The organism is Coprococcus sp. AF38-1, assembly GCF_003603945.1.
GTDB classification, from domain to species: Bacteria; Bacillota; Clostridia; order Lachnospirales; family Lachnospiraceae; genus Coprococcus; species Coprococcus aceti.
Map to the genome: position 1 here is coordinate 365,848 of NZ_QVGO01000002.1, position 57,671 is coordinate 423,518.

The 57,671-nt window shown below is 43.9% G+C and carries 52 protein-coding genes and 1 pseudogene (2 of these 53 only partly in view); 1 reads left to right on the forward strand and 52 read right to left on the reverse strand.

The features are described from left to right. From rfbB to DW025_RS04390, 36 genes and pseudogenes are all read right to left on the reverse strand, one after another. On the reverse strand, positions 1-553 hold the 5' portion of the coding sequence (gene rfbB / locus DW025_RS04225; RefSeq protein WP_119998833.1) for a dTDP-glucose 4,6-dehydratase. 425 nt of this gene lie to the left of the window's left edge; 553 of the gene's 978 nt are visible here — the first part of the coding sequence; it begins with the start codon at positions 551-553; its stop codon lies beyond the left edge, outside the window. Positions 554-658: 105 nt separating this feature from the next. Continuing rightward, entirely contained in the window at positions 659-2,440 is a 1,782-nt protein-coding gene (locus DW025_RS04230; protein WP_133302872.1) for a hypothetical protein, read from the reverse strand. A 957-nt stretch (positions 2,441-3,397) separates the two neighbouring features. Continuing rightward, the gene (locus DW025_RS04235) at positions 3,398-4,168 is read right to left on the reverse strand and encodes a hypothetical protein (RefSeq protein WP_119998837.1); all 771 of its coding nucleotides are present in this window, start codon (positions 4,166-4,168) and stop codon (positions 3,398-3,400) included. Positions 4,169-4,495: 327 nt separating this feature from the next. After that, positions 4,496-4,699, reverse strand: coding sequence for a 4Fe-4S dicluster domain-containing protein (locus DW025_RS15460; RefSeq protein WP_118758443.1), 204 nt, complete (start codon positions 4,697-4,699; stop codon positions 4,496-4,498). A gap of 124 nt (positions 4,700-4,823) precedes the next feature. After that, entirely contained in the window at positions 4,824-5,816 is a 993-nt protein-coding gene (locus tag DW025_RS04245; RefSeq protein WP_118758444.1) for a Coenzyme F420 hydrogenase/dehydrogenase, beta subunit C-terminal domain, read from the reverse strand. Positions 5,817-5,839: 23 nt separating this feature from the next. Next, on the reverse strand, positions 5,840-7,285 hold the full coding sequence (locus DW025_RS04250; RefSeq protein WP_119998839.1) for a flippase: 1,446 nt from the start codon (positions 7,283-7,285) through the stop codon (positions 5,840-5,842). After that, positions 7,278-8,549 carry a hypothetical protein gene (locus DW025_RS04255; RefSeq protein WP_119998841.1) on the reverse strand — a complete coding sequence of 424 codons (1,272 nt, stop codon included), beginning with the start codon at positions 8,547-8,549 and terminating at the stop codon, positions 7,278-7,280. The genes DW025_RS04250 and DW025_RS04255 overlap by 8 nt, the downstream gene beginning before the upstream one ends. Beyond that, positions 8,536-9,165: an acyltransferase gene (locus DW025_RS04260; RefSeq protein WP_199688742.1), complete on the reverse strand. Its 630-nt coding sequence runs from the start codon at positions 9,163-9,165 to the stop codon at positions 8,536-8,538. Before DW025_RS04260 ends, DW025_RS04255 begins: the two co-directional genes overlap by 14 nt. Then, positions 9,158-10,321, reverse strand: coding sequence for a polysaccharide pyruvyl transferase family protein (locus tag DW025_RS04265; protein WP_119998843.1), 1,164 nt, complete (start codon positions 10,319-10,321; stop codon positions 9,158-9,160). The genes DW025_RS04260 and DW025_RS04265 overlap by 8 nt, the downstream gene beginning before the upstream one ends. Positions 10,322-10,326: 5 nt before the next feature. After that, positions 10,327-11,238 carry a hypothetical protein gene (locus DW025_RS04270; protein ID WP_118758448.1) on the reverse strand — a complete coding sequence of 304 codons (912 nt, stop codon included), beginning with the start codon at positions 11,236-11,238 and terminating at the stop codon, positions 10,327-10,329. Between the two features lie 87 nt (positions 11,239-11,325). Further along, a complete protein-coding gene (locus DW025_RS04275; protein WP_118758449.1) occupies positions 11,326-12,225 on the reverse strand; it encodes an ATP-grasp fold amidoligase family protein in 900 nt (299 codons plus the stop codon). A 2-nt stretch (positions 12,226-12,227) separates the two neighbouring features. Next, positions 12,228-12,719: a PssE/Cps14G family polysaccharide biosynthesis glycosyltransferase gene (pssE, locus tag DW025_RS04280; RefSeq protein WP_119998845.1), complete on the reverse strand. Its 492-nt coding sequence runs from the start codon at positions 12,717-12,719 to the stop codon at positions 12,228-12,230. Next, positions 12,720-13,193 carry a PssD/Cps14F family polysaccharide biosynthesis glycosyltransferase gene (gene pssD / locus DW025_RS04285; RefSeq protein WP_118758506.1) on the reverse strand — a complete coding sequence of 158 codons (474 nt, stop codon included), beginning with the start codon at positions 13,191-13,193 and terminating at the stop codon, positions 12,720-12,722. 21 nt (positions 13,194-13,214) lie between these two features. Then, the gene (locus tag DW025_RS04290) at positions 13,215-14,465 is read right to left on the reverse strand and encodes a nucleotide sugar dehydrogenase (protein ID WP_119998847.1); all 1,251 of its coding nucleotides are present in this window, start codon (positions 14,463-14,465) and stop codon (positions 13,215-13,217) included. A gap of 65 nt (positions 14,466-14,530) precedes the next feature. After that, the gene (locus tag DW025_RS04295; RefSeq protein WP_119998849.1) at positions 14,531-15,982 is read right to left on the reverse strand and encodes a sugar transferase; all 1,452 of its coding nucleotides are present in this window, start codon (positions 15,980-15,982) and stop codon (positions 14,531-14,533) included. A gap of 246 nt (positions 15,983-16,228) precedes the next feature. Further along, complete coding sequence (locus DW025_RS04300; RefSeq protein WP_119998851.1) at positions 16,229-16,999, reverse strand: hypothetical protein; 771 nt, start codon at positions 16,997-16,999, stop codon at positions 16,229-16,231. Positions 17,000-17,092: 93 nt separating this feature from the next. Further along, positions 17,093-17,845, reverse strand: a complete 753-nt coding sequence (locus tag DW025_RS04305) for a CpsD/CapB family tyrosine-protein kinase (RefSeq protein ID WP_119998853.1) — start codon at positions 17,843-17,845, stop codon at positions 17,093-17,095. Continuing rightward, the gene (locus DW025_RS04310) at positions 17,842-18,660 is read right to left on the reverse strand and encodes a YveK family protein (protein WP_119998855.1); all 819 of its coding nucleotides are present in this window, start codon (positions 18,658-18,660) and stop codon (positions 17,842-17,844) included. Before DW025_RS04310 ends, DW025_RS04305 begins: the two co-directional genes overlap by 4 nt. 54 nt (positions 18,661-18,714) lie before the next feature. Then, a complete protein-coding gene (locus DW025_RS04315; RefSeq protein ID WP_119998856.1) occupies positions 18,715-19,725 on the reverse strand; it encodes an LCP family protein in 1,011 nt (336 codons plus the stop codon). Between the two features lie 28 nt (positions 19,726-19,753). Next, complete coding sequence (locus DW025_RS15285; protein WP_015534756.1) at positions 19,754-19,879, reverse strand: hypothetical protein; 126 nt, start codon at positions 19,877-19,879, stop codon at positions 19,754-19,756. 55 nt (positions 19,880-19,934) lie between these two features. Continuing rightward, positions 19,935-20,648: a CpsB/CapC family capsule biosynthesis tyrosine phosphatase gene (locus DW025_RS04320; RefSeq protein ID WP_119998858.1), complete on the reverse strand. Its 714-nt coding sequence runs from the start codon at positions 20,646-20,648 to the stop codon at positions 19,935-19,937. Between the two features lie 263 nt (positions 20,649-20,911). Continuing rightward, complete coding sequence (locus DW025_RS04325; RefSeq protein WP_015534754.1) at positions 20,912-21,667, reverse strand: hypothetical protein; 756 nt, start codon at positions 21,665-21,667, stop codon at positions 20,912-20,914. A gap of 131 nt (positions 21,668-21,798) precedes the next feature. Further along, positions 21,799-22,656 (reverse strand): TrmH family RNA methyltransferase, encoded by an 858-nt coding sequence (locus DW025_RS04330; protein WP_118758456.1) that lies wholly within the window; start codon positions 22,654-22,656, stop codon positions 21,799-21,801. After that, positions 22,653-23,933 carry an O-acetylhomoserine aminocarboxypropyltransferase/cysteine synthase family protein gene (locus tag DW025_RS04335; protein WP_119998860.1) on the reverse strand — a complete coding sequence of 427 codons (1,281 nt, stop codon included), beginning with the start codon at positions 23,931-23,933 and terminating at the stop codon, positions 22,653-22,655. Before DW025_RS04335 ends, DW025_RS04330 begins: the two co-directional genes overlap by 4 nt. 22 nt (positions 23,934-23,955) lie before the next feature. Further along, positions 23,956-27,765 (reverse strand): EAL domain-containing protein, encoded by a 3,810-nt coding sequence (locus DW025_RS04340; RefSeq protein WP_119998862.1) that lies wholly within the window; start codon positions 27,763-27,765, stop codon positions 23,956-23,958. A 208-nt stretch (positions 27,766-27,973) separates the two neighbouring features. Next, positions 27,974-28,060 (reverse strand): annotated as a pseudogene (locus tag DW025_RS15565) (L-serine ammonia-lyase, iron-sulfur-dependent subunit beta); the annotation flags it as partial. Positions 28,061-28,212: 152 nt separating this feature from the next. Continuing rightward, the gene (locus DW025_RS04345; RefSeq protein ID WP_119998864.1) at positions 28,213-30,537 is read right to left on the reverse strand and encodes an alpha-galactosidase; all 2,325 of its coding nucleotides are present in this window, start codon (positions 30,535-30,537) and stop codon (positions 28,213-28,215) included. A gap of 386 nt (positions 30,538-30,923) precedes the next feature. Continuing rightward, the gene (locus DW025_RS04350) at positions 30,924-32,621 is read right to left on the reverse strand and encodes an alpha-glucosidase (protein WP_119998866.1); all 1,698 of its coding nucleotides are present in this window, start codon (positions 32,619-32,621) and stop codon (positions 30,924-30,926) included. 9 nt (positions 32,622-32,630) lie between these two features. Beyond that, on the reverse strand, positions 32,631-33,467 hold the full coding sequence (locus DW025_RS04355) for a carbohydrate ABC transporter permease (protein ID WP_117550402.1): 837 nt from the start codon (positions 33,465-33,467) through the stop codon (positions 32,631-32,633). Further along, positions 33,467-34,363, reverse strand: coding sequence for a carbohydrate ABC transporter permease (locus DW025_RS04360; RefSeq protein WP_044998090.1), 897 nt, complete (start codon positions 34,361-34,363; stop codon positions 33,467-33,469). Before DW025_RS04360 ends, DW025_RS04355 begins: the two co-directional genes overlap by 1 nt. Positions 34,364-34,474: 111 nt before the next feature. Continuing rightward, positions 34,475-35,953 carry an ABC transporter substrate-binding protein gene (locus DW025_RS04365; protein ID WP_119998868.1) on the reverse strand — a complete coding sequence of 493 codons (1,479 nt, stop codon included), beginning with the start codon at positions 35,951-35,953 and terminating at the stop codon, positions 34,475-34,477. A 280-nt stretch (positions 35,954-36,233) separates the two neighbouring features. Continuing rightward, positions 36,234-37,295 (reverse strand): LacI family DNA-binding transcriptional regulator, encoded by a 1,062-nt coding sequence (locus DW025_RS04370; protein ID WP_119998870.1) that lies wholly within the window; start codon positions 37,293-37,295, stop codon positions 36,234-36,236. Positions 37,296-37,406: 111 nt separating this feature from the next. After that, positions 37,407-38,897 carry an AAA family ATPase gene (locus tag DW025_RS04375; protein WP_119998872.1) on the reverse strand — a complete coding sequence of 497 codons (1,491 nt, stop codon included), beginning with the start codon at positions 38,895-38,897 and terminating at the stop codon, positions 37,407-37,409. A 71-nt stretch (positions 38,898-38,968) separates the two neighbouring features. Beyond that, positions 38,969-40,498: an MATE family efflux transporter gene (locus tag DW025_RS04380; RefSeq protein WP_119998873.1), complete on the reverse strand. Its 1,530-nt coding sequence runs from the start codon at positions 40,496-40,498 to the stop codon at positions 38,969-38,971. Further along, entirely contained in the window at positions 40,491-41,711 is a 1,221-nt protein-coding gene (locus DW025_RS04385) for a MalY/PatB family protein (RefSeq protein WP_119998875.1), read from the reverse strand. Before DW025_RS04385 ends, DW025_RS04380 begins: the two co-directional genes overlap by 8 nt. A gap of 375 nt (positions 41,712-42,086) precedes the next feature. After that, the gene (locus DW025_RS04390) at positions 42,087-42,944 is read right to left on the reverse strand and encodes a DUF3737 family protein (RefSeq protein WP_119998877.1); all 858 of its coding nucleotides are present in this window, start codon (positions 42,942-42,944) and stop codon (positions 42,087-42,089) included. A gap of 290 nt (positions 42,945-43,234) precedes the next feature. Between DW025_RS04390 and DW025_RS04395 the strand changes: the two genes are divergently transcribed. Next, entirely contained in the window at positions 43,235-43,663 is a 429-nt protein-coding gene (locus DW025_RS04395) for a DUF3592 domain-containing protein (RefSeq protein WP_119998879.1), read from the forward strand. Between the two features lie 19 nt (positions 43,664-43,682). Here the strand turns inward: DW025_RS04395 and DW025_RS04400 are convergent, their stop codons facing one another. The 16 genes from DW025_RS04400 to DW025_RS04475 form a co-directional block, all read right to left on the reverse strand. After that, a complete protein-coding gene (locus tag DW025_RS04400; RefSeq protein ID WP_117550388.1) occupies positions 43,683-44,438 on the reverse strand; it encodes a tRNA threonylcarbamoyladenosine dehydratase in 756 nt (251 codons plus the stop codon). 101 nt (positions 44,439-44,539) lie between these two features. Next, complete coding sequence (locus tag DW025_RS04405; protein WP_119998881.1) at positions 44,540-44,974, reverse strand: RrF2 family transcriptional regulator; 435 nt, start codon at positions 44,972-44,974, stop codon at positions 44,540-44,542. Positions 44,975-45,176: 202 nt separating this feature from the next. After that, positions 45,177-46,124 carry an NAD(P)/FAD-dependent oxidoreductase gene (locus DW025_RS04410; RefSeq protein WP_119998883.1) on the reverse strand — a complete coding sequence of 316 codons (948 nt, stop codon included), beginning with the start codon at positions 46,122-46,124 and terminating at the stop codon, positions 45,177-45,179. After that, complete coding sequence (hemL, locus tag DW025_RS04415) at positions 46,121-47,422, reverse strand: glutamate-1-semialdehyde 2,1-aminomutase (protein ID WP_119998885.1); 1,302 nt, start codon at positions 47,420-47,422, stop codon at positions 46,121-46,123. Before hemL ends, DW025_RS04410 begins: the two co-directional genes overlap by 4 nt. Before the next feature lie 172 nt (positions 47,423-47,594). Beyond that, the gene (hemB, locus tag DW025_RS04420; protein ID WP_119998886.1) at positions 47,595-48,587 is read right to left on the reverse strand and encodes a porphobilinogen synthase; all 993 of its coding nucleotides are present in this window, start codon (positions 48,585-48,587) and stop codon (positions 47,595-47,597) included. 80 nt (positions 48,588-48,667) lie between these two features. Then, positions 48,668-50,236 (reverse strand): uroporphyrinogen-III C-methyltransferase, encoded by a 1,569-nt coding sequence (gene cobA, locus DW025_RS04425; RefSeq protein WP_119998888.1) that lies wholly within the window; start codon positions 50,234-50,236, stop codon positions 48,668-48,670. 296 nt (positions 50,237-50,532) lie between these two features. After that, entirely contained in the window at positions 50,533-51,585 is a 1,053-nt protein-coding gene (gene hemC, locus DW025_RS04430) for a hydroxymethylbilane synthase (RefSeq protein WP_119998890.1), read from the reverse strand. Further along, a complete protein-coding gene (locus DW025_RS04435; protein ID WP_243104888.1) occupies positions 51,575-52,174 on the reverse strand; it encodes a precorrin-2 dehydrogenase/sirohydrochlorin ferrochelatase family protein in 600 nt (199 codons plus the stop codon). Before DW025_RS04435 ends, hemC begins: the two co-directional genes overlap by 11 nt. 126 nt (positions 52,175-52,300) lie before the next feature. Continuing rightward, the gene (locus DW025_RS04440; RefSeq protein WP_119998892.1) at positions 52,301-53,596 is read right to left on the reverse strand and encodes a hypothetical protein; all 1,296 of its coding nucleotides are present in this window, start codon (positions 53,594-53,596) and stop codon (positions 52,301-52,303) included. A 98-nt stretch (positions 53,597-53,694) separates the two neighbouring features. Continuing rightward, a complete protein-coding gene (locus tag DW025_RS04445) occupies positions 53,695-54,111 on the reverse strand; it encodes a M67 family metallopeptidase (RefSeq protein WP_004851714.1) in 417 nt (138 codons plus the stop codon). A 42-nt stretch (positions 54,112-54,153) separates the two neighbouring features. After that, positions 54,154-54,963, reverse strand: coding sequence for a thiazole biosynthesis adenylyltransferase ThiF (gene thiF, locus DW025_RS04450; RefSeq protein WP_004851717.1), 810 nt, complete (start codon positions 54,961-54,963; stop codon positions 54,154-54,156). Beyond that, on the reverse strand, positions 54,963-55,172 hold the full coding sequence (gene thiS, locus DW025_RS04455) for a sulfur carrier protein ThiS (RefSeq protein ID WP_015534732.1): 210 nt from the start codon (positions 55,170-55,172) through the stop codon (positions 54,963-54,965). The genes thiF and thiS overlap by 1 nt, the downstream gene beginning before the upstream one ends. A gap of 164 nt (positions 55,173-55,336) precedes the next feature. Further along, the gene (locus tag DW025_RS04460; RefSeq protein ID WP_119998894.1) at positions 55,337-55,654 is read right to left on the reverse strand and encodes a thioredoxin family protein; all 318 of its coding nucleotides are present in this window, start codon (positions 55,652-55,654) and stop codon (positions 55,337-55,339) included. A 237-nt stretch (positions 55,655-55,891) separates the two neighbouring features. Further along, positions 55,892-56,137 carry a sulfurtransferase TusA family protein gene (locus DW025_RS04465; RefSeq protein ID WP_004851723.1) on the reverse strand — a complete coding sequence of 82 codons (246 nt, stop codon included), beginning with the start codon at positions 56,135-56,137 and terminating at the stop codon, positions 55,892-55,894. Further along, positions 56,130-56,990 carry a 4Fe-4S binding protein gene (locus DW025_RS04470; RefSeq protein WP_004851725.1) on the reverse strand — a complete coding sequence of 287 codons (861 nt, stop codon included), beginning with the start codon at positions 56,988-56,990 and terminating at the stop codon, positions 56,130-56,132. Before DW025_RS04470 ends, DW025_RS04465 begins: the two co-directional genes overlap by 8 nt. 42 nt (positions 56,991-57,032) lie before the next feature. Then, positions 57,033-57,671, reverse strand: partial view of an O-acetylhomoserine aminocarboxypropyltransferase/cysteine synthase family protein gene (locus DW025_RS04475; protein WP_119998896.1) — the 3' portion only. Its footprint extends 585 nt past the window's final position; only the last 639 of its 1,224 coding nucleotides appear in the window; its start codon lies beyond the right edge, outside the window; it ends in the stop codon at positions 57,033-57,035.

A 57,671-nucleotide genomic window follows, 5' to 3' on the forward strand; every position in this document is an offset into this window, starting at 1 on the left:
CATAATTATTTGAACACCTGCTGATGGTAACCGGTAAGCCATACGTTCTATGATAAGCCATAACCAAAAGATCTGCAGCCGCCTTCGAGCTGCTGTACGGCGAGCTCGGACAAATAGGCGATTCTTCAGTGAATAACAGATCCAACCTGTCAAGAGGCAGATCTCCATACACTTCATCCGTACTGATCTGATGAAATCTGCCGACATCATATCGCATACACGCATCCATCAACACGGATACACCCTTGATATTAGAATCAAGGAACACCTCCGGGCTATCTATAGATCTGTCCACATGCGACTCTGCTGCAAAATTCACGACCACATCCGGCCTCTCCGCCTCAAATATACGATACATCTCACCTCTATCGCATATATCCGCCTTATAAAAAACAAAATTAGACCTGTCCAAGACAGGTCTAATCGTATCCAGACTTCCCGCATATGTGAGTTTGTCCACGCACACAAACTCATACTCAGGATATCTGTCCATCATATAAAATATAAAATTACTACCAATAAAACCAGCTCCGCCGGTGATAAGAATCTTCATATGTTATACCTCTTTATGCAAAACAACTTGTGTTTGGATTACGTTTGGTTTAAGTATAACATAAAGATCAGCAAAGGATACTTTTTTTAATATTTGTATTATATCTCATTCATCTCCACCTGACGCCTCGGTAATTTGATGACTTTTTGGGGAATTTAAATTATTATAAATTGTTATAACCCTGCATATCTCATCCAAACCAACAAACATGACTTTTTTATTCATCAGCCGAGCTAAAAACAACAAAGTTCCTTTTAAACTATTGTCAAAATACTGCGGCGCAACTACCGCAATTACATCCACCCGTGAGTCTATCATCCCCTGTTCGACAAATTGTCTAATGATTTCTTGCCCCTCTCTTGACGTTGACAACAATGGCTTATCTATCAAATCAAATTCTGAACATGTTTTTGATTTTGTACTAGCTTTATTCTCAGTATTCTTCTTTATAATTCCTATCATTTGATAATAATTATTTAAAACCGATATTTGTGCTGAAACATCTCCAAATTCTCCACCCTTATGTGGTTGTGGGCGGAATCCTGGCAAAGCACCGTAAAACACCTTTGGAAGACATACTAAATTGGGCTTTGAAAGGCATTTCCGAATTTCACAGAATGAACATTTTTTACCTGCACACTTCTCTTTCATCCTAACCGCATAAGTTTTAACATTATCTGGCACATCTAATCTTTGCTTAAAATAATCAACATCCTCAAATAAAATTTCAACTTTTGAATCTAATTCCGTATTATTATGAATAATACAAAGCTCATCATCCATGACACACATTTGATAACTAAGCGATTTATTATTGTAGATTTTGGCAATATTATTATTAATTTGTTTTAGCAAAGAGGGCTTCGGAATGTACCAGGATTTCAGCTCTGTTGCTCGATGCCCTTCTCCACACATAATGGAAATAGGAGCATTACAACTACATTCAAGTTGACCTTTTCGGTTAAACGTAAGTTGGCTTCCACAGTTTGCACAATACGGCACCTCGTATGTCCCACATTCATTACAGAATACCTGAGGGATTTCCATGAAAATTTTTTCATCATTAAGAAGTGAATGTATTGTAGGAGAAATAGGAATACGATATTCCGTCTCCACATCAAGCGAAGATATAACCTGAGTCAATATCCAATTATACGCTCCAACTTTTGATGTTGATACACCATTCCATTTGATTTCAACTCCCATTTCCTTAAATATTTCTTCTGCAGGATTTCCCTTAAGGCTATTGATTTCTTCAAGGATTATTTCAATTGCCTCCTTCGACCATGCAAATAAGACAGAGGATGGAAGATGTTTATATATTCCCAAATTTCCTTTATTCATATTGTACTTCACTGTAGCTGTAGTATTATCATTAATAGATGCAATATAGCTACCTGATGTGTCAAAACGATTACCTCTAATACGCTGCATTTCGTCTTCTTGTTGTTCTGTAAAACCTGCAGGATTAGATATAGCAGTCTTCTCACCCGACAATCCTTGGAGCACGATTCTACTCATAGCCTGTGCATTTGTACACCTATCAATTGCGCGCTTTGGCGGTTTTATCTGGGTTAAATTATTTCCTAACTTTTCAGCAATTAGTTTTATTACACATTGCATCATCTTTTCATGCTTGCTAATACTAGCAACATAATTTCTCTCTTTACCAATCCACAAACAGCCTCTATGAAGCTCCCAAATCTGCTCTGCTTTTCCTTCTTCACTTACATAGTTATACAACTTTCCATATGTATATAACAGTTCCAGTCGATCATCTATATCTTTAACAGCAACATATCGTAAATGTCTAAATTTATTGGAATCAATCCACGGCTCTTCTTTTCCTTCTAACGCCAGTAGATAACTCATGTTTTCATCTGTCAACGGGCGATCAAATCCCCATAACGTAAATGTTACACGATTTCCATATACATAATCATCAACAAGACGTTCAATTTCCTCATCTTGAATTCCGCATAATAGAACTTTTTCAATTATTTCATTTTTTCTTTTCCCTTAACCGAGTCTTCATCCACACCATGAAATAACGCAATATCAAACAGGGCTTGCCAAGGTAAAGTCATCATTTTTTTAATTTTTTCATCTTTTTCCATTATCTACCCCTTTTAAACCAACAGTAGCTTTACTGTTGATCCACCTTTCCTCTAATCTTCTGCCACTACTTCCAACACTGTTATACACGGTCACCGTTCTAATAGTATTTATTTCAAATACACTGCCCTTATTTCTGTTGTACCTGAGCCAGCAAATTTATCGTCACATAACTTTACAAGATCCACCCTCACGCAACAACCATGGTCTTTTCTAATATTATACCATACCATGGTATTTATTGTAATTCATTTTGGTTTTTGTCATTATCGTATATTATTATAGGTTTCCAATGCAGTTTTTCCACTCATAACCAACAATTGCCAGCCCTCATGGGCTGGCAATCACATCATCAAATCCATGTATACATCCTATCTACAAATCCCAAACAACTCCCTCTCATACACACAATACTCAATCCTTTCCTTAACGCTCTCCTATAAATATAAGAATAAGGAACTCTGCCTTAAGTAGATCCGTCGAAATCTCCGTCTCCAACGACGCCGTATCAACGGCTGTGCCGTCCGCCTCTTCACCATCCTATGATGTAACATTCATCTGTACAAAATTAAAACATTGCTGTATCTAATAATAAATTGCTATGTGTTACAGAAATTAGAGTAAGCATCGCAAGATTATGAATAGTATCACAACACTGGTTGTGGTTCTTCCTGATACATCGAACACTTAGCGAACAGTTAACTTAATGGCATTGCCTCAGATTTGCGTTTATCCTATCTTCTTTACAACCCAAGTATCTTTCACGAATTCTTTCGTAGAGGATACAACTACCGACGCTCTATAATAATGTGTAACACATTTCTCATCTTCACAAGAGAACTCAAATATCAATTTTACATCATCATAATATTCCACGTTTCTAATCCATCCCTGATTGCTGACTTCCTTTATAATTTCTTTATTTTTCATTTTTACTATAGTATCTTTTCCTGGTTCTAACGAGTTTTTCTCAAACAAAATTTCTTTCGTAGATAATATTATTGCCTCGTTACAATCCGCTCTAAATTCAATAGCTCTAAGTCCAGATACTATCATAGTTGTAACATTTCTTACTGAAATACTTATATCACCATAATTTCCTGAATATGAAGACAATTTAATTTCAAATTTCGGAAACACATTAGAATTTTGGATATTTTGGTTATATTGCTTTTCAGCAAGCACCATACTTCTTTTTTGTAACTCCATTTGTAATCTATTTACCTCTTCTGACTTATCTTGCAACTTTTCATTTTGAAAATAAGTCATTATTCCTAATATCGAGGTTCCTGCAAATGTAAAAAGCCCTCCATAATATAATAGGATATCACCTATATTATAATCCACATTCCAAAAATCCGATTTAACATTTTGGACATAAATATAATTGATTATAAATGGTAACATTACTACCATTATTATTCCCACTAATGCCACTATGATTATTATTTTTGCCTTTGAATTTTTCCCTCTTGATTTCTTCATTCTTTTCTTTTGCATCTATACCCAGCTCCTCTAGCAATAACCCCATACCTACTTTTCGCAATATCACCTTAACGCTCTGGAAATATTCGCAAAATATTCATTTCTGTTCATTTCCCGTTCATCTGCACCTGACACCTCTAGTGATTATGGAAGTTCACATACTAAATATTTGATATATCTTGCTTTTTCTTTCATTCCAATGACATCCCAGAGCCTAGTCTTTTCTCCCGTCAGTTCATGTGCACCTGACACCTTGGGTAACACATTCATCTTAGAATTCATGATGTCCTGTCACTTGCACCTGGTTACTCTTAAAGCAAACTTAGCCTATTGGCATTGCAACTAGCACATACGTGCTACTTTGATTGGACACACCTTGATGCACTGGTAGCATCGAACACATTTACATTCATCAATCTGCGGATAATCAAATCCTTCCTCGTCCTCTACCATAGAAATGGCCTCTTTCGAACAGATAGCATAACACGCTGTACATCCACAGCATTCTTCTTTTCTTTTATATAATACTGGTATTTCTCTTTCCACCTTTTACCACCAACTATTTTTATTTTCTCCTAATCTTTCTCAAAAATGATTTCTCATCATTCTACAACCCAATGTCGACGTATTTCTTAGCAACATACTCAATCAACACAAGTACGCAATAGACCTAACTTCTAACTTTTTTTATCAATTTTTTGAAGAAAGGAAGATTTTTTGCGTATCTTTTTATTATAGTAACCAGCATTTCTTTATTACTGTCTGGAACCCATTTTTTCACTAAAACATCATATGATAATGTACTAGCATCTTTAAAGAAAGCATCTCTATTTGGATTTTTCTGCACAGATTCGTTAATTTTTCTGCCATCCAATTTTATTTCTTGTTGTGTATCAATCTGGAGTATGTTAACTCGATCTTTTATCATATCAAGTAACATATTACCTTTAGGTGAATGAACATAAACACCCGTTGTACCCAAATTGTCATCCATTGCTTTTTGAAACACACCAATATGCCAACAATCTCCAAATGTAAGATCTGAACATCTATCTATTCCTTTAAATGCGCACTCAGAACATGACGATCTCACATTTAATTCCGACATAAATGTTTTCATATATGATTTAATTAAAAATGTTTGCTCATCTGATGAACCATCTTTAAATATAATTTTCACATTGGGAGCCGCATATCCAAATGACTTATCTCTGAAATGTATGTAAGCAATTTTCTTTCTGTATACACGCTCTATTTCTAAACGCCATGCCGTATAAATTGCAGGAGAAGGGACTCCATAGCAAACAAGATCTATCGTATATAATTTTTCATCTTTGTTGTGTAAATACGCCTTAATACCTGCAACCTGACATGGTGTCCCAACAAATAAAACTTTCTTTGATGAAGATAAATAACTTTCAACTTCTGCAAAACAATTATTCAGTCTACTTTGTACATATTTTGACTCACACAATTCATCAATCTCCGCCACAGAAGTTACTAATTTATGAACAACCTTCCCTTGTTCATCATACCCGGCTGCGCATACAACTCCACCTGTCATAATAAAAGACCTAGCAATTTCTGAGAACGTCCCCCCAGATGTACTGCGCAATCTGATTTTTTTTTGCTTACTTTGAACAGCGTATGAAATAACATTCATTCTTTATTTATCCTTTTTACTATTTATTTTTTTAATCTTGAAATAAACGATAAAAATATTTCGTTTTTGGTACGGTAAAAATAGAAAATGCTAAAACCTAAATACCAAACGGCACCTATTGCTATTTCTAATAACATTGCATAAACAGTATTATCATCAATTACGCTCGACACAAACCTTATAAGCAAAAGCATAAACATTCCATTAATTAAAAAAGGGACACTTTTACTAATAAACTTTGTTATTTCAAGTTGCTTATACGAAGCAATTGTTTGTATCAACATCACTATTGCTTCTGCACATAATGTGCCAATAGCCGCTCCGTTCGCATGATATCTAGGAATTAATAAAAAATTAATTATGACATTTGAAACTGCTCCAATCACAATAGAGCTGACATAAATTTTATCTTTTTCATTTGGAATCAAATATTGCATACGAACAACATTTGCCCAAGAAATAAATGGTACACTAATAGCCAAGAGTTTCGTAATAGTAATACTAGAAGAAAACTCATTACCATAAAAAAAGGGAATAAATATATCTGCTATGGAGTAAATACCGAAAGATATAGCAAAAGCAACAAACATAGTAATTTCAATTGATTTCAGCAAATACTCTTTCTGCTTTTTTATTTCACCATTTGCAACTAAATTTGACATTTTAGGCAACATAACTGCGCCCAATGATCCTACCACGCCTAAACATGTCGTAATTAACTTATCAGCATTTTCATAATACCCTACCTCAGTCATATTACTTAAAGCACCAATCATCACCTTATCCATCACACGATAAATACTTGTTGCAATAATTGGAATAAATAAAATCAAAACTGCTTTAAAATTAGATAAATATTCTTTTATTGATACAGGCGAGAAAGTAACATACGATTTAATATTTGCAAATAAATATATTTGGCTAATTAGCACTCCAAAGCTTAATATAGTCGTGTACTTCCACAAGTCTAATGGACTCTTAATAAACAGAAAAATACAAATCGCGGAACATATTTTTACAAGCATCTGTCTTGTAACAGTCACTTTAAAATTTTCCATTCCCCAAAACAACCAACTTATATCAAAAACTGCAGACAATACAAAAAAGCCTTGTAACAACGAAATATTTCTATTTTCATGAACCAAAATAAAACAATATAACAAATACGCTACAAACGCTATTAATGAAGTTAAAATCTGGAGCTGATAGATACTAGAAAAGGTATAATTTCTTTGCGCTATGTTATCTCTTACTTTCGCAATACTCCTATTTCCATAATTAGAAATACCTAACATAGCAAAATAGACAAAATATTGTGCTATAGAATATGTATAAGAATATATACCCGTTCCCTCAGCGCCAACTACACGCGAAAGATATGGTGCCGTAATTAATGGCAATATCATAATAAGTACTTGATATGCCATACTGTACATGTAATTTTTTCTAATACTCGGTTTGTTATCCATAAATATTTTTTCCCTCTCGCAAAATAGCTGGTATCATACATATATAAAATACATCTGCAACTGTTGCATTTTGTGCAAATATAGATGTCGCAATACTTGACGAAAGAATTGTTGCAATAAAAAAAATAATAATCATCCTAGCCATATTATTTTGATTACACTTATCATATAGATACTTAAAAGCAAAATACAAAGCAACAAAAAAAATAATTAAACCAATTAAACCTGTTTCCCCAATAACAGCAGGCCAAAAATTATCAGTTAAATACAGCGGATTATCAAATGTGAAACCATATCTATTACTTAATCCATATATTCCATATATTGGTGAATAATATTTTTGTGCAGCCGCTGTACCGAAAGTTGCAAGTCCCGCACCCAGTGGAAAATACTTTTTAAATAAATTTATACCGACATACAATAATATACTTCTCGCTTCTGTTGTTGTGGTAAAATAAAAAATCAACTGATTCCATGCGACTATAATACCAAGCAAGCCCAACATAACAAAATAACCAATTTTAATTTTTAACTGTTTTTTCTTTATTTCATACATACGTAATAATAAGACAAGCATAATATAAATAGCACAAAAAGCGAATCCTCTACTACGTCCGGTAAATAACCAGAGGCACATGTTTAATATCACATATGTGATTTTTTCCCTATTTATTCCATTTAAAAGATCAATAGAAAGGATAAGGATAAACATGTAGCAATACCAACTAAAAATAGCAGCAGTATCATAGATGTATGAAAAGCAATACATACCATACCTTATATCATCTCTCATACCGAGATCCATAATTTGATTCAAAATTGCAAGTACTAAACCCAACACAACTAAGCTTCTGACTAATTTGACAACAATTGAAAATATCCACTTAACATTCTTTAAGGAATCGAATAATGCTAAGCCCCCAAGAATCATCATAAAGAATTTTCCGTAACTTAAAATATCTGTAAGAATTGCCGCTGAACTTCTATCTAACTTTGATACAGCATTACCAAAAGTCCCGACTATAATAAACAGAAAAAAAGCAACGATTATTTTTCCTTCAATAATACTTATAGAATGCCTCTTAACTCTGTTAAGAACAAATACAGCAAATGAAAATAAAACTGTAAATTCATCAATATATGAAAAAACAGGAATAGCATTTTTTAGTGGTTGCATAAACAATAGCAGTATCGAAAGTACGAGCGTAATATTCTCTGCAAATGATAGTCGTGGTATTACAAAAGATGATTTAATGTCCCTCATAGTTTTTTCCTGCCTCAATTTTGTGGTTCTTAGAAAATTCATTCCATAAATAATCATCCACGTTTATATTATCTGCCTTAACAGACTGAATCTTATCGCTATATATTTTTCTATTTTTCTTTAATTCCTCAAATGAACCAATAACTTCTGCCGGAACCCCCCCAACTACAGTTCCTGGTAGAACATCTTTATTTACGATAGCCCCCGCTGCAACAATAGCGTTAGGTCCAATACTTACTCCCGGTAATATTCGCGTTCCAGCACCAATAAATACATTTTCATATATTTCAATACAGTCAGCAAATTCTTGAAAGCACCTATGCCCTTCAATACCGTCAAAAATCCAATGGATAATATCATGCATCGTAAATTCAACATTAGATGCAATAGCCACATTATCATGAATTTTTAACATATTTCCATCCGTAGGATACTTTCGTGGTTGCCAATGAACATGATCTCCAAGCATTGCTAACTTTTTGTGTTTTCGTAACCACTTCACTCTCCCCTGTGCTGTTGGTATTAAATAGAACCAAATTCTTTCTGCTACCTCAAACTTTGCATGTAACAAATATTTTTTACTCACTTTTAAAGATTTATCAGAATATTTACTCAATTGTGATTTCTCCTTGTAATGCAGTTTTTAAATATTGTAAAGATTCTTGTCTTCGTTCCTCTCTCAATTGATTAACCTTATCATAATCAATTTGAGTTTTAACTCTAAATATATCGCCATCATATCTACGTGATTCTAGATTTAGTTGTTGACACAAACTATCTATTCTTGAATTACGTGATCCTGTACCATCATTAAATCTATCAAATGTACAAAATAATTTTTCATTGAGAATTGAGAACACCGAGCCATGGAAAGAATCCGTTAGCACATATTCTGCACCGCGTATTAAGTTTACAAAATCATCCGAAGCAGCATCAAACAAACAAATATCGGCAAATTTCAAATCTTCTTGAACAAAATTATCTAAAAGTGGTAATGTTACAATTTTCAAATTAGTCATTCGTTGAAGTTCTTTTGCCGCTTTGCGATGTTCATAATTATTTCCCAAAAAATAGCAAAAAATATACTTTTCCTCAACAATTCTACGGAACGGAATTATTTCTCTCCAATCTTCAGGTGTCAATAATAATGTAGGGTCTACTACTACAGGTACATCTCTTTCTGTTAACTGTTTGATAATATTAGTTCCACTCTTTTCACGCGAGCTTAAATAATGAAATCTTTTTAAAAATTTTGCAGTTTTTTTTCTCTGATACATTGGAATTTTACTAACTCCAAAACTAGTTGCATAAGCAATTTTACGTTTATCTTCTGGAACAAATTGTAAATTATAAAATCCTGTTGCCAGACCACTTGGTAACCATAATTGATCACTTCCTACAAGGAAAGTCTCATAATCTTTTGCAGCGTCTTTTAGCGCATCATATCCATAAAATATTGGTGAAAGTTTTGTAAAGTATCTCTCTGCAAATCTATCGAATATTTTATTTCTTTCCTTACATTTTTCATATAATTCCGGATATTTTTTTATTTTTTTATTTAAGATGTAAGCAGAGATTTTCCCTTTCATTAATAATGGATCAAATAGTCTTGGCAAACTTTTTATTATAAATCTCAAATCATATTTTTTCTTATATCGTATTATTTCATATTCGTATCCTAGTTTTTCTACCGCAACTTCAGTTGCCAATACTTGAAGTTGACTTCCATAATTTCTTGTTTCTTGGCATACACATAATCCAATTTTTTTCATTATAATTAACCTCTTATATGTTTCTGTTTCATTTCCGAAATTAATGTGTTTCGTATTTCAGGATAATAATCTATAAGATTATTGAACTGAGACCAGAATAACATATTACCATTGTCATTAATATCTGTTAATTTAATAGTAGACTGACTTCCATAAACATCCACTGGTTTTGGATGATTTCCTTTTACAATTTTTATTCTTGTGCCTGCTTTAATTGCCATAAACCAGAACCAAATATCATCATTAGTAGGTGCCAGTCTACTAAATAATTCTGAGTTTCCAACTTCATTATCCAATGAATTGATAGGATACAGCACACCACCTACACCAACTAATTTATTCAAAAAAGACGCTCCATGATGATATTTTTTTCCTCCACCTATCGCATTGAATTTTCCATTTTCATAACTAAATTTTGTCGCTTTATGACAGTAAATACAATTTTTATCGTCTGAATAGGAACTATATAATCGTTCTAACCAATTTGGAGCATAATAAACATCGTCATCTGCTGTAACAATTATAGCATCTGGATGTTTCAGCAATGAAGGAACAAGTTTTTTAAATGACCGATAATCATTACACCAGCAAATATTTAATCCAAATTGAGTCAACTCTATTAGCTCACTTGGTAAATCCTTTTCTAAATTTGGAAATTGTTCTTTGGCTAACCATAATTCAATCAAATCCGGTTTTACCGATTGTAGCAAAATTGTTTGTATCGTTTTATGTACTAAATGAATTCTTCCTGGAAACGATGTTAAACTCACAATTATTTTTTCATTTCTTTTTTGCGTATTCAATAAAGTACAGGGATACTGTGTTGCTTTTTTCCATCTCTGAAAATAAACAATATCCATATATTTACTAATGCACAATTTTATTTTATTTTTTGACAATATAAATAATTTTGACATATTTTTCTCTCTTAAAAGGTGAAAATAATTTTTGGCCAAGATCCAATACGATTTCTAACACCAAAGGATTATTAATCTTTTTCATAGTTAAATATTTCTATTTATAAAATCCCAATATGGAATTTTTAGTTTTTCGCCAAACATCAAGTCGGTTTCATACTTTATATCTGGATCAAATCCTGAATTAGGTGATAAAGTAATCTCCCCAAAATAAATTTTTCCTTCTATGTTGTACAAATCTATTCTTGCAAATAAGAAGTCTTTTGACAACTTTTTGGCAATTTCAAGCATAATATCTAGATTTTTAGGTTTTGGTATGTCTATATCTTGTAGATTTTCATCCCCTTTATCTAGAGGTTGAAATTTCCAATCCTGATCAAAAAACAGATATGATGCTCTATGAGTATTTTTGCTAAATCTATCTCTGCATACTAAGATGACATCTGGCACCCCATTAAAGCAATAGATTTTATAGTCCATCGGAACTTTGCCGTTATCAGAAATAAATTCTTCACAAAGAATCATGGGCTTAATGTTTCGATATTGGTACTCACGACCGATATAAAAAAAATTACTTTTCAGTGATTTCTCAATCTTGCTCCTTGCCTCGCTATTATCCAATTTGTCTTTGTTTGTGCAAACCACCAGACCACCAGAATCATGATTACACTTCAAAACAAACTGTTTTGGAAGCAAGGAGAAATTAATGTCATCGTATTTCTCCCAACTGCCTAGCAACGGAATCAGATATTTCTCCCCTATTTTTTCTTTCACATAATCCCTTACCAGTAGCTTATCAGACACTATTGATTGTAATGGGAACCTATAGTTAAATTTCAGCCACTGGAGTTTTTCATTTAACGTTGTTGGATTATCTGCATCTAGTTTTCTTCCAACTCTTAACCGATAATAAAGCTTAACATAGCTTTTATCTGGTAGAAACCTTAAACTTTTTTTTAATAGGGTCATAATTTTATCTCTGTTCATATTCAAATTCCTTTTATATACTCTTCAATGCTACTTATAATATTACTCGTATTTGATTCATAACCATTATAACTTGCTTTCTGCACTGTATCTAACGCATCGCTCAATTTGTTGGTATCCCGACAAGGGCAAATCAAATTCAACTCATCAAACTGCTTAATTAACTGAAGCTGATGGTCATCAACATGCTCACCATATTTTACAAGTCTAGGAACTGCAATTACCTTTTTACCCTTTTTTACGGCTCCGATAATAGCTCCAGTGCCTCCATGTGTTATGACAATGTCCGCTTTTCCCATTTCTTTGCTAAACTCATCCCTGTCCAAAAACTTTTTGTAGCTATATTTTCTAGGTAAATAATCACTGTAACCAATCTGTGCAAACACACCTGCTGCATCAACAATTTCTTTTTCACATAATTCATCCACAGCCTTCAGTAGTCTATTAAACTGAAATTTCTGTGATCCGAGTGTTATAAAAATCTTATTTCCCATTTAATAGATTCCTCCTAAATATATGGCTTTAGGATAGACTTTCAACATTGGCTTCCACTGAACATAAAACTGATCTGCAAATTTATAGAGCAATTTCCCTGTTTCTGTTGGAGACGTAACCTTTGCAAAAGACTCTATGTAAATCAGTTTTTTACCCATAAGTTTAGAAATCAAACAAATCGGTATCATAGCAAGAACTCCCGTGCAGATGACTACATCAGGCTTCTCTTTTCTGTAAATGCCGATAGATTTCCAAGCATTTTGAATCATCCGCCAGATAAAGTCCTTCTCTCGGCGGTTGACTTGCTTCACATAATATGTTCTTTCACCTTTTTCTTCTGCACTATAGTCTGTCTTTTCAGTAATCACAAAACTATCATATTTTTCCATCAGTGGCTTTAGCATCATAAGCTGCTCATAATGTCCACCGGATGAAGCCGCAAAACATATCTTTACTTTTTTCTTTTCATCCATCTCTCTACTAACCCACACTTATTAATCTCTACCAAACAAATCTCTCGAATAAACCTTATCCTTCACATCATCCAGGCACTTATCGTAACGGTTTGCGATAATGGCGTTGCTCATTTCCTTGAACTTAGCCAAATCATTGACCACGACACTACCAAAGAAAGTCTCACCATCCTTCAGGGTCGGCTCGTAAATCACCACGGTTGCACCCTTCGCCTTAATGCGCTTCATAACACCCTGAATAGAGCTCTGGCGGAAGTTATCGGAATTGGACTTCATGGTCAGACGATAAACACCGATGGTAACAGCTTTCTCCTTGTCCTCATCAAACTCATTCTCCGCATCGTAGCCATAATATCCAGCCAGCTTCAGGACACGGTCGGCGATGAAGTCTTTACGGGTACGGTTGGATTCCACTATTGCTTCAATCAGATTCTCCGGCACATCTGCATAGTTGGCCAGAAGCTGCTTGGTGTCTTTGGGCAGGCAGTATCCGCCATAACCAAAGCTCGGATTGTTGTAGTGGCTGCCAATACGCGGATCAAGACAGACACCATCGATGATCTGTTTGGTGTTCAAACCCTTGCTCTCTGCATAAGTATCCAGTTCGTTAAAGTAAGCCACGCGCAGAGCCAGATATGTATTGGCGAACAGCTTAACGGCCTCTGCTTCGGTGAAGTCCATGATCAGAGTGTCAATGTTCTCCTTGATTGCACCTTCCTGCAGTAAACCAGCAAACTCGTGAGCAGCTTCAACCAGACGCTCATCATTTAGGTCAGTACCAACGATTATACGAGAAGGGTAAAGATTGTCGTACAAAGCCTTGGACTCTCTTAAAAACTCCGGGCTGAAGATGATGTTCTTGCTGTTGAACTTCTCGCGCACGGATGCGGTGTACCCCACAGGAATCGTGGATTTGATAACCATAATGGCGTTCGGGTTATATTCCATGACCAGCTTGATCACTGCCTCGACTGCGCTTGTGTCGAAATGCTGCGTGTGGCTGTCATAGTTCGTAGGGGCCGCAATTACAACAAAGTCCGCTTCAGAATATGCAACCTTTGCATCCAGCGTTGCTGTCAGCTTTAATTCTTTTTCAGCCAAGTATTTTTCAATATATTCATCCTGAATTGGAGACTTATGACTGTTAATAAGATCCACTTTCTCAGGAATAATATCAACAGCAGTTACCTGATGATGTTGAGAGAGCAATGTCGCAATTGACAGTCCAACATACCCAGTACCAGCAACCGCAATTTTATAATCAGTTTTCATTGTCATTTATCCTCCTGCATCTAAGTATCTCTATTTTTAATTCACTTATAGAAAGCATCCGTATACTACTTAGACCCTTCTCTTCCAAGCACCACCTTAATCGTCTTAAGTATAATCTTCATATCAAGTCCAAAGCTCCAGTTTTCTATATACTCCGTATCCAGTCTCACGACCTCCTCGAAGTCCGTGATGTCACTTCGGCCGCTCACCTGCCACATTCCGGTGATTCCAGGTTTCGTAGCAAGTCTGCTCTTGTGGTGCATCTCATACTGCTCCACCTCTGAGATGAGAGGCGGTCTGGTTCCAACCAGTGAGAGATCCCCTTTCAGCACATTGAAGAACTGTGGGAACTCATCTATGGAGAAGTCTCTGATATACTGACCTATTCCCTTCTTCTTGGTGCCGTCCGGCAGTATCTTGTTGCCTATGACTCTCGGATCAAAGTCCATCTTGAACATCTTCGAATCGCTCATGGTGTTCTGCGCCATGAGTTCCTTCTTGCGCTCCTCAGCGTCCATGTACATGCTTCGGAACTTGTACATCTTGAATATCTTGCCATTCAATCCCACTCTCTCCTGCTTGAAGAAGATCGGTCCCGGGGACTTGATGTATATGATAGGTCCTATGAATATGGTGAGGATAAGCGTGAATACGCTGCCCACCAGACCACCTATTATATCTGCCGTTCTCTTGAGCAACATCTGCTTTGGTGTTGCGTAGTTCATCATGGTCGTGACCACGGTCTCACCATTTATCTTCTGGATGAGCTGCTTGTCGCCGTGGGTCCTCACGATGGATGATATGCACATGTGAACTGTGATGCCACCCTCGATAAATGCGTCTATCAGCGTGTTCGCATATCCGTATGCTCCACGCACATCCACGTATATCTCGTCCACCCATGCGGTTCTCACATAATCAACTGCACTGTTGTAATCCGCCACCACCGGCACTTCCTGGATCTCCTGACCGATGAGATTGGCATCTATCACCATGACTCCTACTATATCAAACCCGGAGTAGTTCTTCTCCTTGAGGCCTGCCACCACTTCATCTGCTACATGTCTGGTGGTCATGACCAGGAGCTTCTTGCCCTTGCCATGCTCTGCATATTTCTCAAGATGCTTCTTCCACAGGCTCCTCACCGCGAATGTGGCATACACATATATGGCCCACATGAGCAGGATGGTAGTTCTGGAATATATAGATGTATCCTTGAGGACAAACACATACAGAAGGAGCAGTGCAACGATCACGAAACCGTTCTTGAAGCTGGATATGAATTCCTTGAAGTATCCTCTTCTGATGACGCCCTCATATGTATTCAGAAATATCATGGCTACTATATCCGCCAGCTCCGTGATGATAGCCAGCGCGAGATAGTCTCTGTTCGCATACGGATTTACCATGCCGTGTCTGATCTGGAATGCCACAAGAAATGACAATTGAAGTACTATAAGATCCAGCAGCATGAAGTCAAAGTGCTTCAGCCAGCCTTTTGCGCCTTTCTGATACATAATTTTCTCTCCTCATCCTCTGTCGTCAGGGTCATATTTGTGCCCGCATGACCCGGTCTGTTGATTCATACATGAAATGACTCAGCCCGTGTGATTGTCGGCTGAACCTTTTCATCTGTAAACCATGATACGCATTAAACGGTCTGTTATTTATCACCCACACCGGCGGCGCGGAACGTCCTGTGGCATGGACATTCGTTTTGCGCCACCGGCTAGGGCTTGGAACTATTTAACATAGCAGGATAATTATTTAACCTTGTAAATAATTGACTTGCTGTATGCCTTGTAGTTCTTTGTTGCAGCAACCTTAACAGTGATTCTTACCTTTGTGCCCTTCTTGACACCCTTACCAACAGTAATCTTGCCATTCTTAACCTTGACCTTCTTATTGGCTGACTTGTAAGTAACCTTTGCCTTTGCCTTAACACCAGATACAGTGATCTTCTTCTTAGAAGCATTTACCTTAACCTTAACAGACTTCTGAGCAGCCTTGTTAATTGTGTAGTAAATTGTCTTTGTACCCTTGTAGTTGTTGATACCCTTTACGGTAACCTTATACTTGCCAGCGTTCTTAGCCCTAGTTACACCAGTAATCTTGTAATCAGTACCTCTCTTGAGAACTGTGTTACCATACTTAACTGTAACCTTGGTTGTCTGATTCTTAGCATTGTATGTCTTTGCAGCAGCAGTAGCCTTGTAGCTCTGCTGTGCGTTAACTGTGTACTTAACTGTTGTATCGCCTGAATAGTTACCTATTCCCTTGATCTTAACTGTGTATGTACCAGCCTTTGTTGCCTTAAGGCTTCCTGAAACGACTTTGAAATCCTTGTTCAGGGTAAGTGTCTTACCGTTAACAACAATTGTTGTTGTCTGGCTCTTTGCATTGTATGTAAGCGACTTTGCTGTAGCAGACTTAACGTTTACCTTAGTTGGTGATGATGTAGCTGCAAATGCAACTGTTGGCACCATCATTGCGATACATACAACTATAGCCAAAAGCTTCTTTAAATTCTTCACAATAAATTCCTCCTTCCAAAAAAGTTCTATTGTATTGAATATATGATAAAACGCCCTGTACGCCACTATACATGGCGTTATATCCAAAGTGAATTATTTTGACGGGGCGCTGTCGCTGGAGGCTGCAGCCTCTTTGCCGTAAGTGCCATAACCATAGCCGTACTGGCTATAGTATTTGCCATACTTGCCGTAGTATTTCTTGTATGCTCTCCCCGTTGTCTGGGCTCTGTTGAGTATGACTCCAAGCAGCGTACAGCCCACCTGGTCAAGCTGCTGAAATGACTGTTTGATGAGACTTCTGGATGTCTCACCTGCTCTGACTACCAGAGCTGCGCCATCGCACAGTGATGCGATCTGAGCGGCATCCGCCACGCTGCCAAGCGGTGGCGAGTCTATAATGACATACCTATATGTCTCTGCCAGCTTGTCAAGAAGCTCTGCAAATCTGGCATCCTCCAGAAGAGCCGATGGGTTCTCCAGAAGGTTCATACAAGGTACGATGTATGCATTTTCTACCTGTGTTTCATAGATGACATCCTCCATCTCGGACTGTCCCGAAAGAAAATATCCAAGATCCGGAAGCTTGTCAGCATCCTTTATGTGATGTCTGTCCTTTATGACTGACTTACGAAGATCCACATCCACCAACACTGCAGGGAATCCTGCCTCGGCGAGCATCTTCCACAGGTTGATCGCCACGCTGCTCTTGCCCTCATTTGGCATGCTGCTGGTTATGAGTATCTTTCTTGTGTTCTTACCACAGAACTTTATGTTGATCCTGAGACGGTTCATCGCCTCCTCCACTGCATATGGGAGTTCCTGAAACTCTATGTTAAGCTTCTTCATGCTCTGACCCTCTCTTTCCTGTTATGTTTCTTTCCAGGCTCTTCATCTGAATCGTCTGTTCTGAACTGGTCGCTCTCAGGTATTGTCGTGAGCGGTACTATTCCGAAATACTTCTCCATGTCGTCTGCTGAGTGGATCGTGTCATCCATCAGGTATCCCACAATGACGATCAGGCAGTAGATGAGTGCTCCAAGCAATGCACCTATGGCGGTGTACTTAAGGTAGCTTGGTCCGACCTTCTGGTCTGCTACCCTTGCAACCTGGGCTATGTTAGGTGCGCTTGTGCTCATGGTATCCGGTAGATACTCTATCGACACGTTTGCCAATGTATTTGCAATGTCACATGCCTGCTGCTTGTCAGTGCTTGTGACCGTGATCTTCAGGACTCGTGTGTCTGAAGGATTCTCAAGGGTTATCATCTTGGCAAGCCCCTCTGAGTCCGTATCAAGGCCGAGCTTTTCGATGACCTGGTCGAGAACCGGATAGCTGAGTATCAGGTCTTCGTAATCCTTGGTCAGGGATGAACCGATGTTCAGATCCTGGAGATTTACTATGGAATCATCTGATGCTGATACCACGTACAGCTTGGCTGTCGACTGGTATGTCGGCTTGATCAGGAAGTATGCAAATGCGTTGAACAGCACCGCACCGATCAGGAAGCACAGTATGATGTATGGGAGCTTCTCAAGAAGCGCCATTCCCATGTCCAGGAGATCGATCTCGTTTTCATCATCCTCTGTATTCTTGTATGTGTTCACTGCGGCTATCTGTGTGGTCTCATCCTGCACAGCAGCCATTTTCTTGTTGGAATTCATATATTCCCTCCATCCGTTTTTTGTATCTATATCCCCTGCATCAAATGTGTGATGCTAGTTATATTCCTTGTAGAACAGCTCTACGATTGCCTGCTGAAGGCTATCCGCATCCGGCTCCACCTCGACAAATCCGAGATCATCTATGGTCTCTGTTCCAGCTATCGACACCGTTCCGGCATCCTTTTCCTTGAGAACAAGTAGCGCCAGCTTGGAGAATTTCTGTGAGCTTATGTCAGTCACCATGTAATCTCCCAGTGCGTCATATATTGTCAGTGGATATGTGTTATCCTCGCTGCACTTTTCCGCCAAATTCTCCTTGAGTCCTGCCTTGTACACCTCCTGACGCTTCATTCGCTGGGTGTTGGATTCGTCTCCCACATCGAATCTGTCATGGATAAAATGTACTGCCTGCTCATCGGTCAGTGTGATGGTCTCTCCCTGCTTCATTGTCTTATCCACCTTGGAGAAATCATCCTCTATGGTAACCGTGACTCCGCCAGCCAGATTGTTGATGGTTCCTATGGCCCCCATATTCACCGCTGCGTATCCGTCTATCTTCTGGCCGCCAAGGAAGTTTGACACCGCCTTGACCACGTTCTCGCAGCTTATCTCCATTCCGTCACCATTCTCATGTGCCAGAGCAAGCTGTGCCGGGCTCGTTGCAACGTAGGTTCCGTCGGGATCCAGTGTATCCTGCTCCACTATGGTATTTCTGTCTATGCTCAGCGTCTTGTATGTTCCATCTGTCAGGTCTCTGACCATCAGCATGACCACATCGCATCGGCCTGCCCCCTCATAATCGGTGACTTTCTGAACCTTGCCCATGTTGTCGATTCCCATAAAAAGATATGTTTCTATATTCTTCTTGGGAACGTATTTGACTCCGTCCACCTCGATCATGCCTTCGACCGCCTGTGTGCCCGATGCATTGTGTGATGCATTTCCTTTTGTCGGTCTGAGTGCTATCGCCAGTGCAATGCATACGACCAGTATGGCTGCGATCACAAGTCCAAGCTTCTTGTATATTCTCTTTTTTTCTGATAGTGTTCTGTTCCTGTATGACATATGTATCACCTCTTCGGAATGTAATGTGCTATCTCAGAACGTTCAGCATAAGCAGGTCTGTTCCCGCTGTAGGCCACTTCTTCTCGCACACAATAAGACCACACAGTATTATGAACAGCACAATACTGATGATTATCGCTGTCTTCTTAGACATGTTGTTGTCCTCCATCTATCTGTTTATCTTGTACATGTTTCGTTGTTATTGCTGATTATGGGTGTATCTGATGTTCTTTCAGGAGCTTTGTTCCGTAGCTGTCCATGTTCTCCAGGAATTCATGTCCCAGCTTCTTCTCCAGCACCTCGCGGCCCAGCCACAAGTTCGGCACCCTGTGATGCATACCATGGCAGTCGCTTCCTATGATGTGTGCCTGTCCTTTCTTGAACATCTTGAGCATTTTGCCCTTCTGTCTGAAATCCAGAAGTGTCTCCGCATTCACCTGCACCGTAACTGGCAGTTCAAGGATCTGTCTCACATATGGCTTGTTGCCTGGTATCTGTAAGAATCGCTCTATATGAGCTAGTATGATATGGAAATGTCTCTTCTCAATTAAGTCTCGTACTTCCTGCACTACCGAATCACTCCATGTCACAAACGGCATCTCCAGCAACATGATATCAGTTCCTTCTACTTTTAGTGCGTCCGTTTTCTCCGCTCTGCTTATTCCTGCAAAGAACGCGACCTCTGCCCCCATTATAATCTGCGGTATGCCCATATTCTCAGCCATGACTTTATCATATGCTTTCTGTCTTGAATCAATGAACCTCTCCACAGTATTTGAATCAGCATAAAAGTGCGGCGTCGCTATCATAGTATCCACGCCGTGCTCTTTGCACATCCGAAGCATGCCTATAGATGTCTCGACATTCCTGCTGCCGTCGTCTATACCCGGCAGTATGTGTGAATGAAAATCTATAACACCCATGTTTTCCTCCTGTTTTCTTTATAAAAAACTATAAATATTTATATAGGAAAATTCTTTATACATGCTCACACCCTAATTTAACAGTTTCTTCACAATTTTTCAATTCCATTTGCAATTTAAAATCGACAAAAAACCTCGTTGATTTTTTGCTTAACTATACAATTTGTATAAACCAATTTATTTTCTTAATCCAATTTCTTCCATAATAAAAAAGCGGGATATGATATTTCATATCCCGCCGTGTCAATCTCTTCTTTATTCTATTATACATACATCTCCGAGCCGTTGCCCAGGCAGTATATTCCAAGCTGTCCGCCCTTGCCGCACCCGCAGTCGATGGCAACGTTGTTGTTCTTCTTAACGATCTTGCCCTCACCGCCGAGCTCTGTGGTTGGCACATGTCCAACGACGAGTGTTCTGTTCTTGTAATATGTCTTGTCCAGGTCTGCTGGCTCTGTGATGAAGTCCTCTGTGTCGTACTCATCCAGTTCCTTCTTCGGATCGAAGTTTCTTATTCCGGCGTGAACCAGCACAAATTTCTTTCTCGCCATCATCACTTCGAGGAACGCTTCCTCAGAAATCTCATCTATATACTCTATGACATCCTCACGCTCTTCATCGTCAAGCTGCAGGAACTCCTCCACCGCACCTGAGAGCTCTTCTCCAAGCATGGATGTTATCTTGTCTACCAGCATCTGTGGTGGCACCTCACCTGTGGACTGGATATGGTCATTCAGTGCCTTGAGTGCCTGTGTGATCTTGTACTCGTTCTCACCGACAACTGCGATGACATTATCTCTGCTCATCATATCCTGAAGTATCTTCATGGATCCGCCGCCTGCTCCGATTATATTGCCAAGGACATACAGGACATCCTCGCCCTCAAGAGTGCTGATGACTGCCTCCTCGTTCATGATGTCCTCTTCCTTTATATCGTCAAGGTTCTGAAACTTGAGTTTCTTGAGTGCTCTCTTGTATGCCTCATAATCCCCGTTAATTCCTGAAATAGCATAAAACATGTCTATCATCCTCCTAAGTCTTTTCCTTCTGCCGACTGTGAGCCTGTCCGTTCACGTCCTGACTATTATAACATATTTTCCATATCCTGTAGATATGTATGCGTATTTTTTGAGGGAGGTTTTTCGACGTTTTATGAGCGCCTGCCAAGCTCCCAGAATGCCACGGCACTGGCTGCAGCCACATTCAGGCTGTCCACTCCGTGATACATTGGTATCTTCACTGTGTAGTCGCTGGAATCTATGGTCTCTGTCTTGAGGCCTTCTCCCTCGGTTCCCAGTATTACTGCAAGTCTGTCGATCTGCTTCAGCTCCGGGTCGTGTATGTCTATCGTGTCATTTCTTAGAGCCATGGATGCCGTCCTGAAGCCCATACTGTGAAGTTGTTCCATCCCAAACTCCGGCCATATGCCATGATCTGCTTTATTGTGTGCAAGACCCAGGGTGTCAAATGTAATATATGTCCACGGTATCTGGAACACCGTTCCCATGCTGACCCTTGCCGCCCTCCTGTAGAGCGGGTCACTGCAGCCCGGCGTGAGCAGTACAGCATCCATCCCAAGTGCCGCCGCACTTCTAAATATCGCTCCCACATTTGTCGGGTTCATCACTTCCTCAAGCACCGCTATTCTGGCTGCATGTTCACACACGCTCTCAACAGACGGCAGCTCTGCCCTCCTCATGGCGCACAGCATCCCCCTTGTCAGGGCAAATCCCGTGAGCTTCGTGAGGACATCAAATGGTGCTGTGTATATCGGTATATCTCCGCACCGCTTTATTATATCCGCGCACTGTCCTTCCACGTGCCTGTCTTCCAATAGAATGGACACTGGCTCGTAACCCGAATCCAGTGCCCTCTCTATGACCTTTGGACTCTCAGCTATGAACAGCCCGGAAGCCGGTTCATATATGTGCGCCAGTTGATTCTCTGACATGCGCGCATATATATCAAGCTCGGGTGCCGAAAGGTCGGTTATATTTATTATTCTCATATCTGTACCTTATCCAGTGCATTTTCAAGATCTGCTATTATGTCTTTTACATTCTCAATGCCCACCGACAGTCTCACAAGATCAGGACTTACTCCTGCCGCCAGAAGCTCCTCGTCATTCATCTGTCTGTGTGTAGCTGATGCAGGATGAAGAACGCATGTATGTGCATCCGCCACATGTGTTGCTATCATCGCAACCTTGAGTTCCTTCATGAAGGCCTCCGCAGCAGCTCTTCCTCCCTTGACGCCAAATGACACAACTCCACATGTGCCGTCCGGCATATACTTCTTAGCACGCTCGTAATACTTGCTGCTCTCAAGTCCAGGATAATTTACCCAAGCTATCTTATCGTGTGCCTCGAGGAACTTCGCAACCGCCAGTGCGTTCTCACAGTGACGTGGCATACGCACGTGAAGCGACTCCAGTCCAAGATTGAGCATGTACGAATTCATAGGTGCAGGTATCGGGCCGAGATCTCTCATAAGCTGTGCCACGATCTTGTTGATATATGCGCCGCCCTGGCCGAACTTCTCTGCGTATACCACTCCGTGATATGACTCATCAGGTGTGGTGAGTCCTGGGAACTTGTCTGCGTGTGCCAACCAGTCGAATTTGCCTGAATCCACGATCGCCCCACCCACGGTTGCATCATGTCCGTCCATGTACTTCGTGGTGGAGTGTGTAACTATGTCTGCGCCCCACTCTATAGGTCTGCAGTTGATCGGTGTGGCAAATGTGTTGTCCACGATGAGTGGTACTCCGTGTGCATGTGCCGCATTTGCAAATCTCTCTATATCGAATACTATGAGTGCCGGATTGGCTATGGTCTCGCCAAACACGGCCTTGGTGTTCGGTCTGAACGCTGCCTCAAGTTCCTCGTCCGAGCAGTCAGGATCCACAAATGTGAATTCCACACCCATTCTCTTCATGGTCACAGCAAAAAGGTTGAAGCTTCCTCCGTATATGGTGGATGATGCCACAACGTGATCTCCCACTCCGGCAATGTTGAATACCGAGAAGAATGTTGCTGCCTGTCCTGACGATGTGAGCACTGCTGCCGATCCCCCCTCCAGGGCACATATCTTGGCTGCCACATAGTCATTTGTCGGATTTGCAAGTCTGGTGTAGAAATAGCCGCTCTCCTCAAGGTCAAACAGCTTACCCATATCCTCGCTCGTGTCGTACTTGAACGTTGTGCTCTGTACGATCGGTATCATTCTTGACTCCCCATTCTTAGGCTGGTATCCAGCCTGTATACACATAGTTTCTCTTTCCATTATTCCTTTATACTCCTTTGAATTAATATCGCTCTACTACCTTGCGCTCTATATTCTCATTGTTCAGAATGAACATGTATCTTCCATTCACCAGACGTATGTCCTGCTCTGCCGCGGATATATCTATGTTCAGTGAATTCCTGACAACCACATTCAGATCTGCATTATTGCTGGACAGCATGCCTGTGCCGTCTCTGCTTCCAAGTGCGAAGCACGCCTCGCCCTGAACCGCCAGCCTTGAGTTGGCGTCCGTCATGCGTATGTCTGCTATTCCATGGTCAGATCCCATGGCTATGCACGAATTGCCCTTAAGGTTCATGTCCACATGTGCTCTGCTTATATCTACGCTGCATCCATCTCCGTCCAGGGTTCCGACCGCCACGTATCTGTTGCCCGATCCTCTGAGCGATATGGATGTGTTCTTTATCGCGATATCTGCGTGCTGGCTCACCGAGCCGATGGCGACTCCATTTGCAGCCTCATAGGTTATGTCTATGTCCGCCTGCAGGAGATTCAGATTCACCGGGGTGCTTATGCTTCCAATAGCAACTCCGTTCTCGCCGTTGATATACAGGTCGTATCGTCCCTTCTCTATACGTATATCTCCTCCGAGTCCGGCGCCTATTGCCACTCCGTTCACACCGTTTGTTTCTATATTAATGGCGCCCTCCTGCTTGAACTTCATGACTCCATGCTTTGAATGAATGTCATTGCCTATTCCGTAATAGCTGTTACCGTTGACGCGGACCATTATATCACCATCTCCGATAAATGTCACTCTGGACGACTCCGGTATCTTTATTCCGCCATTCCTGCAGAAATTCTTACCCTCAAGCACGATGTGCAGATCCGTATTCTCACCGCAGTCTATACAAGGCTTGTCGCGGTCGCCCGAGAAGCTTACGTTCTGCAGCACTATGGTTCCGGTGAAACCATCCTTTATCTTGAGTGTCATATTTGACTTGAAGCCCTGTGCGCCGACTATGCGGACATTGTTGTCGCCACCGGCTCTCTGTGCCACAACTATCTCCCTGATTCCCTGGGATGCGAGCTTCAGAAGTGATGCATTTCTCTCATGCTCCATGACAAATATGCTGCTGTTCTCAGCCACCTCTTCCTGTTGGTTGTACTGAACTATCTCATTCACAACCTGTGGGGATATGAGCTGTACTACCTCCGCGTTCGGATGGGCGGTATAGTATCCCTGAATGAGATCCGCACCGAGCTGGATGACGGTCTTCATCTCCTTCGTGGTCTCAACGCCCTCCGCCAGCGCCTTGATGTCGTTGGTCGAGGTGAATTCTATTATATCCTTGACGAAATGCTGTCTGTGTGGGTCTGCATCGATTCCTGTCAGAAGCATTCTGTCTATCTTCACATACTCAGGCATATACCTGAGAAGATTGTTTACATTTGAATAGCCTGCGCCGTAGTCGTCTATGGCGATCTCCATGCCATTTCCTCTGAGGAATGCCTCGAGATCATTCAGTTCCGCATCCGACAGCTCTGCTCCCTCGGTAAATTCTATGACTATGCCTGCACACTGGAGCGTCTTCACCTTTGAAAGGAATTCTTTTCTGTCCTGTGCGTTGAGCATATGCCCCGGCATGCTGTTGATAAATACCTTCTTGCCCCTGAACATCTCAGGATTCGATGCCACGATCTCCACGACGTTGAACAGTGTGAGTTTTTCCACATCGTACAGTCTGTTCAGTCTCTCTGCACTCTCCAGAAGCTCAGGGGGTGACATTCTCATAGGAACCAGTATCCTCATAAGTGCCTCGTATGCAAATATGCCTCCGTCACGGGCACTTACTATAGGCTGGAAATGATATGTGAGCATGTTGTTGTCCAGTATCATAGCTACTATCTCATCTCTCTCCAGATCCCTGTTCGTTATCGTCGCTTTGTTGCGTCCCTTGGCATTGTTCTGTTCTTTTATGCGGTTCTTCTGGTTGACCGTATCGTTGATGAGGGTCTCCAGCTCGGCAGATGACTTGACCAGAGCCTTCTTACATCCGTAATATATACCGAGCTCGTAATCGTCCTTTCCGCCACTGTTTGCCGCCTCAAGCTTCTTCTTGAGTTCCTCGGCTATATATTCTCCCCTTGAGATATCGCCACTCTTTGCCACTGTGGCTATGACGAACTCGTCATTTCCCATCCTCATGGATATCTCGTATGGGGTAAGTATCTCATTTATCGACTGGGCAACATAGCTTAGGACTCTGTCACCCTCTGTTCTTCCGTAATTGCTGTTTATCTGGCGTGTATTCTTCAGATCCACCGCCAACACAAGTATCTCAGACTTCTCTTCAGCGGCCTGGATTATCATGTCATTTGCCCTGCCTATGAAGCCTCTGTAGTTGTACATTCCGGTGAGACCGTCTCTTATCTGATCCGCCTCAAGCTTGTTTAGAAGTACATTGAGTCCCTGATGTCTTGCAAATGACTCCATGTCCCTGGCAACCGTCTTGATCCAGGATCTGTATACATCTTCGTACACCCTCGGCTCTGCACCGTAGTTCACCACTGCATAGCCAAAGCTTCTGTCCTGGAAGAACAATGGTGTAAATATGAACGCTGTAGGATAATCCCTGTCCTCGTACAGCTCCGGCAACAGCTTCGCAGACTCGAATACGTCGTCGTAGCGTATGTGTCTCTCTTCTTTTTCATCCGGGCCGCACTTTATCAGTCTGTATACATGATCTGTGTAACCATGGCGAAGTGCCTCATCACCGGTCATGACCTCCGGATTTCTCCAGTAGTCGTTCAGGCACAGATGGAAGCTCTCAAATGGTCTTATCTGGTACACGTATTCCGACACGGTGTCAAAGAATGACTCCACGCTCGTCTGCGCCACAAGGTCATCCGCCATGTTGTTGAAGCAAGAGTAGAAGCCGGTCTCTGAGAGGTCTGTCTCCCATTTGTCTCTTCTGATCCTGACTGTCTCTCGTTCCCAGCCCTCACAGCCACAGGTTCCACCTATGTACAGCTCCACATTGGACTTGAATTCCGGTACGTCATGTCCGTTGAGCTTTGCATCTATATATTTCATACAGTAGTGCCCGCAGTCATCCGCCGGTATGTCCGCAGATGTGATCGGAACAGGACTGTTTCTTCCGTCTTCTATGGAGTCATAGCCCACCACGGCTATGTCCTCGGGAACTCTTATTCCATATCTGTCAAATGCGGTGCACACTCCGATGGCCATACAGTCATTTGCACATACGATGGCATCCGGCAGATGCTCCATATCCTTCACAAGCTCGTCCACCATGTAGTCGCCGCTGTCGTACCAGTATGTTCCATAATATATCATGTCGTCCGTAACCGGCAGGTTGTGCGCCTTCATGCTGTCTATGTAACCGGCGAGTCGCTGCTTGGAGTGTATGTGCTCTTTGAGTCCGCCCAGGAAATATATGTTCTTGTGGCCGTGAACCTCTATAAGGTGATCCACGAGTTTTACTATAGGGGTATAATGATCCATCATGACCGTTGGGAATATGTTATTCTCTTTGTCGACTACCACTACCACACCATTTGCAAATTCTGACTGCAGGCGCTTCTCCAGCTTTTCTACGACTCCCGGAGTCTGTATGGTGTCCTGACACAATACCACAGCATCAAAAAGGTTAAAATTAATAAGGTTGTAGATGTTTGAATCTCCAACCTCCCTGTCTGTTGAATCCTGGTACTTCAAAAACATGGAAAATATGCAGACATCGTAATTCATATCATATGCCTGCTTCAGAAATCCCTGCATGAAGCGATTCTGTGTACTCTCTTCAACCTGTGCTGTTATAACGCATATTCTCTTCCTGTTGCTCATCTGATCATCCCCAACTGCATTTTTTAAACATTCTTTATGCAATTATATCATGTTTGCAGGCTAAAAAAAACCTTATTTATGCAATTTGACAAATGCCATAGTTTCTGTCTACATTTTTAGTCTATTTTTCACCTCAAGCGCCGTGCGAGTGGTTGCAAGGCCTCCACGCGCAGTCTCCTTCAGTGTATCGGACATGTCTGCACCGATACGTCACCTTGTTCACACCTTCACCCCCTGCCGTGTGTGAGCTCGACGGTCCAACCATTACAGGCCCCATTATGTCAAATATATTCATACTGTGTTTTCTCCTCCGATTTACGCAGGCACATCTTAACTGTCTTTTTTCTTTTTCTGCCCGAAAAGACAGGAAAGCGTACAAAATTCGAAAATCTTGTACGCTTTCTATTATTTTGGACTATATCCAGGAAAATTTTTTCGCAAACCCGCTTACTCTGCCTTGAGCACATAGAGTCTGGAATCATAGTCTCCGCAAGGCATATCCTCTCCGACTATCTCTCCCGCCGATGTGTCGCTGGTGATGAGTCCGAGGTTCATCAGCTCATCGCCATAGCATGAAGGGCCTGCGATGACATTGACTGCAGAATCCTCTCCTTTGTCTCCTGACACTTTCTCATATATCAGCTTTCCATCCGGTGTCTTGCTCACTGTGAGTGCCTGTCCTCCGAGCACATTGCAGCTATATAACGCATCCGGATCAAGACCGTGAAGCTTCATTCTTGTGAAACATTTGTTAGGTGTGTAGAGCGTTCTGAACCACGCAACTATGGCGGTCTTCTTATCGTCTGACACGACCATCCAGCCGCACTCCTCATCTTCAAATGGACTTGCAAGTCTGTAGAATGTTCCGTACTGGATCAGCTCACGGTATACCTTCATGAACCTGACCTGCTCCTTGACTTCCTCTATCTCATCAGCGGTAAGCTTGCCTAGATCCAGCTCATAGCCAAATGTTCCGAAGTATGCAGCATTTGCACGGGTTCTCAGCGGAGCCTCTCGCCTTGTCTGGTGATTTGGCACAACCGACACGTGGCTTCCCATGCTGCTGATCGGGTAACACATGGACGTTCCATACTGGATCTTGACTCTCTCTATGGCATCCGTGTCATCGCTTGTCCAGCCCTGTGGTGCATAGTAGAGGATACCCGGATCAAAACGTCCGCCGCCGCTGGCACATGACTCAAAGAGTACATGTGGAAATGTGCTCGTAAGTCTCTCATACAGATCGTACACACCAAGTATGTATCTGTGGAACACCTCGCCCTGTCTGTCAGCCGGAAGAGCCGCACTATAGCACTCGGTGATACTTCTGTTCATATCCCACTTCACATATGACACCTTTGCCGTGCTGAGTATCTTTGCCATCATCTCATATATTCTGTCAACGACCTCTTTTCTGGAGAAATCCAGAACGTACTGGAATCTTCCGTGTGAGTCATGTCTTCCTGGAACTGAAAGTATCCAGTCTGGGTGCTCTCTGTAGAGGTCTGAGTCTTTATTTGTCATCTCAGGCTCGAACCACAGTCCGAACTTCAGACCTACCTTCTCTATATCCTCTGCAATTCCTGTGATTCCCTCCGGGAGTCTGTCTGGATTTGCAACCCAGTCTCCAAGACCTGCATGGTCTGTGGTTCTGGCTCCAAACCAGCCGTCGTCAAGAACGAACAGCTCAACTCCGCACTCCTTTGCCTTCTGTGCGATGGCTATGAGCTTCTCTCTGGTGAAATCAAAATATGTCGCCTCCCAGTTATTGATAAGGATTGGTCTTGGCTTGTCTCTCCACTCGCCTCTCGCAAGTCTCTTCTGGTACAGCTTGTGGAATGTCTGGCTCATCTTGTTGAGTCCCTGGTCTGAATACACAATAACTGCCTCAGGAGTCTGGAAATGCTCTCCTGCATCGAGCTTCCAGTCAAATGTATCCGGATTTATTCCGGCCAGAATACGGGCTGTATTTCTCGTGTCAACCTCTGCCTGTATCTTAAAATTGCCGCTGTATACAAGGCTTATTCCAATCGCCTCTCCCTGGTTCTCGTCCGTTGTCTCTCTCTTCAATGCGATGAACGGATTGTGCTCATGGGATGAATGACCACGGTTGCTGCCTATCGACTGTAAGCCCTGCTCGAGGTCTCTTGTTATTATGTGGCGCTCCCTTGCCCATGCGCCCGAGAGCTGCATCCACTGGTAATCAGGATCAGGGAGATCCAGGCACATGCTGTAAGCAGTGGTGAGATGTACCGCCTCTGTGCCTTCATTTACATACTCTACGCTCTTTGCTATGACTGGTCTGTCGCTCCATATTGTATAAAGCATTCTCGCCTTTATGCCTGTGAGTGAATCCTTCAATGTGACGATCAATGTCTCTGCCTCGTCATCATTCTCTGTGTATGTTGCCGGCAGTGCCTCAAGCTTTGGCTTGCCCGCATTTACCTCATGTGATACATATACAAAATCTGATATCCTGCTGCCATTTGACTGAAGTACCTCAACCATCGGTGCTCTGTAGTCTGTGGTTCCGTACACAGGAAGCTCCTGCTTCACTGACTCAAGTGAGAACAGTCTGTCATCGTCATATACATACTGGAACATAGGTCTCTGGACGAGCTCCAACAGATGTGAGAAATCCTCTCTGTCCCTTATCGCCTTACCATAGTACAGATTTCCCAGATGTCCGTTCGGGAGCACCGTCATGATGTAGCTTATCTCACCATTTGTAAGGTGAAATATCTGTGTCTCTTCGTGAAATATAATACCCATAAGTGTATCTCCTTTTCTCCATTTATTTGTCTGAGCAGACAACCTCCTTTACGCCTGTACACTGCGCACCCTCTGCTCTTAAATCTCATGTCTGACTGCTTTTTATACAGCTATTTTAATATCTGGGTATTATATTTTATATGGAAAAAAGTTGACCAAATATGGTACTGCTGATGGTTAAGTTGGGTGATTATTCTGAACTGTGAATACGCTTTGAACATTAAGACATATCTTGCATTTAATGATCCATTCACTTTGTCTATAGATTTGAGCAAAGTATCCAAAAAGTATACAGACAATGAAAAAAGCCTGAATACTGATACCAGACCAACTGTAATTTTCAATCAGTCTCCACCAATATTCAGGCTTTTTCTGCCAGCTCCGGCCTACACCGCGTACACCACAGTCTCATAAGGTCTGAGCGTACCATCATAATCCGCATAATTACCCATAAGCACATCCGCAGTCTCAGGAATTGCATAGCCCACATCCTTACCGGTCATGTTGACAACAACATATACCGATCTGTCTGCGCTTTCTGCATTTGCTCCAGTTCCACATGCACACTCAATCTGAACCGGCTTGCGCCTGTACACTATGATTCCTGCATTATCCGTCTCCACATCCTCCAGGTCTCCGTAGATGAGAGTCTGTGTGTACTCTGAGTGATTTCTGAGCTGTATCATCGCCTTATAAAAGTTAAGCACAGAATCCTTATCAACGCTCTCAAGCTCCACCGTCTGGAGGTCACACTGATTGTTGCATGCCAGCCATGGCTCATGCGCTGAAAATCCAAAGTTTTTTTCGCTGTTCCACTGCATTGGAAGTCTTGACTGGTCGCGGCTCCTTATATTTACGGATTTCATCGCCTCAGTCTCACTGTATCCGGCTTCAAGGCATCTCGCATACTGTCCCTTGGAATTGATATCGTCGAGCTCATCTATATTGTCAAAATGAGTGTTGATCATTCCAAGCTCCTGTCCCTGATATACAAATGGCGTACCCTTCAGGAAGAAGAACAACGCGCCAAGCGCCTTTGCCATCTGTGTCCTGTATTCAGGTATATCACCGGCTGGGAAGTATTTGCCTATACTTCTAGGCTGATCGTGGTTTTCCAGGTAATTCGCCGCCCATCCAATCTTTTTCACGAGTCTCTGATTGGTGAACAGCTTGTCCTTGAACTCCTCTATCGTCCAGTCTCTCTGGTGCAGCCAGAGATCGCCCGGATTGATATCTATGTCTGTGTAGCTGAAGTCAAATATCATGGAGAAATGTCCATCTCTTCCAATGTATTTGTCCAAATCCTTACTTGGAACTCCCGGAGTCTCTGCGACAGTCACAAAGTCTCCTCTGCCATATGTGTTAAGCTTTAACTCGTGAAGGAACTCATCTATTCCCGGCCTGTTGAGGCAGCATTTGCCAACATCGCATCTGCCGTCCTCGCCGTCTGACGGCATAGGCGGGAATGAGAGGTCTTTCTTGATAAATGTGATGGCATCCATTCGGAACCCGGCAACTCCCTTGTCGAGCCACCAGTTCATCATGTCGTAGAGCTCCTGTCTCATCTCCTCACATTCCCAGTTGAGATCCGGCTGCTCCTTCGCAAATGAATGGAAATACCAGCTGCCATCCTCAATCTGTGTCCATGTGCTTCCACCGAAGTTGGATCTGAGATCTGCAAGTCCATCTATGTTGTCCTTAAATATATAGTAATTTCTGTATTTGCTGTGTCTGTCCCGGCACGCCTCCTGGAACCATCTGTGCTGGTCTGATGTGTGATTGATGACCATGTCCATGATGATCTTGATGCCATTTTCATTTGCACATCTTATAAGTTCATCCGCATCCTCTATGGTTCCAAACTCAGGATTCACATCGTAGTAATCCGATATGTCATATCCGTTGTCCTTCATAGGCGACTTGAAGAATGGACATATCCACACAGCGGTCACACCAAGTTCTTTGAGGTACGGCAATTTCTCGGTTATTCCCTTCAGATCTCCTATGCCATCTCCGTTGCTGTCATAGAAACTTCTAGGGTATATCTGATAAAATACCGCCTCTTTCCACCATTTTCTGTCCATATTTTATGTTTATCCTTTCACAGCTCCAGCTGAAATTCCCTCGATGATATTCTTCTGAAGTATGATGAATATTATCACGATAGGGATGATGCAGAGAAGTACTGCAGGGAAGATGAGCTCCCAAGGATTTCCGTACTGTCCTGACAGACTCTTTGCATAATATAAGCTCAGCGTGAGCGTCTTTTTGTCGTTATTTCCTATTACGAGGAATGGAAGAAGGTAATCGTTCCATATCCACACTGCATTTGTGATGACAACTGTCATGGTCGTCGGCTTTAAGAGCGGCATGACCACATATCTGTATATCTGGAATATATTTGCTCCATCGAGCATGGCTGCCTCCTCAAGTGACAGCGGAATACTCTTGATGAATCCTCTGTACAGCAGAACCGACATACTGATTCCAAAGCCTCCGTACATGAGGATCAGACCCGGTGTGTTCTTGAGTCCCAGCTTGTCCATAAGTGATACCAATGGGTACATAACTGACTGGAAAGGTATGAGCATGGCTGCTGTGTACGCGATGAAGAGTATATTTGCCACTTTGGAATCTGTTCTGGCAATTGCCCATGCGGCAAATGAAGATATGAACACGATAAGTGCCACAGCTGCAACTGTTATGAGTACTGTCTGAAGCAGGCTGCTGCCGAGATTTATCTGCTCAGCTGCATTCTTCAGATAGTCCAGATTCCACGACTTCGGGAGAGCTATTGGAGATGCTACTATCTCCTGCTGTCCCTTGAATGAATTGACGATCAGGAACCATATCGGGAATATGGTCACGATTGCCAATACAGCGAGTATAACCACTATGATTGCTCTTTTGATCTTGCCTTTTACTCCCATTATGATTCGATCTCCTTTCTCTTAGTGATCATTACCTGAGCTATAGATATAACTGCAATGATAACGAAGAATATAACTGCCTGTGCCTGCGCCTCTCCGTATGCCGGAGGAGAGCTCTCTCTTACTGTTTTCAGTATCATGTAGGATATCATGGTCGTTCCGAAATTGCCCTCTGTCAGTGAAACATTGAGGTCAAGCATCTTGAAGCTGTTTGCCAGTGACATGAAGAGCACTATCGTAAATGAAGGCATGAGAAGCGGAAGTGTGATCTTCCTGAAGCTTGTCCAGCCTGTGGCTCCATCTATTCTGGCAGCCTCATAAATATCCTCAGAAATATTGTTGAGTCCGTTGAGGTAGATTATCAGGTAGTAACCTGCAACCTGCCATACTCCGACAATGGCATATGCCAGAAGTGCCTTCCACTGATTCTGAAGCATGTTGTTGAGCACCTCTACATGTACCACGCCATCTGTTCCAAACAGTGTCTGTGAAAATACATTTTCAAATATGAAACGCCATACATAACCCATGGCAAGCATTCCAAGTACATACGGAAGGAACAGTACCGTTCTGAAAAGTCCCTTGCCCTTGGTGAGCTTCTTGATCATGAGTGCCAGAAGAAGACTGACAACATTCTGTGCTATTACTGCAAGTACAGCATATATGGCCGTGTATCCAAGTGACTGAAGGAAATCCTTTGACTTGAATATGCTTGTATAATTCTTAAGTCCCACCAGTGCGTTCCACCAGTGCTCCCCACCTACGAAGTATGAACCTCTCCACTCAGTGAAGGAGTAGATCACACCCTCTATAAAAGGAACTATGATAACCAGCAGAAACAACACTATAGAAGGCAGAACCATAAACCAGAATTTTCTTTTGTAAAATCTTTTCATAGTTTTTCCTTTCCTACATTTAGCACCAGCCTGATCTGATCTGAACCGTATCCGGTCAAGGCTGGTGCTGCCTGTCAGATTCCCATCGGGAATCTGACATATCTTAAACTACTACTCCTTGATACTGTCCTTCCACTTTGTCAGTGCATCTTCCACACCTGTTCTTATAGTGTTCTCATCCCACTGATCAGGATTTGTAAACAACTGCTCCTGAATAGTTGCACCGATGGTATTGAGTCCCCATGACTCAGGGAATGCATCGAAGTCATTGCCCATTACAAGGTCATTGCTCATATAGTATACAAGTGAATTGCTGAGAGGATTCTCAAGCTTCTCGCTCTCGTCTGCGTTGAATGGGACAAATGCAAATTTGTTGGTGATGTAATCTTTTCCTGTATCTGATGTGTAGAGCCATACAAGGAAGTCCTCAGCGGCTTTCTGCTCCTCTTCGGAATCCTTCTTGTTGATAACGTAATACTGTGAAACGAACTCAGGGATTGAGCTGTTCATCTTGTCAACTGTAACGCCCTCAGCTGAGATGTCACTCTGCTCAAGGTTGACCTTCATTGGGAGCATTGTGAGTCTTGATGCCTTGTCTGCATCCACACCTGCGATGGTTCCGTATACCCAGTTACCCTGCTTGATGAACATTGCCTTACCCTCGGCAAATGTCTGAACTGCCTGATCATATCCTGTCACTGTTGAGTTGATGTACTCTGATCCACGGTCTACCTTGCCGCTTGGTCCTGCTGTGTAGCTTGAAAGCATATCGAGCTCCTGAACCATCTTTACAAGTGGCTCCTCAAGCTTATCAACATCTTCCTTTGTAGCTGCTGCCGTTGCATTGTAGTTAGGGAACACTGCATTCAGTGCGTAGTTTGTATAGTGGTTTGCATATGTCCACTTCTCTGCGCCTGCGATTGCAAACACTCCGTTCATGTTCTCTGTTGTGGCTGTCTTGTCCTTTGCCGTGGTGTATGCATTGCCTGAAAGTGTAACCTTCTCGCCACCCTTGCCGTTTATGTAATCATCGATTGCCTTGATCATGCCTGTAAACTCTTCATAATTGGCACTTCTGTAATCAGCGACAAATGCGTCTGCGCTGTCAAGTCCAAATACATCACATATCATCTGCGTATCTGCGATAAGTCCGTAACCCTCTACGTTGTAAGGGATTCCGCAGCTTGCTCCGCTCTCATCTGCGAGCTGCATGCTATCTGGGATTGAATCGTAGATTGACTTTAACTCTTCATTATTTACTGATGTTGATGGAAGTACAAATCCGCCCTCATTCCACTCTGTGAACTGTGCCTGGTTTATCGCGTACAGTGTAGGATAGTTCTTGGAATTCATCTCAGATCTGAGTGTCTCCATGGTCTCCTGTGTACCACATGTGTAAACCTTAACCTTAACTCCTGTCTCTGTCTCATAATCCTTGCACAGATCCTGGATACTGTCTGCGATCTCAGACTTTGTGTTGTAAATATACAGATCGTAATCCTTCTTTGCTGAACCACATCCTGTCATAGATGAAAGTCCCAGCATCATAGCTGCCGAAAGCGCACATGCTACTAATTTCTTTGCTCTCATAACCTTTTCTCCTTTTCTTGCTTTGAATTTTCCCTCTTGTTAATTCCTGCTATCATTTATATTGTCCCGATAAAACATATTTCATAAGCGCTTGAATGAAACATGTTTCATTTGCATTAAGATTATCATATGAAACATGTTTCGTCAATAGGGGATTTATAGATTTTTGTATTTTGTGCTCTTAGCAAGTTTCTTATGTTTTGTACCCGCATAAAAAAGAAGTTCATGATTTTTGAGTGGCACCTCATTTTCTCTTCATGAACTTCTTTTCGTAATCATACTATAAAGTTGTATCGCCTTTTTCTACGCTCACCGGAAGTAGTATAAGATTTCCGTCTATATGTGTGTTTCCCTCTTTTGCGCTGTCGATCTGATCTGCGGTTGCACTTTCAACCTGTCCTTCGGCATCATCTTCCTCCTCCGGTCCGTCGATCATCTCCATAAGCTGGCGTACTGCCTCCTGGGCGATCTCCTTGTACGGCTGATGTATCGATGTGAGCCTTGTCGTGCTGGCGTTGGTTATGTACGTTCCGTCGTATGCCACGATCGCCAGGTCATCAGGAATCTTTTTGCCTATGGCAAGTGCCGCCTTGAGGAATGCTATCGCCGGCATGTCTGCGGCAAATATTCCGTCCACGTCAGGATACTCCTCCAGTATGCATTTTGCCATCTCAAAGTATCCCTGGAAATCAAAGTCATTCCACTGAACAGGAACCCTTCTGGATTTTATCCCATTCTCGGCAAGGACTCTATCTAGTTCCTCATGGCACTCAAATGACATGATATTCTTGTCAGTCCTGATTCCGGATATATGGATGACGTATTTGCATCCACTGTTTATGAATTCCCGGGCAGCAAGCTGTCCACCCATCTTATGGTCAGACACTACGACAGGGAATTTGTTTCCCACCATGTAATCCAGCATGACCATAGGCTTGTCTATCCTCTGATATTCCTTTGCTGTGCTTGTGGTTGTTCCGCATATGATTCCGTCCACGATATTGGACTTTAACAGCTTGAAACACTCCTTCTCCCTCTGCTTGTCATCGGATGTGGAAAAAAGCATGAATTTATACTTTTTCTCATAAAGTATCTTTTCAATCTCCGATGCCAGTGATGAGAACCATGGGTGCTGTATATTTGGAACCAACATCGCAATGGAATTGGACCTGCCCTTGAACATGCCGCGCGCAAGCTCATTTGGAACATAATCCAGTTTCTTCATCGCATCTTCTATCTTCTTCTGAGTCTCGGGTTCAACTTTTGCCGTGCCGTTGATAAGTCTTGACACTGTACATATTGCAACCCCGGCCTCCTTTGCAACATCTCTTATACTTGCCATTTATAAATATACTCTCCTTATGAATTTCAGACTGTAGTCCATGAAACTTGTTTCATAAGAAGAGTATACCATAATACTTTCTGTAATGTAAATTGTGTAATATGACGATAATCAGCTCAAAAGCTCCTCTATCATAGCTCCGTCAAATGTCACGCTCTGAACGTGATTTACCTCGATCTGGTAAAGCGCATGTGCAACTATGTGCTCTGCAGCCTGCTCTATATCTCTGATTCCAGTCACACCATCGCACTTCCTGATGACCGCATCCACGCCGTCTGGAAGGATGATGCACTCGCTCCCTTCAAGTCCGATGCGCTTGAGCACCTTCGGCAGAACAAATTTGTTGAATATCTCCTTCTTCTCATCCGGGGTGTAATCCGGTATGTCTATGACAGCAAATCTCGACATGATAGGCTTGCTGATGTTCTCCTTATCATTTGCCGTTGCTATAGGGTATACACCGTTTGTCGGGATCATGCACTCCATGTAGTTGTCGGTGAATCCCAGGTTGTCCAGCAGTGTCAGCAGTACATCCGCAGGATTGCCGTTGCCCTTGCCGGAGTTGGCCTTATCCAGCTCGTTGATGATGAATACAAGGTTAGACTCGCCCGCCTGTGAAAATGCCTCCATGATGATTCCCGGCTTGGCATTGGAATACACTCTTGAGCTTCCTGTCAGCTGCTCCGGATCATTGATGGAACTCATGTCAAGGGTCGTCCATGGAAGTCTCAGTATTCTTGCAACCGCATATGCTATCTGTGACTTTCCTGTTCCGGCAGGTCCGCAGAGCAGAAGTCCGTATGCTGGAAGTGTATGTGTACGATTGATCTGGATGATCGTCTCGATGATCCTCTGCTTGACCTTCTCCATTCCGTAGAGTTCTTCGTCCAGTATCCTTCTCGCCTCATCTGGATCTATCGCCTCAAAATAATTGCTCTTCCACCTGATGTTCATCGCCATGGAGAGTGCTCTCTGCGCGTGGCGTCTCTCCTCAGGGGATACCTCGCTGGATCTGGCAACCGCAAGATTTCTTCTCGCCCACAGTCTTATATTGTCAGGGAGCGTTCTTCCGGCACAGTGCATGAAATCAATGATACTCTGCATGCTTGTGAGCTTCATGTCATCACCAAGTGCCTCCTCCTCTTCTTCCTCCTCGGATTTCTCTTCCTCCGAAGGGGCATCGCTGGCAAGAAGTCTCTCTATCATGAACTGAAGGAATCCGTCATTTGCCGACAGCTTTGCTCCGCCGCCGAACTCGGTCTCCCTTATCTTATATACTGCATAGCCTTCCGGTCTGTTCTCTCCTGACAGACGGACATTGATGTGATTCTCACCGAGCCATTTGAGAAGACTTACAAACCTCGCATCTATCTTCAATATGTCGGCAGACTGAACTCCGTCCACCTCGTCAAATTCAAATGCTGTCCTTTTGATCGGATTTGTGAACTTTCCGCTGGAGTGGTGCGCCCACTTCCTGGCCGAGTTCTCCAGGAGCATTATCGGTTTCTCTGCTGTGGCTGTTCTTTCCGATGACTGAAATGTCTCATATGTAACTATGTTCTTATTCTTGTTGTCACTTCCGCTGAAATCAAATACTGGCATATTTCCCTCCCTAATATAATGATGCTTTATTGCAAGTTTAATCATACCTTGCAATTATAAAACATCATATTTTATTTTTCTTCAAACACCCGCATCCATCTTTCCCTCTTAAGCCTTGCCGTGAACAGGATTCCTCTGAAACAGAGCTCCACGCACATGGCGATCCACACACCGTAGAGGCCGACTCTCGGTGCAAGTATGGCTGCAAGCGGTATCCTCACACACCACATACTTGCAAAGTTCATGCAGCTCGGAACCAGAGTGTCCCCGGCTCCCCTGAGTGCTCCCGATGCAACTATGGATGCAGCATAAAATGGTTCAGCAAATGCTTCTATTCTCAGCACTGCCGCCCCTAGATTTCTTATCTCTTCGTTCGGTGTCAGTACACCTATCATGGCCGGAGCTGCTATGTACATGAGGACTCCGCCAATGGTCATGACCGACACACCTAATCCCATTGTAATCCATGCCATTCTTCTGGACAACTGTTTTTGTCCGGCTCCCACGCATTGTCCCACAAGTGTGGTTGATGCCGCCTGTACTCCGTAGCCCGGCATGTAGCAGAAGCTCTCCGCAGTAACCGCAAACGAGTTGGCTGCGATGGCTATCGTTCCGAGCGGTGACACGATCTTTGTGGACATGACATACGCTGAACACATGACCATCTGCTCAAGCCCCACCGGTGCTCCTATCTTTACCGCTTTGACAAGTATATCCCTGTGAAATCTTAAGTGTTCGCCCTTTCTTAAGTGAAGTGTCTTGTTCTTCCAAAGAAGTGCTGTGACCATGATGGCACAGGTGACAGCCTCCGCCGTGATGGTTCCGAGCGCCGCACCTGCAACGCCAAGGTCAAGTCCCGGCATGGTAAATGTCAGTCCATTCATCGAGGTTTCAGACTGCACAAGTGTTGACAAATGGGAACCAAAGGCTTCTGCCTGAACCGTTCCAGCCATCTGAGAACCAGCCAGCCTTACGCTGGATAAAAACGGAATACTTAAATTTACAATTCTTGTCGGAAATATAAAGAACAAATTAAAAATCACATCCATCACACAACACATGACATTCAGTATACCTGGTAGTCTCATATTTCCGGAACTCTGGTGCATACCACCCGCTATGCTGTTCATCTGCAGAGCGGGAAGCCCCAGCATGTATACGAGGAAATACTGGCTTGCCATCTTCTGTATGTCGGTCTCACCGCCGAGCCATCTCGGAAGCGGTGTGCTTATAAGTGCTGCAACGAGTGCGAGCAGGGCGCTTATGCACATGGCTATTATGAGTCCCTGTTTCATGATATTTCTGGCAGATTTATCCTCACCGGCGCCCACAGCCTGGGCTATCTGCACAGTAAATCCTGTAGTCACTGCAATGCACAGCCCACCAAACAGCCATGTCGTGGACGAGACAAGTCCGATGGCTCCCGATGCATTTGCACCGAGACGCCCCACCATGGATGCATCGATGTACTGCATGACAATGGACGAGATCTGGGCAAGGATCGCCGGAATACTGAGCCTGACCGTAAGTCCTATCTGCTGGGATGCGGTCATGGACTTTCCAGATATCATGTCCTTCAGCAAGTTTTCACTGCTACTCATCTATATCTCCTTTTTTAGCCGCATTGTCTATGTTTACCGTCTCTGCGTTCATTTTTCTGAATGCCGTGGTTCCCTCGGCAAGTCTCTTCATGCCCTCTTCCACGATCGACCTTGGACATGCGATGTTAAGTCTGATAAATGCCTTTCCGTTCTTACCATATGAAAGTCCCGGCGACATATAGAGTCCGGTGTTCTTCCTGATGAATGCTGAAAGCTGTTTTGCGTTGTCAGTTATCTTACTGCAGTCAAGCCAGAGAAGGTATGTTGCCTCCGAGTACACCACCTTCATGTCAGGGATATTCTCAGATACAAATTTTCTCACATACTGCTTGTTCTCATACAGATACTGCCTGAGACTGTCCAGCCACTCGCCACCATCTGTAAATGCTGCTATAGCCGCATCCACCGCAAATGCATTTGGCTCGGCTACTTCATCTGTGTTCAGGCCTCTCCACATCTTGTGTCTCAGGAATTTATCCGGAACCACAATTGCTGCGGTCTGTATTCCAGCTATGTTGAAGGTCTTTGTCGGCGCAATACAGGTCACGCTTATATCCCTGCATGTGTCAGATGCCGTGGCAAATGGCACATACTCCTTTCCAGGATCGGTGAGATCGCAGTGTATCTCATCCGAGATGACCGTCACACCATACTTTGCGCATAGCTCTCCCACATGGGCAAGTGTCTCCTTATCCCAGATCTTCCCCGCAGGATTCTGTGGATTGCAGAGTATCATGAGGCTGGTCTGTGGATCTGCAAGCTTTGCCTCAAGATCCTCAAAGTCCATGGCATATCCCTCGCCGTCGTATTTCAGAGGGCTTTCCAATATATTTCGCCCATTGTTGTATATAGAATTAAAGAAAATATTGTAGACAGGGGTCTGCACTACAACATTCTCTGCAGGTGTAGTGAGCTTTCTCACCGCCGTTGATATGGCTGGGATGACTCCGGAGCAGAACACCAGCCAATCCCTGTCTATCGCAAATCCGTGTCTGCTGCCCCACCAGTTCACGTAGGCATCTGCCCACTCGTCCGGGATGATGGAATATCCGAATATTCCGTGCTCAACCCGGGCTGCCAGTGCCTCCCTGATGCACGGAGCCGTCTGAAAGTCCATGTCTGCCACCCACATTGGCAGTTCGTTTTCCGGCACGTCCCACTTCAGGGAGCCTGTGCCGCGTCTGTCTATAACCTTGTCAAAATCAAACTTCATGTTTGTCCCTCCACTTCATGGAGAGATTCCGCGGCTGCTGTGGCAAACGGCTGGCACATATAGAGTGCTCCATCACGTTCGTCTTCCCTCGCCTTGCTTTGCTTCTATCTGCACTGCGCTCTGCAAGCGATAAGTGCGTTGCTTGCGCCGCTCCGGCAAGAAGCAGCAAGGCTCAGTCGACTTCACTACCGATTGAGCAATCTATATGTGCCAACTCGTATCACCACAGCAGCCGCGGAATCTCATTTACGTTATGATATGCCACCATGTATTTATCATCATTCTACGTAAAAATTATTATATTTCTCTTATTTATATTATCATATGCTGTCACACGTAGGGGTGATGTTTTGCCGTGAATCCCTGTGCTTTAATTTAGTCCTGTACTATTATTTTTGTCTTTGACGGATCTACCTTGTCTTTTTCTATTATCAGGTTGTCAATGTGCTGGGCTTTGATGGTTCCTGATGTCGGGTTCATGACACTGTCTATCTTGCTGCAGATATCAGCATCCACTGTTGAGTATTCGAAGGCAAGTGTTGTGTTGATGAGCTTGCAGTTTTTCATCACAAGGTTGTCGATGTAGCACATGCCCTGAAGGCTCTCGATGGTGCAGTTCACCAGGGTGAGGTTCTTTGCGTTCCATCCAAGATACTCGCCCGATATGAATGAATCATATACGGTCACGTTCTCTGTGTTCCAGAATGCATCCTTTGAAAGCAGATTGGAGTTTCTTATCTCCACATTCCTGCATCCGTCAAATGAATAGTTGCCGTCAAGCTTCAGGTCGTCTATCTTCATATTATTGCTGTTCATGGCAAAATAGTCGCCCTTTGCTGTCACGTAGTCCATTGTCACGTCATCGCAGCTCCACAGTGTCTCTTCCGCATGGGTGAATGTCACATCCGTAAGCTCCAGACCTTTACATCTGCGGAAGTTCTTTGGCGCCTGGATGAGTGCACGCCTCACCGCGATATTATCAGTGTACCACACTCCGGCTCTCGCCATCTCAAACCAGTGGCAATCCTCCGCAACAATGTTCTTGCTGTACCACAGCGGATACTTCCATTTGAACATGCTGCCGTACAGATTTATGCCGCGGCTCTCCTTAAGCGGAGACTCGCCGTCGTCAAATATCGTATCATATATATCGAGATTTTTTCCCATGAAAAGAGCTCTCTCACCTGTCAGAAACTCCTGTCTTATGATTTTCTTTTCTTCTTTCTTATCCATCTCGTTCATCTTCCTTTTGTATATTCTCTATTATATTATTGGCCTATTATCACCACGTTATCACTTCTGGCAAATGCGAATATGACTGAGCTTATGACCACCATGAGTGGCAGTGCATACAGTAATATATTTATTACCTGAGATTTGCTATATTAACAGACTTATCCTCTTAAATTAAGGGATTCTCAACCAGTCTTCTTTATATTATAATCTACACATACAAGTCCGGCATGTAAATAGGGATCTCATGTCTGACATTTTGGGGAAACAACAATTTCAGGGGGTACATTATGATTTTAACATCGGGGGATTCTATCAGTATTTTTTTCAGACTATTACCTTATACGACTTACATTATTCCAATAGCATCATTCATCATAGCTGTGGTCATCGGCCTTTCCATACGGGGTAAGGCATGCCGTATCGAGCGGGACTATACCAGAACGTCCGCCAATATCACATCTGTCAGAAGAGTCAGTAAAAGAACCCATATCAACTATGAATACCGCGACCAATCCGGAGTATTGCACAATGGTTTTCTTTCCGTCCGCGGTCTAACAAATTACAACTCCATGTCGTCCATCGCAATATATTACAACCCGGAGAATCCATCCGCATCTTATACAGAAAGAACTATGAACAGCGACAAAAATGCACCATTCATCTATGGTGGTGCTGTTCTGCTTGGAACTTTGGTATTTTTATGGAGAAGGCGCTGATTTCTCAGCGTCTTCTTTTTTATACCCTGATGAGATCCTTTGCCACCTCACCGGCTATGATAAGCCCTGCGACTGATGGCACAAATGCCACGCTGCCCGGGATGTCTCTGCGCTCTGTACATTTGTGTTCTGCACCCGGAGGACAAATGCAGTTGTTTCTGCAGCTTATCGCCATATCTTCGATCGGCCTTGTCGGAATCTCTTCCGAGTATACGACCTTGAGTTTCTTGACGCCCCTCTTCTTCAGCTCTCTTCTCATGACCTTCGCAAGCGGACACACCTTTGTCTTGTATATATCTGCAACCTTGAACTGGCTTCCGTCAAGCTTGTTTCCCGCACCCATGCTGCTGATGATCGGAATGTTCTTCTCCTTACACTTCATGACAAGAGCGATCTTGGCTGTCACGGTGTCCACCGCGTCGACTACGTAGTCGTAGCTGTCCCAAGGGAAGTCATCCGCATTCTCCGGAAGGAAGAAACATTTGTGTACCTCAACCTCCACATTTGGATTGATGTCAAGCATCCTGTCCCTCATAACATCGGTCTTATACTTTCCAACTGTGCTCCTTGTCGCTATGATCTGTCTGTTGAGATTTGTCAGACACACCTTGTCGTCATCTATCAGGTCAAATGCTCCGACACCGCTTCTGACCAGTGCCTCGCATACATAACCGCCAACTCCGCCTATTCCAAATACCGCTACCTTAGAGCCTGCCAGCTTGTCCATGGCTTCCTTGCCAAATAGCAGCTCCGTTCTCGAAAACTGTGTTAACATCTCTTATTCTCCTAATATGATATATATCCCACTACAACTATATACAAAATAAGTTTTTTTTCAACTGAAATCTTATTGACATCTGGCCCCTCCGTCCCGATTTATATCGAATACATGTATCCGATCCGGTCACTGTACTCCCGTGTGAGATCGGCGATATTTTTGTTGTCAAGCACATTGTTGATGGCAGACTCAAGATCATCCCACACCTCTCCAATGACATCGTTCATGACCATATTGGTGTCGCCGTCCTCATCAACTCTGTTATCGATTGGTGATATCCTGCCCTCTATCGCCCTTAGCACCATCCCAACCGTGATCTCCTCCGCCGGCATGTTCAGACGGTAACCACCTCTCGGACCTCTCACGCTCCTTAAATATCCTGCCTTTAGCAGAGAAGATGTAACCTGCTCAAGATATTTGTCAGACAATCCACATCTTCTGGCTACGGCTTTGACAGTAACCGTGCTGCCGCTGTTTATCGATATATCTACCATGAGTCTCAAAGCATATTGTCCCTTTGATGATATTAACATTTTTCTGCCTCCTGTTTATTGTTATATTTTACCTATAGAATTACTATGAATTAGTTTTATTTTTTTTGGCAGGGAGAAAAAGCAGTTATATCATTTATGTTTATGCCTTATCTCCGTGCCAATTATTTTCCGTTTAATTCACTTGATTTTTATGATTATGTTTCTATGCTGCCTACCATATGTTGCTGATCAGATACTCAAGTTATACCTTCTTTTTTAATCCGTTCAGGTATTCCTCAACATAATGGATAACTGCTGCACCATCTCCAACGGCTGTCGCCACCTGGCGCACTGCCTTGGTCCTCACATCTCCCGCGGCAAATATTCCCGGTGTGCTGGTCTGTCCGGTCTCGCCCGCTGCAACATAACCAGCGTCATCAAGCTCCATAACGTCACCGAGGAAGTCTGTGATAGGGCTTGTTCCTATGGCAATAAATACACCGGCTACCGGAAGCGTGAAATTGCTGTCTGTCTGTCCGTCCACTGTTTTCGGTGTCTTAACAGCGACCTTGAGTTCCAGCTTGCCCGGTGCTCCGCCTATCTCTGTCACCTGCGCAAATGGGTGGAATTCTATATTCTCAGTCTCAAGCACCTGCGCTCCGAGTATTTTCTCGCCTCTGAACTCATCTCTTCTGTGGATCAGATGTACCTTGCTGCACATCTTTGACAGATACAGGGCATCCTCAAGAGCTATATTACCTCCGCCCACAACTGCGACTTCTTTGTTCCTAAAGAACGCTCCATCACATGTGGCACAGTAAGAAACTCCTGCCCCTGTGAATTCCTCCTCACCGGGAACGCCAAGCTTTCTGTGCTTTGCACCCGTGGCTATCAGAACCGCCTTTGTCTCTATGCTGCTGCCATCCTCCAGGCTGACCTTTTTGTGATCACCGTGATCCTCGATGGCTGTCACCCCTCTGTCATCAAACTCTACGCCCAATGTATCCGCGTGTTCTCTGAACTTCATACCCATGTCAAAGCCGCTTATGCCCGGCAGCCCAAGGTAGTTGTCCACCTGCTCTGTATTTACGATCTGCCCGCCGGAGAATGCCTCCTTCTCCAGTACCACCACGTCCATCATCGCCCTCTTGGCGTAGACTGCGGCGGACAGACCCGCAGGGCCGCTGCCCACAATAACCAAATCTCTCATATTTCCTCCTTGTTTTTCAAAGGGCCATCTTTATATGCCTTTATTAATTCACAGGTTTTGGATACGTCTTCCTTGCTGTGTGCGTAGGACACGAACATTGCCTCGAACTGTGATGGTGCAAGGTAGATTCCGTTGTCCAGCATGTATGAGAAATACTTTGCATACCTTGCGGTGTCGCTGGATGTTGATGTATCCATGTCTACTACTTCCTGATCTGTGAAGAATACGCTCATCAGTGAGCCTATCTGGTTGACATGGACTGTGTCGCCAAATGTGCTTCTGACTGTGTCGGCTATCTGCCTTGTGCTCTTTTCTATCGCAGGATATATTGTATCCTTTTCCTTCTGGAGTATGCGGAGCGTTGTGAGTCCGGCTGTCATGGCTATCGGATTGCCCGACAGGGTTCCCGCCTGGTATACTCCGCCAAGTGGTGCCACCATGCTCATGACATCGCGGCGTCCGCCGTATGCTCCCACCGGCATTCCGCCTCCGACTATCTTGCCAAGTGTTGTGATATCAGGCTTTACCCCGAAGTATTCCTGGGCACCGCCAAGGCTGAGTCTGAAACCTGTGATGACCTCATCAAATATAAGAAGTGCGCCGTACTCATTTGTTATGTCCCTGAGGAACTGAAGGAATCCATCATGCGGTGGGACAACTCCCATATTTGCGGCAACCGGCTCGACCACGATTGCGGCAATGTCTTTGCCCTCCGCCTCAAATAACTTCTTTACGCTGTCCTCGTTGTTATACTCTGCTATGAGTGTATGCTGTGTATACGACTTTGGAACTCCCAGGCTGTCCGGAACTGACTGTGTAAGTGCCGCCGAGCCTGCCTTGACCAGAAGTCCATCACTGTGTCCGTGATAGCAGCCACGGAACTTTACAATCTTGTCTCTGCCTGTAAATCCTCTCGCCACTCTGAGCGCACTCATCACTGCCTCTGTTCCCGAGTTGACCATTCTGGTCAGCTCCATTGAAGGCATAAGCTCATTTATCAGCTCTGCGATCTCGAGTTCTTTCCTTGTCGGTGCGCCAAATGTAAGTCCGTCATCACAAGCAGCCTTTACCGCATCTATGACTCTGTCATCGGCATGTCCCAGAATTCCCGGTCCCCAGGAGCAGACATAATCCACGTAGGAATTGCCATCCTCGTCAAATATATGTGAACCTTTTGCTTTCTTCATAAATACAGGTGTCCGTCCCACCGAGCCAAATGCCCTGACCGGTGAATTGACGCCGCCCGGAATTACCTTCTGTGATTTTTCAAATAAATCCTGTGAATTTGTCATTGCCATTCTTCTTTCTATAATTTATCGTCCTGTGTGACTTTTTTCTTTGTTTCCTTTTGTTTTTCGCAAAGCTATGTTATTTTAGCCGTTTAGATACAATACTGTATCTTTTTCTATTTTATATTCCAAATAGATAAAAACACCTCGTTATGCATAGCAACTATTGTCATACTCAGCTCTATCTTCTTTTAAGTGTTGATGTCGCATTCTCCTCATCAAGCCAGTGTGCCACGTCTATAGCGTGATAGGTTATGATGATCCCTGCGCCGGCTCTCTTCATGGCTGTCATGTTCTCCATGACGATCCTCTTCTCGTCTATCCAGCCATTTGCCGCAGCTGCCTTGACCATGGAGTATTCGCCGCTGACATTGTACACCGCTATCGGATAGTCCGTGTGGTTTCTCACATCCTTGACTACATCCAGATAAGCAAGTGCCGGCTTGACCATGATTATGTCTGCTCCCTCGGCGATATCCGCCTCGCACTCTCTCAGAGCCTCCCTGCCATTTGCGGGATCCATCTGGTATGTCCTTCTGTCTCCAAACTGTGGTGCAGAATGTGCCGCATCGCGAAATGGTGCATAGTAACCAGATGCAAATTTCGCACTGTAACCCATGATCAGTACATCCGTCAGCCCGTTGTCGTCAAGTGCCTTTCTGATGTAAGCGGTATGTCCATCCATCATATCTGATGGAGCCACCATGTCCGCGCCGGCCTTTGCAAGGGATACAGCCATCTTGCCCAGATATGGAAGAGTCTCATCGTTGAGTATCTTGCCGTCATGGATAATTCCGCAGTGACCGTGTGATGTGTACTCGCACAGACAAATGTCCGCTATGACTATCATGTCCGGATACAGCTCTTTTATCCTCCTGACCGCTTTCTGCATGATTCCCTGGTCGTCGTACGCACTGCTGCCCACCTCATCCTTGTGAGCCGGTATGCCGAACAGGAGAACCGCGCTGATTCCGGCGTCCGCCACTCTGCGAAGCTCCTCCTCAAATGTGTCGAGTGAATACTGGTATATTCCCGGCATGGAGTCTACCGGATTCTTGATCCCTGTGCCCTCCGCCACAAACATCGGATATACAAGATCCTCCTTGTTAACCCTGTTCTCTCTAACCATATTTCTGATGGCCTCGCTTCCGCGAAGTCTTCTGAGTCTTATCATGTTACTGCCTCTTTTCTCTACATACATGTTCTCTCTATTATTCAAATGGGGACGGAGGTACCTGTCCCCCACTTCTGATGCTACCTGTGGGTATAGAATTCGCCGATGGATGATATAAGATGCTCGATATCACCAACCTCCGGAACTATATCCGCCTGATAACCAGCCTTCTCCAAAGCCTTCTCAGTCACATCTCCAAGTGCTGCTATGCGGATGTTTTTCATTATATCATGAATTTTTAAAGTACTTTCTGTATTATTCGTATGCTCCCTGCATGAATCAACATCATTCGGCATATGATCCATGCCAGATCCATTTCCCTCTGCGTCAAGAACTTTCAGGAATCCCCTGACACCTGACGCGCTGACAAATGTGATCACATCCAGATCTTTCAGATACTGTATGCTCTCCATCCTGCGGCCAACCACATCATATACTGGAATCTCCTCGTATGTTACGCCGCCCTTATCAAGTATATCAAGCATTGTCTCGCTGCCCTGAACGGCTCTCGGAAGGAGAAGTTTCTCTCCGTCATTCATCACATTTGCAAGTCCCATAGCAAGAGCGCTTGTGGTGTACTCGTCCGGCACATAGTCCGCTATGTAGCCTTCGGATCTTAACGCACCCCTTGTTCCGGCACCGACCACCGCAAATTTCAGATGAGCCAGTTTTCTGACATCTATATTCCACTCCCTGAGCCATTTGAAAAACAGGGTTATGGTGTTCTGACTGGTAAATGCCAGCCAGCTGTAATCTTCTATATGTTCCAGAGCCACGCGCAGCCTGTCCTTCTCCTCTGTCTGCTCCACACTCATATCCACTATGCTGTAGGACTGACCACCGAGCGCATCTATTGCAACTCTCATCTTCTCGCGAAGCTTTGGCGTTCCAACAAGTCCAACATGAACATTCTGAAGTGGTCCTCTGTTCGGTGCAGTAAAATCCAGTGCTGCATTTTCACCCACGACTATGATCGCGGGGGATTCCAGCTTTGCATCGTTCACCTTGTCCGCAATGGACTGTATATCGCCACGAACTATCTGCTGTCCAGGCATGGTTCCCTTGGAAATGACCGCGACCGGAGTATGTTCCTCAGCCCCAGTCTGAACAAGTCTCTCCATGATCTGCGGCAGCCTGTTAAGTCCCATGAGGAACACGCTTGTCCCTTCCTGATTTCTGATGTAATCATAGTCATCTGAAATACCAGCATCCGCCCGCTTGTGTCCTGTTATCACGTGAAAGCTTCTGCTCGTTCCGCGGTGGGTCACCGGTATGCCGCACACCTCTGGAACCGCCACTGCGGATGTTATTCCCGGTATCACCTGAAATGGGATCCCCGCTTCTAAAAGTGCGGTCACTTCCTCGCCGCCTCTTCCAAACACAAATGGATCGCCACCTTTGAGGCGCACCACCATGTTGCCTTTGCGGCCTTCCTCAACAAGTATCTCGTTTATCTCAGGCTGCTTCTTGTAGTGGCTGCCCGCCTGTTTGCCGACGTATATCCTGCGGCAGTCCGGCTTCACCATCTCCAGAAGCTGGTAGGTTCCAAGTCTGTCATATATGATTGTATCGCATTGTTTTATGAATTCCAGGCCCTTCACCGTGATTAGTCCCGGATCGCCGGGGCCTGCGCCTATCAAATATACCATTTTGTTCTCCAATACGCTGGGTGTGCTGGATTTGTGCCTGCTGGGCTACGCACAGCTCAATCATCTTGTCTTGCTTCTATCTGCACTCGTTTCCGCCCCCAATAAGGACGTTTGGGGCTACAACTCGGCAAGAAGCGACAAGATTCAATCGCATTGTGCTACCCGCCCCGCAGGCACAAATCCAGCACACCCAGCTTACATATCGATAAAATTTACTTTTCTACTTATCTTCAAAATACACTGCTTCATAACATTTTTCTTTTCTTGAAATAGAAACATGTCTGTTATGCTATAACCTACTTTATCAACACCTCTACCAGCTGTTCCCAGTCTGCGGTGTTTCCTTCCACCGTCTTTCTGTGTATCTGGATTTCTTCATCTTTCTCTTTGTCCGATGAAGCCGCATCTGCTTTCATCAGGCTTAGCTTCATATGGTCGCCATAAAGTTCTGAGTACACGCCTATCGGTTCGTGACAACCGGCGTTCAGACGATTCAGAACTGCGCGCTCGCATGTGAGCTGTGTGTATACCTCTGTGTCATTTATCGCTCTGACCATGTCGTATACCTCGCCAGAGGTTCGTGTCTCTATGGCTATGATTCCCTGACATGCTGCCGGAAGCATGGATTCTGTGCTGATATATCTGAATGTAAGTTCGTCCTTGTGCACTTCAAAACATTCTGTGTTGTCATTGCCTTTGTCTTCAATAACTCCCAGCCGCTCAAGACCTGCCGCTGCAAGAATGATGGCATCGTATTCGCCAGCTTCCAGCTTCTGTATGCGGGTACCGACATTTCCTCTCAGGTTCTTGCACACAGCATTTCGATACATGTCTTTTATCTGGTATTGCCTTCTCAGGCTGCTGGTTCCCACCACGAAACTCTCGTTTCTGTCAAATATTCTGCCGCTCTTATATATGAGAACGTCCTGCGGACAGGCCCTCGGAAGTGTACCCGATATAGTAAGACCTTCCATGATCTCCATCGGCATATCCTTGGCACTGTGTACCGCTATGTCTATGTCTCCTTTAAGTATAGCTTCCTCGAACTCCTCGACAAATACCGCTTTGCCTCCGAATTCCAGAAGCGCTCTGCTGGTGTCCCGATCCCCCCGGGTACTCATTGCAATCATCTGAAAATCAATCTGGGGAAATCTCTCCTTGAGTGCCTTTATCACCAGTTCAGTCTGAGCAAGAGCAAGCATGCTGCCGCGGGTTCCAACCTTTACTGTTTTTTTCTGTCCTCCGCTTTCGCAATCCAAACCGTCACTATTGAATCCATCTGCCATGTCATTCTCCGCAAATTTACGAATATTCGGTTTATTTTTACCATGTCCATTCTCAACTCTCATCTAACAGACTCCTAACCATTTGCCGAAATGCCTTCTTTCGCTCTTCCTCACCGTCTATCTGTGCTTTGATCTGTTCCCGGAGCTCACCCATCCGCTCCGCTATGTCGCCATAACTCCTGCCTAAATGGCTCTCTATATTTCTCTTGATCGTTCCCGCAAGCACCGGACTCTGTCCTCCGGTGGAAACGCTTATCACGACCTCTTTATCCTTTATGATCGCCGGAAAGTAGAATCCACAATCCGATTTCACATCCACCACATTTACCAGTATGCGCTGCTGCCTGCAGAGCTCAGCCATGTCGTGGTTGACCTTCTCATCGTCCGTCGCCATTATGACGACAAATGAACCGTCAATATCCTGCGGCTGCACGCATCTTTTCACAAGTGTGAGATGTCCTGAACTATATTTATCCGATACACACATTCGCTCCGCCAGTTCTAAAAGCTCCGGGCAGAACTCCGGTGACACCACCGTGACCACCGCGCCAAATTCCAGCATGCTGCACACCTTTCTGTATGCAACAGTTCCGCCTCCTGCGATCAGGCATCTCTCATTATTCAATTCTATCATAAATGGGAAATACGACATCACTACCTCTAATTTCTATTATTGAGTCTCTATTAAAAAGCACCAAAAGTTGTTCCAATTATCTGACATCTGACAAGAGCCTAGTCAGCCGATGATACTGCATAACCTCAGGCAAACAAGCAGTATTCAGTTATCACATCCAGCAATCACAATACTGTCCAGCATTTTCTCAAATGCATCATACTCAAGCTGTCCTTTGAGTTTATATACCATCTTTGCGCCATCTATAGTCTTAAGCTTCGCCATCACGTCTCCGTGCTCCCTGTTGAACCTCGAAAATGCTATGTTCTTCATGATCTCGTCAACCTGCGATATGAGCCACGGCTCCATCTCTGTGATTGTCTTTGCCCTGCTTTCATTGTTCTCTCTGGAGAGTGTCCTGATATAGTCTATGTCACGCAGCACACATCCGTCCACATCTGAGACCGCAGGATCAATGTCCTTTGGCATTGCCAGATCAAGGAGCAATCTCCGCTTCGGCTGCATTTTCACAGCCTCCGCCAGCTCATCCCTGACAAATGTATAATGCGGGCTTGCTGTCGCACTGATGATGACATCCGCCCAGGCTGCCAGCTCATATCTTCTGCTGTAGTCCTCTATCCTGATCTGCTGATGTCTGTCAAATATGCTATCTGCACTGTGGTGACTTCTGCTTGTGCCTGTTATCTCTATATCTGGCGCAAGATCTGCAATATCCTTGACAACTATGCTGCCTATCTTGCCTGTGGCTCCTACGACTAGGATATGCCCGGTATTTGCCTTTTCAGCATCCACACTCTCAACTTGACTGCTGCTTACCACATCACTTCGAACATCTCTGCACGTGTTTTCAATGCCGCCATTTCTTGTAAAATTCACTGCCTCCCGTGCTGACAAGGTTCCGACGGATACCGGAAGTCTCGTAGTGTCACTCTCCGTCGCCACCGCCTTTGCCGCCGCAAGTGCTCCCTGAAATGCTATATTCAGCTCGCCGTCACAGGCTCCAAGCTTCTTTGCCACAAGATATGCGCTCTTCACCTGATGTATGATCTCCACCTCGCCGAGCACCATGGAATCCATACCACACGCCACTCTGCACAGATGTAACATACACTGGAATCCCTCATAATTCATGCTATATCTTCTTATGAGGCTGACAGGGACATCCCTATCATTAGCCAGAAGCATTTCTACCTGTTCAAGCAGGCCACCTCGCCCACCGGAAGCTTCACCGCTGCTCATTTTTCCTGTTATAACAGGCCCACATGGCTCACATTTATCCGTAAAGTATATTTCCATCCTATTGCAGGTCGACAACACGACACATCCACCCACCGCAGCCTTTAGCCGCTCGGTGAACTGTCTCTGTCCTTTTGTCGAAAATGCAAAGCTCTCCCTGACATCGGCCGGTGTATTTTTATGATTTATACTTATGCAAAACATATCTTCAGTAACTCCAAATGAAAATTTATGACAAGCCCACGTAAAGAACAAGGGCGGGTATCAAAGCCCGCCCTGTTCTTTCAAATGCCTGCTATCTATCATGATTCTATAACAAGCTCCTCTATCGTCACATTCTTTTCCTCATCTATGTTGAAGGCCTTGAGTACCGGATTGTCTATCTCCATGAGGGAGAGAATCAGATAATTCACCTTGGAATCATATGCAAGTCTCTTATCCTCCTCCGAAGGTCTGGATGGAGACTCTGGATGGGAATGAAAGTTGCCAAGAAGCTCGTATCCATTTGCACGCATATCCTTAACTGCCGCAAGCTGCTCTCTCGGGTCCATGGAAAAATGCTCGTTGCTGGCGTCAATATTTGTCAGGAGATACACCTTCCTGATGTACTTCTTGTCTCCCTCTCTGACACCGCCGATCAGACCACAGGACTCATTTGGAAGGCCTTCCTTGCAGTGTGCAAGTATCTTCTCGTAATCAGACTTTGTCATGTACAACATCTTACTTCATATCCTCCTTATTATCAACTGTAACAGGATCTTCTACTTACCGTCGCACTCCACCTGCTCGTAGTCGATGAGCTTGGTGATGGTTGGATTTGGTCCACATACAGCACAGCCACAGCCCTTCTTGTGAGGGAGCTTTACTGTGTGGAATTCCATCTTAAGTGCGTCAAATGTAAGGAGTCTTCCTGTCAGAAGATCGCCAACTCCAATGAGATACTTGATTGCCTCCATAGCCTGAAGACTTCCGATAACACCGCCCATTGCTCCGATGACTCCGGCCTGCTTACATGTAGGAACCGCATCCTTTGGAGGTGGATCCTTGAATACACATCTGTAACATGGTCCCTCATCTGGAACATATGTCATAAGCTGACCCTTGAATCTGATGATTCCTGCATGTGAAAATGGCTTCTTAGCCATAACACAGGCATCGTTGATAAGGAATTTTGCAGGGAAGTTGTCTGTTCCATCGATGATGAAATCATAGTCCTTGATGAGATCCATGATGTTCTCTGATGTAACGAACTCTCTGTATGTGATCACATTTACATCAGGGTTCATGGCGTTCATGGTCTCCTTTGCGGATTTGACCTTTGCCTTGCCCACATCTGCTGTTCCGTGAATGATCTGTCTCTGAAGATTTGACAGATCTACCTCATCGGCATCAACTATACCGATGGTTCCTACTCCGGCTGCTGCCAGGTACATAGCGGCTGGTGCTCCAAGTCCACCTGCGCCTATGATCAGCACCTTGCCATTTAACAATTTCTTCTGTCCCTTCACGCCAACTTCCTGAAGGATGATGTGACGTGAGTAACGTTCCATCTGTTCGTTTGTGAATGCCATTAGAAGCTGCCACCTCCCATGAAGTAGAGGAACTCTACTGTATCGCCGTCCTTGAGCTCTGTTGTTGCAAATGCATCTGAGTCAACAAACTCATCATTGACTGTTACTGTGACATAGTCCGGATTCTCAACGTTCTCTGACACGATGATCTGAGCTATTGTTGTCTTCTCTGCTATCTCTTTCTTCTTTCCTGCTATTGTGACTGTCATTTTTCTTTCCTCCTGACGATTCATTTGCCTGTCCGGCGTTGCCAGACTGACATAAAATGTGATTATATACTTTATAAAATTATTTATATAGTTTCATTCTAATATGCACCGGAAGTAATTGACTACAGTCAAATACTCCATCATGTCACTTTACCAATAAATTTCTACAATAATTTGCCAACTTCCTCCTCCAGCGCATTTCTCTTCACAAGGCCACGGATGCGGGAAACCTCCTCGCCTCCCTTGAAGAAGAGTATGGTTGGTGACGCCATCACTGCGTACTTCTCAGCAAGCTCTGCGTCGAAGTTTACATTTACCTTGTACACATTTACCTTATCCTCGTAGTCATCTTCTATGCCGCCAAGGATTGGTGATAGCTGCTTGCATGGTATGCAGCTGTCCGAATAGAATTCCACGATGACCGGGAGCTCCGACTGAACAACCTTCGCATCGAAGTCCTCTGCACTGACTCTTACTGCCATTCATTTTCTCCTTTCCAGCCGGATGTTTTCACTGCCTTTGTTATATATTGTCACATGTTCTGCTTAACATTACCATATCATGGGAATACGAAGTCGCCGGTACTCAGCGAGCTTGCGAGCGATAGTACCGCTGCAGACTGAGTTAAGTGGAAACGACCCATGATAGGTATGTTAAGACAGAACATGTAAGCATAGTATGAATTATTGCAGTGAAAACATCCGGCTTACCTTATCTGATCAATCCTCCAGTTTTTTAACTATAAGATCATAAGTGCCATTCTCGTTGTCGATGAGCTTCAGGATCTGCTGTCCTTCCTCCTTGAAGCTTCTTGGTACGTTCTGTACAGGCTCGCCGTCGTTCATGGTAACCGCAAGCACCTGTCCTATCTCAAGCTCCTCCATGGCTACCTTCGCCTTGACAAATGTCATCGGGCACACCACATCAGTTATATCTACTCTGTCATCGATTTCGTAATCAGCCATTGTAAGCCTCCTTTAATACTTCTTTGAATTTGTCTAAGCCCACGCGCTCCAAAGTGAACTGGAAACGCTCGCTTGGCTTTGCATTGTCTGCAAAGAACTGTATTGCCGCATCTGTAATACGGAAAAGCTGTTCCTCAGATGTAACAACCGGAAGTAACTCCTCGCCGCGGTGGATCGTATTTCCAAATAATCCTCCGAATGAGACAAGGTATCCTGTCTCGCCCTTCCATGCATCTGTAGGACATGCCTTTGCGCATCGACCGCAATAGTTACATTTGTCTGTGTCGAGGATGATCTTGCCGTCCGCCATGGTGATCGCGCCCTCACGGCACGCCTTGACGCACACGCCACACATGATGCATGATGGCTCATCCCACTCTACTACCATTGCGCCCTTGATTCCCACATCGTTCTCCTCTGCCTTCAGACAGTTGTTCTGGCATCCTGTGACACCGAACTTGAACTTGTGAGGAAGCTCCCTTGCGTAATATCTGGCATCGAGTTTCTTTGCTATGTCATAAGTGTCTATATTGCCGCTCGGACAGATCTGATTTCCCTGGCACGCTGTGACTGTTCTTACTCTTGGGCCACACACACCCGGCTTACAGCCTCCCTTTGCCAGTTCTTCCTTTACCTCTTCCACATCGTCAAGCTTGACAAATGGGATCTCGACGCTCTGTCTCGATGTGAGATGTACATGTCCATCTCCGTATTTCTCGGCAACCTCTGCTATCTTCTTGAGATTCTCTGCGGTAAGATTTCCTCCCACCACCTGAAGTCTCAGAGAAAAGTTATTCTTCTGCTTCTGTCTCATGAATCCGCCCTTTTTCAGAGCTGCGTAATCTACTGCCATATGTAGTTCCTCCAAATCATATTTACGTGTTCAACCAATTGCTTAACTTTCCAAGGCCTTCTGGAAGTCCTCGATGAGATCCTCCACATCCTCGATTCCGACACTAATACGAATCATATCATCATATACGTTGGCGTCAAGCTTCTCCTGCTCTGTGCTGTGCGCATTCAGTGTTGATTCAGGATGCACGATGAGCGTCTTTGTGTCTCCTATGTTCGACACTATCTGCGGTATTGTAAGCTTGTTCATCACCGCAAATGCCTTCTCCTTGCTGCCGACTCTGATGGTGATTATGGCACCATAACCACCGTGGAGCTGTTCATCTGCAATGTCATGCCAAGGACTGGACTTTAGTCCCGGATAATTGACCTTCACACCCTCCCGGCTCTCGAGGAACTTCGCAAGGGCAAGTGCGTTACTGCAGCACCGCTCCATTCTAAGCCCCAATGTCTCCATGCCCAGCATATTGTAAAATGCCGTCTGCGGAGCTATGCAGGCTCCTGTATTTCTAAAAAGTCCGTTTCTGAGCTTTGCTATGTAGGCGAACTTTCCGAACATCTTGTACTGCTGCAGAAGCGGATAACGCTCTGCGTCCCATTTGAAATTACCGCTGTCGGTGATGACTCCGCTTATGGCATCGCTGTTTCCATTGATGTACTTGGATGTGGAATTGATGACTAT

Bases quoted from the DNA above. Each gene is read 5' to 3' on its own strand.
- DW025_RS04235 (WP_119998837.1), bottom strand. From the start codon at position 4,168: ATGCAAAAGAAAAGAATGAAGAAATCAAGAGGGAAAAATTCAAAGGCA.
- DW025_RS04245 (WP_118758444.1), bottom strand. From the start codon at position 5,816: ATGAATGTTATTTCATACGCTGTTCAAAGTAAGCAAAAAAAAATCAGA.
- DW025_RS04250 (WP_119998839.1), bottom strand. From the start codon at position 7,285: ATGGATAACAAACCGAGTATTAGAAAAAATTACATGTACAGTATGGCA.
- DW025_RS04255 (WP_119998841.1), bottom strand. From the start codon at position 8,549: ATGAGGGACATTAAATCATCTTTTGTAATACCACGACTATCATTTGCA.
- DW025_RS04265 (WP_119998843.1), bottom strand. From the start codon at position 10,321: ATGAAAAAAATTGGATTATGTGTATGCCAAGAAACAAGAAATTATGGA.
- DW025_RS04270 (WP_118758448.1), bottom strand. From the start codon at position 11,238: ATGTCAAAATTATTTATATTGTCAAAAAATAAAATAAAATTGTGCATT.
- DW025_RS04275 (WP_118758449.1), bottom strand. From the start codon at position 12,225: ATGAACAGAGATAAAATTATGACCCTATTAAAAAAAAGTTTAAGGTTT.
- pssE (WP_119998845.1), bottom strand. From the start codon at position 12,719: ATGGGAAATAAGATTTTTATAACACTCGGATCACAGAAATTTCAGTTT.
- pssD (WP_118758506.1), bottom strand. From the start codon at position 13,193: ATGGATGAAAAGAAAAAAGTAAAGATATGTTTTGCGGCTTCATCCGGT.
- DW025_RS04290 (WP_119998847.1), bottom strand. From the start codon at position 14,465: ATGAAAACTGATTATAAAATTGCGGTTGCTGGTACTGGGTATGTTGGA.
- DW025_RS04295 (WP_119998849.1), bottom strand. From the start codon at position 15,982: ATGTATCAGAAAGGCGCAAAAGGCTGGCTGAAGCACTTTGACTTCATG.
- DW025_RS04305 (WP_119998853.1), bottom strand. From the start codon at position 17,845: ATGAAGAAGCTTAACATAGAGTTTCAGGAACTCCCATATGCAGTGGAG.
- DW025_RS04310 (WP_119998855.1), bottom strand. From the start codon at position 18,660: ATGAATTCCAACAAGAAAATGGCTGCTGTGCAGGATGAGACCACACAG.
- DW025_RS04315 (WP_119998856.1), bottom strand. From the start codon at position 19,725: ATGTCATACAGGAACAGAACACTATCAGAAAAAAAGAGAATATACAAG.
- DW025_RS15285 (WP_015534756.1), bottom strand. From the start codon at position 19,879: ATGTCTAAGAAGACAGCGATAATCATCAGTATTGTGCTGTTCATAATA.
- DW025_RS04320 (WP_119998858.1), bottom strand. From the start codon at position 20,648: ATGGGTGTTATAGATTTTCATTCACACATACTGCCGGGTATAGACGAC.
- DW025_RS04325 (WP_015534754.1), bottom strand. From the start codon at position 21,667: ATGTTTTATGCTATTTCAGGAATTAACGGGGATTATGAGGCATACAAG.
- DW025_RS04330 (WP_118758456.1), bottom strand. From the start codon at position 22,656: ATGAGAATAATAAATATAACCGACCTTTCGGCACCCGAGCTTGATATA.
- DW025_RS04335 (WP_119998860.1), bottom strand. From the start codon at position 23,933: ATGGAAAGAGAAACTATGTGTATACAGGCTGGATACCAGCCTAAGAAT.
- DW025_RS04340 (WP_119998862.1), bottom strand. From the start codon at position 27,765: ATGAGCAACAGGAAGAGAATATGCGTTATAACAGCACAGGTTGAAGAG.
- DW025_RS04345 (WP_119998864.1), bottom strand. From the start codon at position 30,537: ATGGGTATTATATTTCACGAAGAGACACAGATATTTCACCTTACAAAT.
- DW025_RS04350 (WP_119998866.1), bottom strand. From the start codon at position 32,621: ATGGACAGAAAATGGTGGAAAGAGGCGGTATTTTATCAGATATACCCT.
- DW025_RS04355 (WP_117550402.1), bottom strand. From the start codon at position 33,467: ATGGGAGTAAAAGGCAAGATCAAAAGAGCAATCATAGTGGTTATACTC.
- DW025_RS04360 (WP_044998090.1), bottom strand. From the start codon at position 34,363: ATGAAAAGATTTTACAAAAGAAAATTCTGGTTTATGGTTCTGCCTTCT.
- DW025_RS04365 (WP_119998868.1), bottom strand. From the start codon at position 35,953: ATGAGAGCAAAGAAATTAGTAGCATGTGCGCTTTCGGCAGCTATGATG.
- DW025_RS04370 (WP_119998870.1), bottom strand. From the start codon at position 37,295: ATGGCAAGTATAAGAGATGTTGCAAAGGAGGCCGGGGTTGCAATATGT.
- DW025_RS04375 (WP_119998872.1), bottom strand. From the start codon at position 38,897: ATGCCAGTATTTGATTTCAGCGGAAGTGACAACAAGAATAAGAACATA.
- DW025_RS04380 (WP_119998873.1), bottom strand. From the start codon at position 40,498: ATGAGTAGCAGTGAAAACTTGCTGAAGGACATGATATCTGGAAAGTCC.
- DW025_RS04385 (WP_119998875.1), bottom strand. From the start codon at position 41,711: ATGAAGTTTGATTTTGACAAGGTTATAGACAGACGCGGCACAGGCTCC.
- DW025_RS04390 (WP_119998877.1), bottom strand. From the start codon at position 42,944: ATGGATAAGAAAGAAGAAAAGAAAATCATAAGACAGGAGTTTCTGACA.
- DW025_RS04395 (WP_119998879.1), top strand. From the start codon at position 43,235: ATGATTTTAACATCGGGGGATTCTATCAGTATTTTTTTCAGACTATTA.
- DW025_RS04400 (WP_117550388.1), bottom strand. From the start codon at position 44,438: ATGTTAACACAGTTTTCGAGAACGGAGCTGCTATTTGGCAAGGAAGCC.
- DW025_RS04405 (WP_119998881.1), bottom strand. From the start codon at position 44,974: ATGTTAATATCATCAAAGGGACAATATGCTTTGAGACTCATGGTAGAT.
- DW025_RS04410 (WP_119998883.1), bottom strand. From the start codon at position 46,124: ATGAGAGATTTGGTTATTGTGGGCAGCGGCCCTGCGGGTCTGTCCGCC.
- hemL (WP_119998885.1), bottom strand. From the start codon at position 47,422: ATGGCAATGACAAATTCACAGGATTTATTTGAAAAATCACAGAAGGTA.
- hemB (WP_119998886.1), bottom strand. From the start codon at position 48,587: ATGATAAGACTCAGAAGACTTCGCGGAAGCGAGGCCATCAGAAATATG.
- cobA (WP_119998888.1), bottom strand. From the start codon at position 50,236: ATGGTATATTTGATAGGCGCAGGCCCCGGCGATCCGGGACTAATCACG.
- hemC (WP_119998890.1), bottom strand. From the start codon at position 51,585: ATGAGAGTTGAGAATGGACATGGTAAAAATAAACCGAATATTCGTAAA.
- DW025_RS04435 (WP_243104888.1), bottom strand. From the start codon at position 52,174: ATGTCGTATTTCCCATTTATGATAGAATTGAATAATGAGAGATGCCTG.
- DW025_RS04440 (WP_119998892.1), bottom strand. From the start codon at position 53,596: ATGTTTTGCATAAGTATAAATCATAAAAATACACCGGCCGATGTCAGG.
- DW025_RS04445 (WP_004851714.1), bottom strand. From the start codon at position 54,111: ATGTTGTACATGACAAAGTCTGATTACGAGAAGATACTTGCACACTGC.
- thiF (WP_004851717.1), bottom strand. From the start codon at position 54,963: ATGGCATTCACAAACGAACAGATGGAACGTTACTCACGTCACATCATC.
- thiS (WP_015534732.1), bottom strand. From the start codon at position 55,172: ATGACAGTCACAATAGCAGGAAAGAAGAAAGAGATAGCAGAGAAGACA.
- DW025_RS04460 (WP_119998894.1), bottom strand. From the start codon at position 55,654: ATGGCAGTAAGAGTCAGTGCAGAGGACTTCGATGCGAAGGTTGTTCAG.
- DW025_RS04465 (WP_004851723.1), bottom strand. From the start codon at position 56,137: ATGGCTGATTACGAAATCGATGACAGAGTAGATATAACTGATGTGGTG.
- DW025_RS04470 (WP_004851725.1), bottom strand. From the start codon at position 56,990: ATGGCAGTAGATTACGCAGCTCTGAAAAAGGGCGGATTCATGAGACAG.